The 54,070-nt window shown below is 72.1% G+C and carries 57 protein-coding genes, 1 other RNA gene and 1 pseudogene (2 of these 59 cut by a window edge); 31 read left to right on the top strand and 28 right to left on the bottom strand.

What is annotated here, in order from left to right:
* The 4 genes from ACIA8D_RS23145 to ACIA8D_RS23160 all read right to left on the bottom strand — a co-directional run.
* Positions 1–441, bottom strand: partial view of an MFS transporter gene (locus ACIA8D_RS23145; RefSeq protein ID WP_399234970.1) — the 5' end (the start) only. The gene continues 777 nt to the left of window position 1, outside the view; only the first 441 of its 1,218 coding nucleotides appear in the window; it begins with the start codon at positions 439–441; its stop codon lies off the left edge, out of view.
* Positions 442–612: 171 nt separating this feature from the next.
* Positions 613–1,629: an endonuclease/exonuclease/phosphatase family protein gene (locus ACIA8D_RS23150; RefSeq protein WP_399234973.1), complete on the bottom strand. Its 1,017-nt coding sequence runs from the start codon at positions 1,627–1,629 to the stop codon at positions 613–615.
* A 201-nt stretch (positions 1,630–1,830) separates the two neighbouring features.
* Positions 1,831–2,487, bottom strand: a complete 657-nt coding sequence (locus ACIA8D_RS23155) for a TetR/AcrR family transcriptional regulator (protein WP_399234975.1) — start codon at positions 2,485–2,487, stop codon at positions 1,831–1,833.
* A gap of 84 nt (positions 2,488–2,571) precedes the next feature.
* On the bottom strand, positions 2,572–4,188 hold the full coding sequence (locus ACIA8D_RS23160; RefSeq protein WP_399234977.1) for a DHA2 family efflux MFS transporter permease subunit: 1,617 nt from the start codon (positions 4,186–4,188) through the stop codon (positions 2,572–2,574).
* Positions 4,189–4,384: 196 nt separating this feature from the next.
* Here ACIA8D_RS23160 and panB point away from each other — a divergent pair, with 196 nt between their 5' ends.
* From panB to ACIA8D_RS23175, 3 genes are all read left to right on the top strand, one after another.
* Positions 4,385–5,290 carry a 3-methyl-2-oxobutanoate hydroxymethyltransferase gene (panB, locus tag ACIA8D_RS23165; RefSeq protein ID WP_399234979.1) on the top strand — a complete coding sequence of 302 codons (906 nt, stop codon included), beginning with the start codon at positions 4,385–4,387 and terminating at the stop codon, positions 5,288–5,290.
* Between the two features lie 338 nt (positions 5,291–5,628).
* Complete coding sequence (locus tag ACIA8D_RS23170; RefSeq protein WP_399234980.1) at positions 5,629–6,651, top strand: ATP-binding cassette domain-containing protein; 1,023 nt, start codon at positions 5,629–5,631, stop codon at positions 6,649–6,651.
* Entirely contained in the window at positions 6,648–7,535 is an 888-nt protein-coding gene (locus tag ACIA8D_RS23175; RefSeq protein WP_399234982.1) for an ABC transporter permease, read from the top strand. The genes ACIA8D_RS23170 and ACIA8D_RS23175 overlap by 4 nt, the downstream gene beginning before the upstream one ends.
* 58 nt (positions 7,536–7,593) lie before the next feature.
* On the opposite strand, the gene ACIA8D_RS23180 is transcribed toward ACIA8D_RS23175, so the two are convergent.
* Positions 7,594–10,965: an AfsR/SARP family transcriptional regulator gene (locus tag ACIA8D_RS23180; RefSeq protein WP_399234985.1), complete on the bottom strand. Its 3,372-nt coding sequence runs from the start codon at positions 10,963–10,965 to the stop codon at positions 7,594–7,596.
* Between the two features lie 4 nt (positions 10,966–10,969).
* Positions 10,970–11,356: a DUF6578 domain-containing protein gene (locus ACIA8D_RS23185; protein ID WP_399234986.1), complete on the bottom strand. Its 387-nt coding sequence runs from the start codon at positions 11,354–11,356 to the stop codon at positions 10,970–10,972.
* Positions 11,357–11,461: 105 nt separating this feature from the next.
* On the opposite strand from ACIA8D_RS23185, the gene ACIA8D_RS23190 reads away from it, so the two are divergent.
* Positions 11,462–12,262: a site-2 protease family protein gene (locus tag ACIA8D_RS23190; RefSeq protein WP_399235186.1), complete on the top strand. Its 801-nt coding sequence runs from the start codon at positions 11,462–11,464 to the stop codon at positions 12,260–12,262.
* Here the strand turns inward: ACIA8D_RS23190 and ACIA8D_RS23195 are convergent.
* Positions 12,252–12,458 (bottom strand): hypothetical protein, encoded by a 207-nt coding sequence (locus ACIA8D_RS23195; protein ID WP_399234987.1) that lies wholly within the window; start codon positions 12,456–12,458, stop codon positions 12,252–12,254. The two genes, ACIA8D_RS23190 and ACIA8D_RS23195, sit on opposite strands and share 11 nt — an antisense overlap.
* Before the next feature lie 90 nt (positions 12,459–12,548).
* Positions 12,549–13,262, bottom strand: coding sequence for an NADPH-dependent F420 reductase (npdG, locus tag ACIA8D_RS23200; protein ID WP_399234990.1), 714 nt, complete (start codon positions 13,260–13,262; stop codon positions 12,549–12,551).
* A 93-nt stretch (positions 13,263–13,355) separates the two neighbouring features.
* Between npdG and ACIA8D_RS23205 the strand changes: the two genes are divergently transcribed.
* Positions 13,356–13,967 (top strand): hypothetical protein, encoded by a 612-nt coding sequence (locus tag ACIA8D_RS23205; protein WP_399234991.1) that lies wholly within the window; start codon positions 13,356–13,358, stop codon positions 13,965–13,967.
* Positions 13,968–14,063: 96 nt separating this feature from the next.
* Here ACIA8D_RS23205 and ACIA8D_RS23210 read toward each other — a convergent pair whose 3' ends face one another.
* Positions 14,064–14,288 carry a hypothetical protein gene (locus ACIA8D_RS23210; protein WP_399234992.1) on the bottom strand — a complete coding sequence of 75 codons (225 nt, stop codon included), beginning with the start codon at positions 14,286–14,288 and terminating at the stop codon, positions 14,064–14,066.
* A 57-nt stretch (positions 14,289–14,345) separates the two neighbouring features.
* On the opposite strand from ACIA8D_RS23210, the gene map reads away from it, so the two are divergent.
* Complete coding sequence (gene map, locus ACIA8D_RS23215) at positions 14,346–15,218, top strand: type I methionyl aminopeptidase (RefSeq protein WP_399234994.1); 873 nt, start codon at positions 14,346–14,348, stop codon at positions 15,216–15,218.
* Positions 15,219–15,316: 98 nt separating this feature from the next.
* A complete protein-coding gene (locus ACIA8D_RS23220) occupies positions 15,317–15,976 on the top strand; it encodes a heme oxygenase (biliverdin-producing) (protein ID WP_399234996.1) in 660 nt (219 codons plus the stop codon).
* Between the two features lie 148 nt (positions 15,977–16,124).
* Here the strand turns inward: ACIA8D_RS23220 and ACIA8D_RS23225 are convergent, their stop codons facing one another.
* Entirely contained in the window at positions 16,125–16,775 is a 651-nt protein-coding gene (locus tag ACIA8D_RS23225; protein WP_399234998.1) for a PhzF family phenazine biosynthesis protein, read from the bottom strand.
* 163 nt (positions 16,776–16,938) lie between these two features.
* Between ACIA8D_RS23225 and efeO the strand changes: the two genes are divergently transcribed.
* Genes efeO through ACIA8D_RS23245 form a run of 4 tightly spaced genes read left to right on the top strand, consistent with a single transcriptional unit; the run spans position 16,939 to position 21,290 of the window.
* Entirely contained in the window at positions 16,939–18,084 is a 1,146-nt protein-coding gene (gene efeO / locus ACIA8D_RS23230; protein WP_399234999.1) for an iron uptake system protein EfeO, read from the top strand.
* A gap of 52 nt (positions 18,085–18,136) precedes the next feature.
* Complete coding sequence (efeB, locus tag ACIA8D_RS23235; protein ID WP_399235000.1) at positions 18,137–19,408, top strand: iron uptake transporter deferrochelatase/peroxidase subunit; 1,272 nt, start codon at positions 18,137–18,139, stop codon at positions 19,406–19,408.
* A gap of 6 nt (positions 19,409–19,414) precedes the next feature.
* A complete protein-coding gene (efeU, locus tag ACIA8D_RS23240; RefSeq protein WP_399235001.1) occupies positions 19,415–20,260 on the top strand; it encodes an iron uptake transporter permease EfeU in 846 nt (281 codons plus the stop codon).
* Between the two features lie 49 nt (positions 20,261–20,309).
* Positions 20,310–21,290 (top strand): hypothetical protein, encoded by a 981-nt coding sequence (locus ACIA8D_RS23245; RefSeq protein WP_399235004.1) that lies wholly within the window; start codon positions 20,310–20,312, stop codon positions 21,288–21,290.
* 69 nt (positions 21,291–21,359) lie between these two features.
* Here the strand turns inward: ACIA8D_RS23245 and ACIA8D_RS23250 are convergent, their stop codons facing one another.
* Complete coding sequence (locus ACIA8D_RS23250) at positions 21,360–22,109, bottom strand: bifunctional DNA primase/polymerase (protein ID WP_399235006.1); 750 nt, start codon at positions 22,107–22,109, stop codon at positions 21,360–21,362.
* A gap of 140 nt (positions 22,110–22,249) precedes the next feature.
* The gene (locus ACIA8D_RS23255; protein ID WP_399235008.1) at positions 22,250–22,912 is read right to left on the bottom strand and encodes a TetR/AcrR family transcriptional regulator; all 663 of its coding nucleotides are present in this window, start codon (positions 22,910–22,912) and stop codon (positions 22,250–22,252) included.
* 136 nt (positions 22,913–23,048) lie between these two features.
* On the opposite strand from ACIA8D_RS23255, the gene ACIA8D_RS23260 reads away from it, so the two are divergent.
* Both ACIA8D_RS23260 and ddaH read left to right on the top strand, forming a co-directional pair.
* Positions 23,049–23,234 carry a DUF6243 family protein gene (locus ACIA8D_RS23260; RefSeq protein WP_399235010.1) on the top strand — a complete coding sequence of 62 codons (186 nt, stop codon included), beginning with the start codon at positions 23,049–23,051 and terminating at the stop codon, positions 23,232–23,234.
* A 101-nt stretch (positions 23,235–23,335) separates the two neighbouring features.
* A complete protein-coding gene (gene ddaH, locus ACIA8D_RS23265) occupies positions 23,336–24,166 on the top strand; it encodes a dimethylargininase (protein ID WP_399235012.1) in 831 nt (276 codons plus the stop codon).
* A gap of 63 nt (positions 24,167–24,229) precedes the next feature.
* On the opposite strand, the gene ACIA8D_RS23270 is transcribed toward ddaH, so the two are convergent.
* From ACIA8D_RS23270 to ACIA8D_RS23280, 3 genes are read right to left on the bottom strand one after another with little or no spacing between them, the layout of a single operon-like run.
* Complete coding sequence (locus tag ACIA8D_RS23270) at positions 24,230–25,219, bottom strand: small ribosomal subunit Rsm22 family protein (RefSeq protein ID WP_399235014.1); 990 nt, start codon at positions 25,217–25,219, stop codon at positions 24,230–24,232.
* 32 nt (positions 25,220–25,251) lie between these two features.
* Entirely contained in the window at positions 25,252–26,376 is a 1,125-nt protein-coding gene (locus ACIA8D_RS23275; protein WP_399235188.1) for a serine hydrolase domain-containing protein, read from the bottom strand.
* Positions 26,373–27,695 (bottom strand): multidrug effflux MFS transporter, encoded by a 1,323-nt coding sequence (locus ACIA8D_RS23280; protein ID WP_399235015.1) that lies wholly within the window; start codon positions 27,693–27,695, stop codon positions 26,373–26,375. Before ACIA8D_RS23280 ends, ACIA8D_RS23275 begins: the two co-directional genes overlap by 4 nt.
* Positions 27,696–27,802: 107 nt before the next feature.
* On the opposite strand from ACIA8D_RS23280, the gene ACIA8D_RS23285 reads away from it, so the two are divergent.
* Entirely contained in the window at positions 27,803–28,822 is a 1,020-nt protein-coding gene (locus ACIA8D_RS23285) for a Gfo/Idh/MocA family protein (RefSeq protein ID WP_399235017.1), read from the top strand.
* Positions 28,823–28,856: 34 nt separating this feature from the next.
* Here the strand turns inward: ACIA8D_RS23285 and ACIA8D_RS23290 are convergent, their stop codons facing one another.
* Entirely contained in the window at positions 28,857–30,488 is a 1,632-nt protein-coding gene (locus ACIA8D_RS23290; RefSeq protein ID WP_399235019.1) for an alkaline phosphatase D family protein, read from the bottom strand.
* 109 nt (positions 30,489–30,597) lie between these two features.
* On the opposite strand from ACIA8D_RS23290, the gene ACIA8D_RS23295 reads away from it, so the two are divergent.
* The 3 genes from ACIA8D_RS23295 (at position 30,598) to ACIA8D_RS23305 (ending at position 32,412) form a co-directional block, all read left to right on the top strand.
* A complete protein-coding gene (locus ACIA8D_RS23295) occupies positions 30,598–31,368 on the top strand; it encodes an SDR family oxidoreductase (RefSeq protein ID WP_399235021.1) in 771 nt (256 codons plus the stop codon).
* 100 nt (positions 31,369–31,468) lie between these two features.
* The gene (locus tag ACIA8D_RS23300; RefSeq protein ID WP_399235023.1) at positions 31,469–32,032 is read left to right on the top strand and encodes a DoxX family protein; all 564 of its coding nucleotides are present in this window, start codon (positions 31,469–31,471) and stop codon (positions 32,030–32,032) included.
* Between the two features lie 11 nt (positions 32,033–32,043).
* Complete coding sequence (locus ACIA8D_RS23305; protein WP_399235024.1) at positions 32,044–32,412, top strand: MazG-like family protein; 369 nt, start codon at positions 32,044–32,046, stop codon at positions 32,410–32,412.
* A 39-nt stretch (positions 32,413–32,451) separates the two neighbouring features.
* Here the strand turns inward: ACIA8D_RS23305 and ACIA8D_RS23310 are convergent, their stop codons facing one another.
* The gene (locus tag ACIA8D_RS23310) at positions 32,452–32,781 is read right to left on the bottom strand and encodes an NUDIX domain-containing protein (protein WP_399235025.1); all 330 of its coding nucleotides are present in this window, start codon (positions 32,779–32,781) and stop codon (positions 32,452–32,454) included.
* A 48-nt stretch (positions 32,782–32,829) separates the two neighbouring features.
* On the opposite strand from ACIA8D_RS23310, the gene ACIA8D_RS23315 reads away from it, so the two are divergent.
* From ACIA8D_RS23315 to ACIA8D_RS23325, 3 genes are read left to right on the top strand one after another with little or no spacing between them, the layout of a single operon-like run.
* Complete coding sequence (locus ACIA8D_RS23315; protein ID WP_399235028.1) at positions 32,830–33,417, top strand: GrpB family protein; 588 nt, start codon at positions 32,830–32,832, stop codon at positions 33,415–33,417.
* 47 nt (positions 33,418–33,464) lie between these two features.
* The gene (locus ACIA8D_RS23320; protein ID WP_399235031.1) at positions 33,465–34,370 is read left to right on the top strand and encodes a glycosyltransferase family 2 protein; all 906 of its coding nucleotides are present in this window, start codon (positions 33,465–33,467) and stop codon (positions 34,368–34,370) included.
* Between the two features lie 44 nt (positions 34,371–34,414).
* Complete coding sequence (locus tag ACIA8D_RS23325) at positions 34,415–34,894, top strand: hypothetical protein (RefSeq protein WP_399235033.1); 480 nt, start codon at positions 34,415–34,417, stop codon at positions 34,892–34,894.
* A gap of 10 nt (positions 34,895–34,904) precedes the next feature.
* Here ACIA8D_RS23325 and ACIA8D_RS23330 read toward each other — a convergent pair whose 3' ends face one another.
* The gene (locus ACIA8D_RS23330) at positions 34,905–36,272 is read right to left on the bottom strand and encodes an MFS transporter (RefSeq protein ID WP_399235189.1); all 1,368 of its coding nucleotides are present in this window, start codon (positions 36,270–36,272) and stop codon (positions 34,905–34,907) included.
* A gap of 215 nt (positions 36,273–36,487) precedes the next feature.
* Here ACIA8D_RS23330 and ACIA8D_RS23335 point away from each other — a divergent pair, with 215 nt between their 5' ends.
* Complete coding sequence (locus tag ACIA8D_RS23335) at positions 36,488–37,240, top strand: hypothetical protein (protein WP_399235035.1); 753 nt, start codon at positions 36,488–36,490, stop codon at positions 37,238–37,240.
* A gap of 40 nt (positions 37,241–37,280) precedes the next feature.
* Here the strand turns inward: ACIA8D_RS23335 and rnpB are convergent.
* The 3 genes from rnpB to ACIA8D_RS23350 all read right to left on the bottom strand — a co-directional run bounded on the left by rnpB (position 37,281) and on the right by ACIA8D_RS23350 (position 38,714).
* An RNA gene (gene rnpB / locus ACIA8D_RS23340) (RNase P RNA component class A) lies at positions 37,281–37,681 on the bottom strand.
* A 45-nt stretch (positions 37,682–37,726) separates the two neighbouring features.
* Positions 37,727–38,281, bottom strand: coding sequence for a TetR/AcrR family transcriptional regulator (locus ACIA8D_RS23345; protein WP_399235038.1), 555 nt, complete (start codon positions 38,279–38,281; stop codon positions 37,727–37,729).
* Positions 38,274–38,714 (bottom strand): DUF4260 family protein, encoded by a 441-nt coding sequence (locus tag ACIA8D_RS23350; protein ID WP_399235039.1) that lies wholly within the window; start codon positions 38,712–38,714, stop codon positions 38,274–38,276. The genes ACIA8D_RS23345 and ACIA8D_RS23350 overlap by 8 nt, the downstream gene beginning before the upstream one ends.
* 167 nt (positions 38,715–38,881) lie before the next feature.
* Here ACIA8D_RS23350 and ACIA8D_RS23355 point away from each other — a divergent pair, with 167 nt between their 5' ends.
* Both ACIA8D_RS23355 and ACIA8D_RS23360 read left to right on the top strand, forming a co-directional pair.
* Positions 38,882–39,658: a MerR family transcriptional regulator gene (locus ACIA8D_RS23355; protein WP_399235041.1), complete on the top strand. Its 777-nt coding sequence runs from the start codon at positions 38,882–38,884 to the stop codon at positions 39,656–39,658.
* Complete coding sequence (locus ACIA8D_RS23360; RefSeq protein WP_399235043.1) at positions 39,655–40,491, top strand: hypothetical protein; 837 nt, start codon at positions 39,655–39,657, stop codon at positions 40,489–40,491. The genes ACIA8D_RS23355 and ACIA8D_RS23360 overlap by 4 nt, the downstream gene beginning before the upstream one ends.
* On the opposite strand, the gene ACIA8D_RS23365 is transcribed toward ACIA8D_RS23360, so the two are convergent.
* A complete protein-coding gene (locus ACIA8D_RS23365) occupies positions 40,478–41,923 on the bottom strand; it encodes an RNB domain-containing ribonuclease (protein WP_399235045.1) in 1,446 nt (481 codons plus the stop codon). The genes ACIA8D_RS23360 and ACIA8D_RS23365 overlap by 14 nt on opposite strands.
* A 92-nt stretch (positions 41,924–42,015) precedes the next feature.
* Here ACIA8D_RS23365 and yaaA point away from each other — a divergent pair, with 92 nt between their 5' ends.
* Positions 42,016–42,807: a peroxide stress protein YaaA gene (gene yaaA, locus ACIA8D_RS23370; RefSeq protein ID WP_399235048.1), complete on the top strand. Its 792-nt coding sequence runs from the start codon at positions 42,016–42,018 to the stop codon at positions 42,805–42,807.
* Between the two features lie 74 nt (positions 42,808–42,881).
* Positions 42,882–43,526 (top strand): bifunctional 4-hydroxy-2-oxoglutarate aldolase/2-dehydro-3-deoxy-phosphogluconate aldolase, encoded by a 645-nt coding sequence (gene eda, locus ACIA8D_RS23375; RefSeq protein ID WP_399235050.1) that lies wholly within the window; start codon positions 42,882–42,884, stop codon positions 43,524–43,526.
* Here the strand turns inward: eda and ACIA8D_RS23380 are convergent.
* From ACIA8D_RS23380 to ACIA8D_RS23390, 3 genes and pseudogenes are all read right to left on the bottom strand, one after another.
* Positions 43,527–44,165: pseudogene (locus tag ACIA8D_RS23380) on the bottom strand (histidine phosphatase family protein); the annotation flags it as partial.
* Positions 44,166–44,241: 76 nt separating this feature from the next.
* Positions 44,242–44,985: a zinc ribbon domain-containing protein gene (locus ACIA8D_RS23385; RefSeq protein WP_399235192.1), complete on the bottom strand. Its 744-nt coding sequence runs from the start codon at positions 44,983–44,985 to the stop codon at positions 44,242–44,244.
* Positions 44,982–45,842: a Nif3-like dinuclear metal center hexameric protein gene (locus tag ACIA8D_RS23390; RefSeq protein ID WP_399235051.1), complete on the bottom strand. Its 861-nt coding sequence runs from the start codon at positions 45,840–45,842 to the stop codon at positions 44,982–44,984. Before ACIA8D_RS23390 ends, ACIA8D_RS23385 begins: the two co-directional genes overlap by 4 nt.
* A gap of 201 nt (positions 45,843–46,043) precedes the next feature.
* On the opposite strand from ACIA8D_RS23390, the gene ACIA8D_RS23395 reads away from it, so the two are divergent.
* On the top strand, positions 46,044–47,204 hold the full coding sequence (locus tag ACIA8D_RS23395) for a hypothetical protein (protein ID WP_399235053.1): 1,161 nt from the start codon (positions 46,044–46,046) through the stop codon (positions 47,202–47,204).
* A 55-nt stretch (positions 47,205–47,259) separates the two neighbouring features.
* Positions 47,260–47,430 (top strand): hypothetical protein, encoded by a 171-nt coding sequence (locus ACIA8D_RS23400; protein WP_399235055.1) that lies wholly within the window; start codon positions 47,260–47,262, stop codon positions 47,428–47,430.
* Between the two features lie 85 nt (positions 47,431–47,515).
* On the opposite strand, the gene ACIA8D_RS23405 is transcribed toward ACIA8D_RS23400, so the two are convergent.
* The 3 genes from ACIA8D_RS23405 to ACIA8D_RS23415 all read right to left on the bottom strand — a co-directional run bounded on the left by ACIA8D_RS23405 (position 47,516) and on the right by ACIA8D_RS23415 (position 50,535).
* Positions 47,516–48,454 carry a 3-oxoacyl-ACP reductase gene (locus ACIA8D_RS23405; RefSeq protein ID WP_399235057.1) on the bottom strand — a complete coding sequence of 313 codons (939 nt, stop codon included), beginning with the start codon at positions 48,452–48,454 and terminating at the stop codon, positions 47,516–47,518.
* Positions 48,455–48,561: 107 nt separating this feature from the next.
* A complete protein-coding gene (locus ACIA8D_RS23410; RefSeq protein WP_399235059.1) occupies positions 48,562–49,638 on the bottom strand; it encodes a Zn-dependent alcohol dehydrogenase in 1,077 nt (358 codons plus the stop codon).
* A gap of 42 nt (positions 49,639–49,680) precedes the next feature.
* Positions 49,681–50,535 carry a MaoC/PaaZ C-terminal domain-containing protein gene (locus tag ACIA8D_RS23415; protein WP_399235061.1) on the bottom strand — a complete coding sequence of 285 codons (855 nt, stop codon included), beginning with the start codon at positions 50,533–50,535 and terminating at the stop codon, positions 49,681–49,683.
* Positions 50,536–50,797: 262 nt separating this feature from the next.
* On the opposite strand from ACIA8D_RS23415, the gene ACIA8D_RS23420 reads away from it, so the two are divergent.
* The 4 genes from ACIA8D_RS23420 to ACIA8D_RS23435 form a co-directional block, all read left to right on the top strand.
* Positions 50,798–51,733: an ATP-binding cassette domain-containing protein gene (locus ACIA8D_RS23420; RefSeq protein ID WP_399235064.1), complete on the top strand. Its 936-nt coding sequence runs from the start codon at positions 50,798–50,800 to the stop codon at positions 51,731–51,733.
* Entirely contained in the window at positions 51,733–52,449 is a 717-nt protein-coding gene (locus tag ACIA8D_RS23425; protein ID WP_399235066.1) for an ABC transporter permease, read from the top strand. The genes ACIA8D_RS23420 and ACIA8D_RS23425 overlap by 1 nt, the downstream gene beginning before the upstream one ends.
* A 17-nt stretch (positions 52,450–52,466) precedes the next feature.
* Complete coding sequence (locus ACIA8D_RS23430; protein WP_399235068.1) at positions 52,467–53,696, top strand: sensor histidine kinase; 1,230 nt, start codon at positions 52,467–52,469, stop codon at positions 53,694–53,696.
* A 110-nt stretch (positions 53,697–53,806) separates the two neighbouring features.
* Positions 53,807–54,070 carry the 5' portion of a response regulator transcription factor gene (locus tag ACIA8D_RS23435; protein WP_399235193.1) on the top strand. Its footprint extends 369 nt past the window's final position, so only the first 264 of its 633 coding nucleotides appear in the window; the start codon lies at positions 53,807–53,809; its stop codon lies beyond the right edge, outside the window.

Genomic DNA, 54,070 nt, shown 5'->3' on the forward strand with positions numbered 1-54,070 from the left:
CGCGGCGGGCACGCCGACGACGTTGGCGATGGTCAGGCCGAGGAACATGAGCGAGACCGAGCGGGCCTTGCGCTCCGGCGCGACGAGGGACGTCGCCACCACCGCGCCGACGCCGAAGAACGCTCCGTGCGGCAGCCCGCTGACGAAGCGGGCGAGCAGCAGCGAGTGGTAGTCGGGGGCCGCTGCCGACACCGCGTTGCCGACGACGAACAGCGCCATCAGGCCGATGAGCACCCGGCGCCGCGGGATCCGCGCGGTGACCGCGGCGAGCAGCGGCGCGCCGATGACCACCCCGAGCGCGTACGCGGAGACGAGGTGTCCGGCGTCCGGGATCGAGATGCCCAGGTCGTCGGCGACGTTGGGCAGCAGGCCCATGATGACGAACTCGGTCGTGCCGATGCCGAAGGCGCCCACGGCGAGCGCGAGCAGGGCGAGGGGCATGGAGGAACTTTCGGTTGCGACGGCGGGAGTGCGTGCGTGTGCGCGTACGCGCATGCGTGCGTACGCGAACGCGTAGATGTGGAGTACGTAAGTTTACGTACGGAACAAAGCCTCGCCCATCGGGTATTCCGTGAGGTTAAGCCGCCGTGACGAACGGTGGACCGCCGGCCGTCACAGGCCCACCCGCGCCGCGATCGGGAGGTGGTCGCTCCCGGTCCGCGGCAGCGTCCACGACGTGACCGGCTCCACGCCCTTGACCATGATCTGGTCGATGCGCGCCATCGGGAACGCGGCCGGCCAGCTGAACCCGAAGCCGCTGCCCGCCGCGCCCTGCGTGGAGCGCATCTGGGCGGTGACGCCGTTCAGGGCGCGGTCGTTCATGGTGCCGTTCAGGTCGCCGAGGAGGACGACCTTCTCGATCGGCTCGTCAGCGATCGCCTCGCCGAGCGCGTCCGCGCTCTCGTCGCGCTGGCTGGCGGTGAACCCGGAATTGAGCTTCACGCGCACCGACGGCAGGTGCGCGACGTACACCGCGACCTTGCCCTGCGGCGTCGCGACGGTGGCCCGCAGCGCCCGCTTCCAGCCCAGCTTGATGTCGACGGCCCTGGTGTCGGAGAGCGGGTACTTGCTCCACAGCCCGACCGTGCCCTGGACGGTGTGGTACGGGTAGCCGGCCGCCAGCGCCTCCCGGTACGTCGGCAGCGCCTGGGCCGTCACCTCCTCCAGGGCGACGACCTGCGCCCCGGACGCGGCGACGTCCTTCGCGGTGCCGGCCGGGTCGGCGTTCTCGGCGTTGACGTTGTGCGTGACGACGGTCAGATCGCCGCCGCTGCCGGTCTTGTCGGTGAGCAGCCCGCCGAAGAGGTTGAACCAGACGATCGCCGGGGCGAGCACCGCGACCACCGCGGTCGCCGACCTGCGTACGAGGCCGAGGACGAGCAGCACCGGGACGAAGACGCCCAGCCACGGCAGGAACGTCTCGGTCAGCGAGCCGAGGTTGCCGACGGTGTTGGGGATCTGCGCGTGCAGCAGCATGACCAGCGCCAGCAGGATCGCGAGCACCGCGAGCACGATGCCGCGCCGCCAGTAACCGCGGTCCAGCCGTCGACCGCCCTGACGTCCCGGCCGGGCTCCCGGTCCGGCGGTCCCGGTCCCGCTGCCGTCGCCACCCTTGTACGCCTGCGCCATGCCGTCGTCGCCTCAACTCTGCCGTGCCCGCTGCCCTCGCCCGAAACAGTAGGCGATGAGCAGCGGCTTTCCGTTCCTCTACGGTCTGGGGGACGTGTGCGGCGGCGCCCTGAGTTCCGCGGGACCGGCCCGCGGGGGACGCTGTGACGAAACCCGCACATCGGCGCCCCGACTTCGGCACCCGGCACGGGCAGCCGGCCGTCAGTGGCCCGCGCGCAACCCCGCGAGCACCGTATCGACGATCCGCTCGGCCAGGTCCTCCGCCAGGGGCGCGTCGGAGCGCATGACGGTGCGCAGCAGCATCGGCCCGGTGAACAGATCCGCGGCGAACTCGACGTCCGTCCCGGCCGGCAGCTCCCCGTCGTCGACCCCGCGCCGCACCACGTCGTGCGTCGCGCGCCGCCGGGGGTCCACGACGAGCTCCTGGTACGCGTCCCAGAGCCGCGGCAGCGTCTTCATCTGCGCGAGGACGTTGTGCAGCAGGGCGGAGGTGCGCATGCTGAGGCCGCGTCTGCGCATGTGCTCCAGGAGCCGGACGAGGTCGTCGCGCATCGAGGTGCCGGGCAGATCGGCGGGTCCTGGCTCCTCGATGGTGGCGACGACGTCGACGAAGAGGGCCTCCTTGCCGCTCCAGCGCCGGTAGATGGTGGCCTTGCCGACACCGGCGGTGCGGGCGATGCGCTCGATGGACAGCTCGGTGAGCGGCACGCCCTGTTCGAGGAGCTCGATGACGCCCTCGATGATCGCCTGCTCGACGGCCTCGCTGCGCGGACGGCCGCGCGCGGGGACGGACGGTGCGGGACGCCCGGGGGTCCTCCGCCGCGTGTGCCCCTCGGCCCGTTCCGTGCCCGCGTCCACCGCGCTCCGCCTTTCGCCGCGCCCCGGATGCCGCCGCTGTGGCGGCCCCTGGCGCATTCTCTCAACCCGCAGCTCAGTGCCGGGTCAGTGGCCCGCGCCGACCTTCTCCGGCTGCTCGCCGCTGTGCTCGCCCGGCGGGTCCTTGGGCTTGCGCGGCAGGAAGAGACCGGTGAGGACGGCGCTGAGCAGCGCGACCCCCGCACCGCACAGCGCGGTGATGTGCATGGCGTGCACGAAGGAGTCGTTGGCCGCACCGACCAGCGCCTCGCCGCGCGGCCCGAGCTTCTCGGCGACGCCGAGCGTGGCCTCGATGGATGCGCCCGCGGCGTCCCGGAGCCCGGCGGGCAGCGGCAGCAGCTGGTCCTCGATCCCGTTCTTGTACGCCGTGGCCAGTACCGAGCCCAGTACGGCGATCCCCAGCGCGCCGCCGACCTGGCGGAACGTATTGCTGAGCGCGGAGGCCGAGCCCGCCTTCTCGCGCGGCAGCGACTGCATGATGACGACGCTGGTCGGCGTCATGACGTGGGCCATGCCCGTACCCATGAAGAAGAAGACGATCTCCATGACCCACATCGGGCTGTCCTCGTCGAGCAGGGTGAACGCGGCGAGCATGGCCGCGAGCAGCACCAGGCCGCCGGTCGTGGTGACGCGGACGCCGAGCCGGTCGACGACGAGCCGGGCGCGCGGCGCGAAGATCAGCTGGGCGGCGGCCAGCGGCAGCAGGAACGCGCCGGTCTGCAATGGCGAGTAGCCGCGCACGCTCTGGATGTAGAAGGACGCGAAGAACGTGACGCCCATCATCGCGAAGAAGACGAGCGCGATGCCGGCCATGGCGGCCGAGAACACCTTGTTCTTGAAGTAGTTGATGTCGAACGACGGGTGGTCGCTGCGCTTCTCGTACAGCACGAAGGCGACCAGGACGGCGAGTCCCGCGGCGATGGTGGCCAGCACCTGGGCGCTGGTGAAGTCGCCCTCGTCGCCGCCCTTGATGATCCCGTAGACGAGCAGCACGAGTCCGACGATGGACAGCGCGACGCCGACGAGGTCGATGCGGCCGGGCCTGGGGTCCTTGGAGTCGGGGACGATCGCGAGCATCAGCACGATGGCGATGATCACGATGGGTACGTTGACGAGGAAGACGGACCCCCACCAGAAGTGGTCGAGGAGCAGTCCGCCGGTGATCGGCCCGATCGCGATGGCGAGCCCCACGCCGCCCGCCCAGATACCGATGGCCTTCGGCTGCTCGTCCCGCTCGAAGACGTTCATCAGGACGGCGAGCGTGGCCGGCATGACGAAGGCGGCGCCGAACCCCATCACCGCGCGGAACGCGATGAGTTGGACCGGTGTGCCGGACTCGGCGGCGAGGGCGGAGCCGATACCGAAGACGACGAGGCCGCCGATGAGGACCTTCTTGCGGCCGATGCGGTCGCCGAGCAGTCCGGCGGTGAAGAGCAGGCCCGCGAAGACGAGCGTGTACGCGTTGATGGCCCACTCGAGCTCGCTCTGCGAGGCGCCGATGCCGACGGGTTCGGGGGTCGAGATCGTCTTGATCGCGACGTTCAGGATCGAGTTGTCGAGGACGACGATCAGCAGGCTCAGCATGAGCACGCCGAGGATCACCCAGCGACGGCGGTGCACGGACTCGGGCACACGGGAACCCGGGGCGCCCGGGGAGTCCTCGGAGGCGGCAGGAGTGGTCATGGGAACGACCCTAGACCCATTTCGATACGGGACCGTCTCGTATTGAAAATCCCGAGGAAAGCCTTGCCGAGGCTTTACGTGGACGGGGTGCGGGATCGGAAGGGGGCCTGGCGCGGGAGCGGCACGCGGTGCCACCATGGAGGTGATCCGGGGACGCCGTCAGGGCGCCTCGAGACGACATGAAGGAGCCGTTGCGATGACGCAACCCACAGAGCTTTCGGCTGCCCAGAAGACATCGAACGACCAGAACGCCCAGAGCGACCAGAACGCCCAGAAGTCCACCGTGCTGTACGGGGGCAAGGGCTCGCGGCGGGTCTCGGTGCGGGACATCGGCCTCGCCAAGGAGCGAGGCGAGAAGTGGCCCATGCTCACCGCCTACGACGCCATGACGGCGTCGGTCTTCGACGAGGCCGGGATCCCCGTGATGCTGGTCGGCGACTCGGCGGGCAACTGCCACCTCGGGTACGACACGACGGTGCCGGTGACGGTGGACCAGATGGTCATGCTGTCCGCGGCCGTCGTACGCGGCACGTCCCGCGCGCTGATCGTCGGTGACCTGCCCTTCGGGTCCTACCAGGAGGGGCCGACGCAGGCGCTCCGCTCCGCGATGCGGCTGGTCAAGGAAGCGGGGGTGGGCGCCGTCAAGCTGGAGGGCGGCGAGCGCTCGCACGCCCAGATCAAGCTGCTCGTCGACGCCGGGATCCCGGTCATGGCGCACATCGGCCTGACCCCGCAGTCGGTCAACACGCAGGGCTACCGGGTGCAGGGGCGCGGCGAGGAGGCGGCGCAGCAGTTGCTGCGCGATGCCAAGGCGGTCCAGGACGCGGGCGCGTTCGCGGTCGTCCTGGAGCTGGTTCCGGCGGAGCTGGCGGCCGAGGTCACGCGGGTTCTGCACATCCCGACCGTCGGCATCGGCGCCGGGGCCGGTACGGATGCGCAGGTCCTGGTCTGGACGGATGCGCTCGGCCTGACCGGCGGGAAGATGCCGCGGTTCGTGAAGCAGTACGCGGATCTGCGGGGAGTGATGTCCGACGCGGCGAAGGCGTTTGCGGAGGACGTTGTCGGCGGAACGTTCCCTCAGGAGGAGCACTCCGTTCACTGAGCCAATCCCGGTACGACCGCGGCCCGTCGATCTTCCCCCGTCGGCGGGCCGCGCTGCGCTCCGCGGGTGGATCGGTGGGGCGGGGCGCGCCGCCCCTTCCGGTCGACCGTCCGTCGCCCTCGGGGCTCCGCCCCGGACCCCGCTGCGCAATCGCCGCAGGGGCTTGATTTGCTCACCCGCCGCTGGGGCTGAAGGTGCCGATGAGGTCGCCACCGCCTTGGGCAATCTGCCGCCTTGGGCGGCAGGGCGGGCAAGGCGGCGCCCGGTGCCGCACCCCGTCGGTGAGATGTCGGGTGGATGTCGGTGGGTTGTCGGTGGGGGCTGGCAGCTTGGTGGGCATGACGCGAATCGACAAGAACTCCGTGAGCGACCGGCCGGTCGCCGTATCCGTGAGGGGACTGGTCAAGCACTACGGCGAGACCAAGGCCCTGGACGGCGTGGACCTGGACGTGCACCAGGGCACCGTGATGGGCGTCCTCGGTCCGAACGGCGCCGGCAAGACCACCCTCGTCCGCTGCCTGTCCACCCTGATCACCCCCGACGCCGGCACGGCGATCGTGGCGGGCTACGACGCCGTCAACCAGCCCCGCCAGCTCCGCCGCGTGATCGGCCTCACCGGCCAGTACGCCTCGGTCGACGAGAAGATCTCCGGCCGCGAGAACCTGTACATGATCGGCCGCCTGCTCGACCTGTCCAGGAAGGACGCCAAGGCCCGTGCCGACGCGCTCCTGGAGCGGTTCTCGCTGACCGACGCCGCCGCCCGCCCCGCGAAGACGTACTCCGGCGGCATGCGCCGCCGGCTCGACCTCGCGGCGTCGATGATCGGCCGCCCGCACGTCCTGTACCTGGACGAGCCGACGACCGGCCTCGACCCCCGTACCCGTAACGAGGTGTGGGAGGAAGTGAAGAGCATGGTGCGCGACGGGGTCACCGTCCTGCTCACCACGCAGTACATGGAGGAGGCCGAGCAGCTGGCCTCCGAGCTCACCGTCGTCGACCACGGCAAGGTCATCGCGCGCGGCGGCATCGAGGAGCTGAAGGCGAAGGTCGGCGGCCGCACCCTGCGGATCCGCCCGACCGACTCGCTGGAGCTGCGCCCGCTGGCGCACGCGATAGACGACATGGGACTCACGGGCCTCGCCACCACCACCGTGGACACCGAGTCGGGCGCCGTCCTGGTCCCCGTGCTCAGCGACGAGCAGCTCACCGCCGTGGTCGGCGCGGTCACCGCGCGCGGCATCACGATCGCCTCCATCGGCTCCGAACTGCCGAGCCTGGACGAGGTGTTCCTGTCCATCACCGGCCACAAGGCTTCCGCACCCGAGGACGCCCGGCCCGAACTCGAGGAGGCCGCCGTATGAGTTCCCACCCGTCGCCCACCGCCACCCTCAACGAGCCGCTGCGCGGCGCCCCTGCTGATCCCCTTGCTCCCCCGGCGGCCGCCACGATCACCGTCGAGGCCGACCCCAAGATCGGCCTGCGCGGCCACCTGCGGCACACGGGCGCGCTCGTCCGCCGCAACCTGCTGTGGATCCGCAACGACCCGGAGTCGATGTTCGACGCGGTCCTCATGCCGATCGTCTTCACCCTGCTGTTCGTGTACGTCTTCGGCGGGTCCATCGGCGCCTCGATGGGCGGCGGGCAGGACGCGTACGTGCAGTACGTGATCCCCGGCATGATCGCGATGATGAGCATGAACATCGCGCAGGGCGTGGGCACCGGCTTCAACGAGGACTTCCACAAGGGCATCATGGACCGCTTCCGGACGCTGCCCATCGGGCGCGGATCGGTCCTCATGGCCAAGGTCTCCGTCGAACTGCTGAGGCTGCTCGTCGCCACCACGATCCTGATGATCGTCGCGCTGCTCGTCGGCTTCGACATCACCAACTGGGTCGGTCTGCTCGCCGCGTTCGGCCTGACCGCGCTGTTCGGATCGTCCATCATGTGGATCTTCCTGACGCTCGGCGTCACCATGAAGACCGCGCAGGCCGTGCAGGCCATGGGCTTCCTGGTGATGATGCCGCTGCAGTTCGGTTCGTCGATCTTCGCGCCGACCCAGTCGATGCCGGGCTGGCTCCAGTCCTTCACCGACTGGAACCCGATGTCGACCCTCGCGGACGCCTGCCGCGGCCTGATGGTCGGCGGCCCCGCCGCCCACGACGTGTGGGTGACGGTCGCCTGGTCGCTGCTGCTCACGGCCGTCATGGCGCCGATCGCGATCCGCAAGTTCACCAAGCAGAGCTGAGCCGGCGCGGTACGGGCCCGGGCGACACCCCCTGTCGATCCGCGTCAGTCGTCAGGCGTCAGTCGTCCAGCAGGGCGGTGGCCTCCTCCATGGAGAGGCCGCCGCCCTCGGCGTATGCCCGCTCGTACGTCGCGTCGTCGAGCGGCGCGCGGACCGCGGCCACGGCGTCCGCACGCCAACTCCGTTCGAGCACGGCCGGCTTGTGGCCTTCGGGGGTCGCCGCGTCGGCGGCGCCCATGACCCGTGCCGCGGCCACGGCGTCCCCGTCCCGGCCGCGCTGGGCGAGGGCCCGGGCCCCGGTGCACAGATGCAGCCCCGCCAGTTGCGGCATGACGAGCGCGGACAGCGGGTCCCGCGCGATGTCGAGAGAGGCCCGTACGTGCGCGAGCGCGTCCTCGGTGTGCCCGTCGACGACGTCGAGCATCGCCTCCATGCCGACGGTCATGCCGTGGAAGAACCCGATCTGCGCGACCCTGAACTCGCCGCGCAGCAGCTCCAGTTGCTCGCGGCCCTCGGCGGTGCGGCCGGTGAGGGCGAGGTGGGAGACGAGGAACATCCGGGCGGCGGGCCGCGATTCGTTGGTGTGCCGGCGCCCGTCCGCGAGGGAGTCCCACAGCAGTTGCTCGCCCTCCTCCGCGTCCCCCTGCGCGATCCGCGCCTGCCCGAGCCTGACCTGGAGGATCGCGGCCTGGGAGTGGGCGCCCATGCTGTGCGCGACCTCGCGGGCGCGCGTGTAGTCGGCGGCGGCGCCCTCGAAGTCGCCGAGCTTCTCGCGCGCCTCGCCGCGCGCGGACAGCGCCTCCGCGGTGCCCCACTCGTCGCCGAGCCGGCTGAACAGCTCCAGCGACTCGTCGGCGTACGCGAGCCCTTCCTCGGCCCAGTCGCTGCGGTTGGCGAACACGTTGGCCCGCATCTGGAGGACGAGCGCCAGCTCCCAGTCGTAGCCGAGTTCGCGGCAGGTCCGCGCGGACACCGCGGCGAGTTCCTGCAGCTGGTCCATGTCGCCGGTCATCAGTACGGCGAAGTACCAGATGTTGCCGGGCGGGCGGCAGGCCTGCGGGAGGTCGGCGCGGTAGGTCGCGATGACGGCGCGCAGCCGGGCCTGGCCCTCCTCCGTCTGCCAGTGGTCCATCTCCATGTCCATGTAGCCGAGCCGGCACAGGTGGACCTGGCGGCGGGCCTCTTCGAAGAGCTCGCCGGTCAGCGGGGGCGGGGTGTCGATACAGCGCTGGTGCAGCGGCGGGGCGGGGCGCACGGGCTCTGCGAACGGGTCGGGGCCGAGCGCCGCGGCCTCCCCCGTCCACGTACGGGCGTCGACGCGCAGGTCCCGCATCTGCCAGAACCAGGACAGGGACAGCACGAGGCAGAACGCCTCCTGCTCGTCGCCCGCCGCGACCGCGTGCCGCAGGGCCGTGCGCAGGTTCTCGTAGTCCCGCTCGATCCGGGCGATGGCTGCGCGCTGGCCGCTGCCGCGCAGCAACGGGTCGGTGGTGCGGGCGAGTTCGCGGTAGTACGTGAGGTGCGCGCGCTCGGCGGCGGGGCGCTCGCCGGACTCGGCGAGGCGGTCGCCCGCGTACTCGGAGACGGTTTCCAGGAGGCGGTAGCGCATGCCGCCGCCGTGCTCGTCGTCCTCCGGGGCTGCGACCACGAGCGACTTGTCGACGAGGGAGGCCAGGGTGTCGAGCGCGTCCGGCCCGCAGATCGCCTCGGCGGCGGGCAGGTCGCAGCCGCCGCTGACGACGGAGAGGCGGGCGAGGGTGGCGCGTTCGGGCTCGTCGAGCAGGTCCCACGACCAGTCGACGACCGCGCGGAGCGTCTGCTGGCGGGGCAGGGCGGTGCGGGCGCCTGAGGTCAGGAGGCGGAAGCGGTCGTCGAGGCGGTCGGCGATCTGGCGGGGCGTGAGCATGCGCAGCCGCGCCGCGGCGAGTTCGATGGCGAGCGGGAGGCCGTCGAGGCGGCGGCAGATCTCGCCGACCGCCTCCGAGGCCTCGTCCACCGTGAAGCCGGGGCGCACGGCGGCGCCGCGCTCGCCGAACAGGCGCAGCGCGTACGGCTCCGGGAGCGGTTCCACCGGGTGGAGCGACTCGCCCGGTACGCCGAGGGGTTCGCGGCTCGTGGCGAGGATCGTGACGCCGGGGCAGTGGGCGAGGAGGTCCTCGGCGAGGGCGGCGGCCGCGTCGATCACGTGCTCGCAGTTGTCGAGGATCAGCAGCAGCCGGCGGTCCTCGCAGTGCTCCACGATGCGCACGAGGGGGTCGTCGCCCTGCCGTTCGCCCGCGACGCGGAGTTCCTCGGCGCCGGCGCCGCGCAGCACCGTTTCCCGGGCACCGAGCGCGCTGACGACCGCCTCCGGCACGGCGGCGGGATCGCTGACCGGCGCGAGTTCGGCGAGCCACACCCCGTCCGGGGCGGTACCGAGCCCTTCGGCGGCCTCCTGACTGAGCCGCGTCTTCCCGGCGCCGCCGGGCCCGAGCAACGTCACCAGCCGCACGCGCCCCAGGTCGGCGCGGATGGCCTCAAGGTCCCCTTCCCGCCCGACGAAGGAGGTGAGCCGGGCCTTGAGGTTCCCCAGAGCGGGGGCCGTCGTATCGGCGCGCGGCACCGGGGGCCGCCTTGCCCACCCTGCCGCCCCAGGCGGCAGATTGCCCAAGGCTCGGTCGGCCTTGTCAAGCCCCTGCGGCGATTGCGCAGCGGGGTCCGGGGCGGAGCCCCGCGGCGTGAGCAACTCCTGGTGCAACGCGCGAAGTTCCGGACCGGGATCCACGCCGAGCGCATCCGCCAACTCCCGCCGCACCGCCTCGTACGCCGCCAACGCCTCCGCCGCCCGCCCCGCGGAGCGCAACGCCCGCAACCGCAACACCTGCAACCGCTCGTCCAACGGATGCGCGTCACACAGCGAGGTCAGCTCCGGCAGGACCTCGTCCGCACGGCCGAGGTCCAGACACGCGGCGAGGCGGACCCGCCGGGCGTCCAGGCCACGGGCCTCCCAGCGCGTGGCCTCGGCCGACCGGTCCGGAAGATCGGCGAGCACGGGCCCGCGCCACAGCCCGAGCGCGTCGTCGAGCAGGTCGACCGCCTTCGCCGGGTCACCGTCCGCGAGGGCCCGCACTCCGTCGGCGGTCAGCCGCTCGAAGCGGAACAGGTCGACGTCGTCCGCGGCGGCGGCGAGCCGGTATCCACCCTCGGACGAGGCGATCGCCCCGGCCCCCAGGGCCCTGCGCAGCCGCCCGACCAGCGCCTGCAACGCGGCCGGCGCATCCGCGGGCGGCTCCTCGCCCCACACCTCGTCGACCAGGAACGCAACGGGCACCGCGCGACCGGGCCGCAGCGCGAGCACCGTGAGCAGGGCGCGCAGCCGCGCCCCGCCGACCGGGACGGGCGTGCCGTCGTCGCGGAGTGCCTGGGTGGTGCCGAGGATTCGGTAGCGCACGGACCTATTCTCCCCGCCGCCCCGCGGGACCCGCGTCGGGCACCTCGAGGCCGACCAGGACGCCGTCGTCGCGGAGGGTGGGGTCGGTGCCGGTGAACCACTTGGGGCAGGTGTCGACGGGCCGCGTCCGCAGCGTCCCGGGGACCGCCACGTACGTGCGCGAGCCCGGCTCCGTCTCCCGACAGGCCCGGCTGACGATGTGCACGGACCGTACCCGCCCGCGCGTGACCGGCCAGCCGTCGCCGTGCGTCTCCACCCGGAACTCCCCGGGGTCCTCGGGGTCCTCGGCGTTCTGGGGCCGCAGCGGCCAGGCCACCTCGTCGCCCACCGAGAACGGCTTTCCGCAGCACTCCATCTGCCAGTCGTCGTACCAGACGTTCCACATCGTCATGCCCCTACCCTCTCCGGAACTCCCGCCGTACCGCGACACGTTTCCCGCATACAGCGAGTACGTTCGGTGAGCCAGCCGACCAGCCTGCACCGGGAGTTCCACCCCATGACCACCGCCACCGCACGCCGCGGCGACAACAGGATCAGTCCCGTCTTCCTCGGCATCGCCGCGATCACGGCGGTGGCCGGGTGGGCGGTGTGGACGGACTTCGCGTCCGCCCCGGGCTTCGCCGTGTTCCTGTTCGTGACGGGAGCCTGGGTCGTCTCGCTGTGTCTGCACGAGTACGCGCACGCGCGCACGGCCCTGCACAGTGGTGACCTCTCGGTCGGGGCAAAGGGATACCTGACGCTCAATCCCCTCGTTTATTCACACGCCCTACTCAGCATCGTGCTGCCGGTCATCTTCGTGATCATGGGCGGGATCGGCCTGCCCGGCGGCGCCGTCTTCATCGAGCGGGGGCGGATCCGGGGGCGCTGGCGGCACAGCCTGATCTCGGCGGCCGGGCCGCTGACGAACGTACTGTTCGCGATCGTGTGCACGGCGCCGTTCTGGCTGGACGCGCTGGACGGGGTGCCGGACACGTTCCGTTACGCGCTCGGGTTCCTCGCCCTGCTCCAGGTGACCGCGGCGATCCTGAACTTCCTGCCGGTTCCGGGCCTGGACGGGTACGGGGTGATCGAGCCCTGGCTGTCGCACAAGATCCGGCGGCAGGTGGAGCCCTTCGCGCCGTTCGGTCTGCTCGCCGTGTTCGCCGTGCTGTGGATCCCGGACATCAACCAGTGGTTCTTCGACGCGGTCGACTGGGTGCTGGGCGCGCTCGGCGTGCACGAGTGGGACACGTACTGGGGGCGGCAGTTCTACCAGTTCTGGAAGGGCACCCCGGAGATCCAGACGATCACGCAGTAGGCGCGGCGGACGCCTGCTGCTCGCGCTCCTGCTTCTCGGCCTTCGCCCTGCGCAGGTAGAACCACGACATGTTCGACGTGACACCCGCGATCAGCACCCACACGATCCCGAGGAAGCTGCCCTCGACGAAGGAGACCACGGCCGCCACGACGGCCAGGGCGCAGACGACCAGGGAGAACAGTGCGATGCGGGGCATGGGGGGCGGCTCCAGACGGCGGCGCGGCGGGTAGTACGCCGACCAGTGTCCCCCATGCCCCACCGGGGCCGGTACGCGGCTATACGTCCGTCATACGTCCGTGACGCGCAGCCCGGCGTGCGCCTTGTAGCGGCGGTTGACGGAGATGAGGTTGGCGACGAGCGATTCGACCTGGTGGGCGTTGCGCAGGCGGCCCGAGAAGATGCCGCGCATGCCCGGGACGCGCCCGGCGAGCGCCTGCACGATCTCCACGTCGGCGCGCTCCTCGCCGAGGACCATGACGTCGGTGTCGATCTCCTCGACCTCCGGGTCGGCGAGCAGGACGGCCGACAGGTGGTGGAAGGCCGCCGCGACCCGCGAGTCCGGGAGCAGCGCCGCGGCCTGTTCCGCCGCGCTCCCCTCCTCCGGCTTCAGGGCGTACGCGCCCTTCTTGTCGAAGCCGAGCGGGTTGACGCAGTCGACGACGAGCTTTCCGGCGAGGTCCTCGCGCAGGGCTTCGAGGGTGGCGCCGTGGCCGTCCCACGGCACGGCGACGATCACGATGTCGCTGCGGCGGGCGCACTCGGCGTTGTCGGCGCCCTCGATGCCGAGGCCGAGCTCGTCGGCGGCGGCCTTGGCGCGCTCTGCGGCGCGGGAGCCGAGGATCACCTTCTGCCCGGCACGGGCGAAGCGGTAGGCGAGGCCCTTGCCCTGCGGCCCGGTCCCGCCGAGGACTCCGACGACGAGTCCGGAGACGTCGGGCAGGTCCCAGGGATCCTTGGCCGGGGCCTTCTGGCCGCTCGGGCTGCTTTCGGTAGAGGTCATACCGCGACCCTACTCAAGGGTATGTGGCTCGTACGGGCGGACTTCCCCCGAACGCGGCGAACGGGCCCGTGACTTGAGGCACGATGCGGGCCCATGGACGCCGTACGAGTAGCACTGCTGCGCGAGGTACTCGCCGGGACCGAGTGGCCCTCCGCCACCCGACGCTTCGCCGGGGCGCTGCGCTCCTCGGTCGGCGCGCACGGCGGCGGGCTGCTTCTCGTGGGCTCCCCGACGTACGAGCCCTGGCATCTGGCGGCCCACCTGGTCGACGAGGCGGCCTGGTCCGGTACACCGGAGCTCGCCCCCACTCTCGTACGGCACGCGGCGCGCCCCGACGACCCCGCGCATCTGGCCGTCGGCCTCGGGCGGCTCGAGGCGGCGCGGCGCGGCGAGACGCTTCTGGTGGTCACGCCGAGCGAGCCGGGCGCTCCGCTGTTGGAGCGGGTGCGGGACGCGCGGCGCGCGGGGGCGACGATCCTGGCGCTCGACGCGGAGGCCTCCGGCGGGGGTGACCTGCATGCCATGGCGCATGACGGGCTGAGCGTGCCCAGCGACACGGATCTGGATCTGGACACGGTGCAGCATTTGGTGAGTGCGGCGGCCGGGGAGAACGCGGCGAGCGCTCCGCGGGGGCGGCGGGGGTTTCGGGATCGGCTGTCCCGGCTTGCCGATCACTTGACCGCGCCGCCGCCTGCTCGATGGTGAGGTGCCCGCCCACCCGCGCGGGGCTCTGCCCCGGACCCCGCGCCTCAATCGCCGGCGGGGCTTGAATTGCCCAACCGGCGGCGGGGCTCCAGAAGGTCACTGGTCCGGGGTCTCCGGCTTGTCGTGCCAGCGGGGGTCGGATTCCCACTCCAGGTTTCGTTCCCTCGCGGTGTCCATCGCGTGTTGCGCCTCCTCGCGGGAGGCGTAGGGGCCGAAACGGTCCTTGTTGGGGCACTCGGGCCCCTCCTCGACCTTCTTGTGCTCCAGGCAGTAGTACCACTCGCCCGGCTTTCCGACGGTTCGCTTCTTGAACAGCGCCACGGCGGCTCCTCTCGTCCCCGCCATGCTCCCCCACGCGCGCTCGTTACACTCGCTGGCATGTCTGGTCAGTCGGGGGCGTCGTCCGCCCTGCTCGTTCCGGGAGAGATCTCCCCCACCCGCTCCGTGCCCGGGAACATCCGGCGCCCCGAGTACGTCGGCAAGCCCGCGCCGACCCCGTACACGGGCCCCGAGGTGCAGACCGCCGAGACGATCGAGGCGATGCGGATCGCCGGACGGATCGCGGCGCGGGCCATGGCCGAGGCGGCGAAGGCGATCGCCCCGGGCGTCACCACGGACGAGTTGGACCGCATCGCGCACGAGTACATGTGCGACCACGGCGCCTACCCGTCCACGCTCGGCTACCGCGGCTTCCAGAAGTCGCTGTGCACGAGCGTCAACGAGGTCATCTGCCACGGCATCCCGGACTCGACCGTCCTCAAGGACGGCGACATCGTCAACCTCGACGTCACCGCGTACATCGGCGGCGTGCATGGCGACAACAACGCCACATACCTGGTGGGCGACGTCGACGAGGAGTCGCGGCTGCTCGTCGAGCGGACCCGGGAGTCCCTCAACCGCGCCATCAAGGCCGTCAAGCCGGGCCGCCAGATCAACATCATCGGCCGGGTCATCGAGTCGTACGCCAAGCGCTTCGGCTACGGAGTCGTGCGCGACTTCACGGGCCACGGCATCAACTCCTCCTTCCACAGCGGCCTGATCGTCCCGCACTACGACTCCCCGCAAGCGACGACCGAGATCAAGACCGGCATGACGTTCACGATCGAGCCGATGCTCACGCTCGGCACGTACGAGTACGACATGTGGGAGGACGGCTGGACCGTGGTCACGAAGGACCGCAAGCGGACCGCGCAGTTCGAGCACACCCTGGTGGTCACGGAGAGCGGCACGGAGATCCTCACGCTGCCGTAGCGATCCGGGGCCCGGCGGTTTTCTGCTTTTACGTTCCCTTGATCGCGTCGCTGGGTACGCTTTTACCGACAGCTTGTCGGAAACCCGGAGGCCGCCCGATGGACACCCCGTTCACCCCGTTCTCCACGTTGATCCGCACCGCCTCGCACGAGCAGCACACGGAGGCGGAGACGTCGACGTTCATGGGCGACCTGCTCGGCGGCCGGCTCGGCGTGGACGCGTACGCGCGGTACACGGAGCAGCTGTGGTTCGTGTACCGGGCGCTCGAGGACGGCGCCCGGCACCTGGCCGACGATCCGGTGGCCGGGCCCTTCATCCAGCCGGAGCTGCTGCGCGTACCCGAACTGGAGCGCGATCTCGCGCATCTGCGGGGCGCGGACTGGCGGGAGACGGTTTCGGCGTTGCCGCAGACGCGGGCGTACGCGGAGCGGGTCGCCGAGTGCGCGGCGTCCTGGCCGGGCGGGTATGTGGCGCACCACTACACGCGTTATCTGGGCGATCTCTCGGGTGGGCAGATCGTCCGGGACAAGGCGGAGAAGAAGTGGGGGTTCGCGCGCAAGGGGGACGGGGTGCGGTTCTACGTCTTCGAGGGTGTGGCCAATCCCGCGGCGTTCAAGCGGCGGTATCGGGAGCTGCTCGACGCGATTCCTGTGGACGAGTTGGAGAAGCAGCGGGTGGTGGCCGAGTGCAAGGCGGCGTTCGCCTTGAATACCGGGGTGTTTCGGGGGCTGGGCGAGGAGTTTCGGTCGGCCGCGTGATGGTTTGCGGGTGACGTGGTTGCGGCCTCGGGGCTCCGCCCCGGACCCCGCTGCTCAATCGCCGCAGGGGCTTGATTTGGTCGACCGCCTCAAGCCCCGCCGGCGATTGAGGCGCGGGGTCCGGGGCAGCGCCCCGTGCGGGTGGGCGTCAGAGGCGGACGCGGCCGCCCACCTCCACCAGGCCCCCCGGATGGGGAGCCGTCAGGATTTGGGAGCCGCGGCCCTGGCGGATGTTCAGGGACCGGTCGAGGCTCGCGGTCAGCGAGAGCGCGGCCGCCCCCGTCGCCTCGTCCTCCACGATGCCGTCGCCGCGACCGGGGAAGGCGCGGGCGCGGACCCGGCCCGCGGCCTCGTCCTCCCAGGCCCACGCGTAGATCCACTCGCCCTCCGGAGGCACCGGCAGCGCGTCCACCTCGGCGACGGAGCCGCACTGACGCAGCGTCCGCCCCGGCGCCCACTCCGCGCGCGCCTCGATCCAGGTGAACTCGCCGTCCTGGCGCACCCCGACGACCCCCGCGGGCACGACGAGTTCCGGCACATCGAGCAGCCAGGCCGTGCCGACGCAGGGGTGCCCGGCGAACGGCAGGCGCGCGGTCGGCGTGCAGATGTCGATGACGCCGCGCTCGGGGTCGTCGACGAACACGGTCTCGCTGAAGCCCAGTTTCGCGGCGAAGGCCTGGCGCTCGTCCTGGCCCGGCAGGTGCGAGCCCTCGCGGACGACGCCCAGCGCGTTGCCCTCCCGGCCGTCGGGGGCGCAGAAGACCCGCACCACCTCGTACTCGATGCCGTACTCGTTCATGGCGGCAGTCAACCACGCGACACCCCACGCTTGACCAGCACTTGACTCTTCCCTGGCTTGCCCATGGGTGGTACTGAGGTAAGCCTCATATAAGTTAGGTCGGCCTTAGTTGCCCCTGCCCCTGTGCACCCGGTGAACCACCGCTGTACGTCTTGGAGCCCGCATGCGAGCCGCCCGACTCACCGTTTCCACCGCCGTCGCCGCGGTGGCCGCCCTGACCGCCGTCACGGGCTGCACCCAGAAGAGCGACGCGAAGGGCGCCGGCTCCGGTGCGATCCAGGTGACCGCCGACGACGACAGCTGCAAGGTCTCCAAGAAGGAGTTCCCCGCGGGGCACGTGGAGTTGGCGGTCGAGAACAAGGGGTCCCGGGTCACCGAGGTCGAGATCCTCTTCCCGGACGACCGGATCGTCTCCGAGCGCGAGAACATCGGCCCCGGCACCAAGCACAGCCTCACCGCCGAAGTGAAGAGCGGCGACTACCGCATCGCCTGCATCCCCGGCATGAAGGGCAAGGGCCACCGCCAGGACGTCCAGGTGACCGGCGGCAAGTCCGCGGCGAAGCGGGACCCGAAGCTCGACGGCGCCGTCGCCGCCTACCGCCAGTACACCCAGACGCAGGCCGACGAGACGCTGCCGAAGGTGAAGACCTTCACCGACGCCGTCCGCGACGGGGACCTGGCGGCCGCCAAGAAGGCGTACGCCCCGTCCCGTATCGGCTGGGAGCGCACCGAGCCGGTCGCCGAGTCCTTCGGCGACATCGACCCCAAGGTCGACGTGCGGTTCGACGGTCTCGAAGAGGGCCAGAAGTGGACCGGCTGGCACCGCCTGGAGAAGGCGCTGTGGAAGGACAAGAAGATCGACGAGACCGAGAAGGGGCTCGCCGACCGGCTCGACAAGGACCTGAAGGACTGGCAGCAGCGCGTCGGCAAGGCGGAGATCACGCCCACCTCCATGGCCAACGGCGCCAAGGAACTGCTCGACGAGGTCGCCACCGGCAAGGTCACCGGCGAGGAGGAACGCTACTCGCACACCGACCTCGTCGACTTCAAGGCCAACGTCGAGGGCGCGGAGAAGGCGTACGAGCTGCTCAGGCCGGTCGCGTCGAAGAACGACGCCGCGCTGACCAAGGAACTGGACAAGCAGTTCGCCGCGCTGGACGAGCTGCTCGACAAGTACCGCGAGGGCGGGAAGGGCTACGAGTTCACCTCCTACGACAAGGTCGACAAGGCGGACCAGAAGGAGCTGTCCGACGCGGTGAACGCGCTGGCGGAGCCGCTGTCGAAGCTGGCCGCGGCCGTCGTCAAGTAGCACTCGCCGAGCAGCCGTACACGTGCACACGCACCACAAGGAGAGGGTCGCCATGGCGGACGACGAGACCTCCAACTCCCCTTCCCCGTCCCGGCGTTCACTGCTCGCCGTCGGCGGCGCCGGACTCGCGCTCGGTGCCGCGGCCGCGGGCGGCGCCGTCGCCCTGACCCGGTCCGACGACGGCTCCGACATGCAGCCCGCCGGTGACGCGGGCGGCTCGGTGGCGTTCCACGGCGCGCACCAGGCGGGCATCGCCACACCGGTCCAGGACCGGCTGCACTTCGCCGCGTTCGACGTGAAGACGGCCGACCGCGAGGAGTTCGTCCAGCTCCTGAAGGACTGGACGAAGGCCGCCGCGCGGATGACCGAGGGTCGCACCGTCGGCGAGGGCGCGTACGGCGGGCTCGTCGAGGCACCGCCGGACGACACGGGCGAGGCGCTGGGGCTCCAGCCGTCCCGGCTCACGCTGACGATCGGCTTCGGGCCATCCCTCTTCGAGAAGCACGGCAAGGCTCTCGGCATCGCCGACAGGCGCCCGGACGCGCTCGTCGACCTGCCGAGGTTCCCCGGCGAGAACCTGGAGAAGACCCGCAGCGGCGGCGATCTGTGCGTACAGGCCTGCGCCGACGACCCGCAGGTCGCCGTGCACGCCATCCGCAATCTCGCCCGCATCGGCATGGGCAAGGTCGCCATCCGCTGGTCGCAGCTCGGCTTCGGCAAGACCTCCTCGACGACGCCGGACGCGCAGACGCCCCGTAACCTGCTGGGCTTCAAGGACGGCACCCGCAACATCGCGGGCACCGAGAAGGACCGCCTCGCCAAACACGTGTGGGTGGACGCACCGGACGCCGACTGGATGAACGGCGGCTCGTATCTGGTCGCCCGCCGGATCCGGATGAACGTCGAGACCTGGGACCGTACGTCGCTGCAGGAGCAGGAGGACGTGTTCGGCCGGGACAAGGGCGAGGGCGCCCCGGTCGGCAAGGCGAAGGAGCGCGACGAGCCGTTCCTGAAGGCGATGAAGCCGGACGCGCACGTGCGGCTCGCGCACCCCGACTCCAATCACGGCGCGACGCTGCTGCGCCGCGGCTACTCGTTCACCGACGGCACGGACGGCCTCGGCCGGCTCGACGCGGGCCTGTTCTTCCTCGCGTACCAGAAGGACGTGCGCAAGGGGTTCATCCCGGTGCAGCGGAGCCTGGCGACCGACGCGCTCAACGAGTACATCCAGCACGTCGGTTCGGCGGTGTTCGCGGTGCCGCCCGGGGTGCGGGACGGCAGTGACTGGTGGGGCCGCGGCCTCTTCCAGCAGAAGGAAGGCTGAGCAGCGATGTTCGCGAACTACTTGATCGGACTGCGCGAGGGCCTGGAAGCCAGCCTCATCGTGTGCATCCTCGTCGCGTACCTGGTGAAGACGGAGCGCAAGGACGCCCTGAAGCCGGTGTGGGCGGGGATCGGCGTCGCCGTCCTCGTGTCTCTCGCGTTCGGCGCGGGCCTGGAGTTCGGCTCGCAGGAGCTGACGTTCCAGGCGCAGGAGGCGCTCGGCGGTTCGCTGTCGATCATCGCCGTGGGCCTGGTGACGTGGATGGTGTTCTGGATGCGGCGCACGGCCCGGCACCTGAAGTCGGAGCTGCACGACAAGCTGGACAGCGCCCTGCAAATGGGCACGGTCGCCCTGGTCGTGACGGCGTTCCTCGCGGTGGGCCGCGAGGGCCTAGAGACGTCCCTGTTCGTGTGGACGGCGGTGCACGCCACCAGCAACGGCACGACGGACCCGGTGATCGGCGCGCTGCTCGGCATCGCCACGGCCGTCGTCCTCGGCTGGCTGTTCTACCGGGGTGCGCTGCGCATCAACCTCGGGAAGTTCTTCACGTGGACCGGCGGCATGCTGGTCGTCGTCGCGGCGGGGGTCCTCGCGTACGGCTTCCACGACCTCCAGGAGGCCGACTTCATCGGCGGCCTCAACAACCTGGCCTTCGACATCAGTTCCACGATCTCCCCGGACGGCTGGCTCGGCACGCTCCTCAAGGGCGTCTTCAACTTCCAGCCCGACCCGACGGTCCTCCAGGTCACCGTCTGGTTCGTCTACCTTGTCCCCACCCTCGCCCTGTTCTTCGCGCCTCCCGGGCTGTTTTCCCGCAGGGTCGCGGCAGTGCGGGCCTCCTCTTCCCGGTAGGGTTCGGGCCCGTGGCAGGGGCCGGGGAGCGGAAGGTGAATCGAACGTCATGAGCGAGGCCAGGAACAGGATCGGCCGACCGGTCGCAGCGGCGGCCGCCGCGGTCGTGCTGTCCCTCACCGCGAGCGGCTGCGTGACCGTGCACGGCGAGCTGGAGATCGTCCCGACGACCACCAAGGGGCAGGCGGCGCGCGCCGTCGACACCTTCGTGGACGCGTACAACGAGGCGGACCGGACGTACGACGCGGACGCCGACGCCAAGCACGTCACCGGCGCGCTCGGCGCGATCGACGCGGCGAAGCTGAAGGCGGGCCGCGCGCTCAACCCGAACGGCAACCCGAAGCACTCGCCGCTGAAGCTCACCGACACGCAGATCACCGTGCCGAAGAAGGCGGGCTGGCCGCGCTGGTTCGTGACGAACTCGGACAACAACCGGGTCAACGGCTACCGCTGGGTGATGGTCTTCACCCGCAACGCCCAGAACGCGCCGTGGGCGGTCTCGTACCTCTCCCTGTTCCGGGACGGCACGGTCCCCAAGTTCAAGACGGACAAGGCCGGTTGGGCCGAGTCCGTGGACCCGGACGCGTCGGGTCTCGCGCAGCGTCCGAAGGACATGGGCGAGAAGTACATCCAGTACCTCAAGAAGGGCGGGGACGGTTACGCGCCGGGCCCGCACACCACACGCTGGCGCCAGACCCGCGAGCGGATCGACTCGCGCCCCGGCCTCACCACGCAGTTCATCGACGAGTCCCTCACCTCGGGCTCCTTCGCGCCCGTGGCTCTGCGCACCGCGAACGGCGGCGCCCTCGTCTTCTTCACGACCCGCCGCTACGAGAAGCTGACCGCGTTCCCCGGCAGCAATCTGCCCGCGATCGGGGCGGACGTGAAGGCGCTGATGAAGGGCGAGCCGAAGGAGTCGGCGATGTACGGCTACGTCTCGGGCCAGGCAGCGATCGACCCTCCGGGCTCCTCGGGCAAGGTGAACGTGGTCTCCCGGGTGGAGGGCATCACGACGGCCGAAGGGAACTGACGGACACCCGTCGTTGCGGTCCCGGGGCTCTGCCCCGGACCCCGCGCCTCAATCGCCGGCGGGGCTTGATCATGGCCACGCGGACGTGAAGTCCGGCTCCGCCCCCACGTACCGCGCACACGCATCCGTCAGCGTCTCCAGCAAGGTGAGCGGATCGGGAAGCGGATGCTCCGGCCCCCGCACCCAGAACACGGAGCGCTCAGCGGGCAACCGCGCCGGCGGCACCAGCACGTACGACCCGCGGCAGTGCCACCGGAGCCCGGGATGCTCGTCCATGGTCTCGGGGTGGCAGTCCAGCTCGCACGGCCACCACTCGTCCTCCTCGTCCGGCGTGCCGCGCGTCGCCGTGAAGAAGAGCACGCGGTCGCCGCCGGACTCGGCGACGGGGCCGACCTCGATCCCCGCGGCGAGGAGCCGCTCCAGCGCCTCGTACCCCGCCTCCAGCGGTACGTCGAGGACGTCGTGGACCATGCCGGTCGCGGTGATGAAGTTGGCCTGCGGCTGATGTCTCGCCCAGCGCTCGATCTGCGCGCGGTCCGTCGTGGACTGGGTCTGCCAGGCGAAGGAGACGGGGTGCCTGCCGGGGGTCGGACAGCCGACGCGGTTGCACGAGCACCGGTAGTCGGAGGGATACGCGGCCGGGGCCAGCGGCAGTCCGGCGGCGGCAGCGGCGAGCAGCAGGTCCTCACGGTCCGCGTCGGCGGCCGCGGTGTCCTTCGGGCCGCGCGCGGCCCGCAGCCACCGTGAGATCAGGCCGCCCGTCGTACGCCCCGCCGTGTCGCCGCGTCCGCCGAATCGGCGGCCCTGCTCCGCGCCCATCAATCCCCTCACCATCGCCGTCGAGCCACTGCCCTCGTGCCGAGTCCGGATGAACCTTGGACCAAAAGTGTCCCACCATCCTGCGCCTCGGGTGGCCACAGTCCACATCCGGGGTGCGCAAGGGCGCGCGGGGCCGGATTTCAGGGGCGGCAGGCGCCGATTCCGTAGAGGGCGTACTCGACGATCGCGTCCGCGTACGCGTGGTCGAGCGGGCCGGTGTTCTGCAGCCAGCGCTGGGCGAGCGGCCCGGAGAACAGGTCGCGGGCGACGAGCGGGTCGACGCCGGCGCGGATCTGCCCGGCGTCCTGCGCGGCGCGCAACCGGGCCGCGTACAGGTCGAGCCCGGGCATGAGGAGCTTGGCGACGAAGTCCTCGGCGAACTCCCGGTTGGCGAGCCCCTCGGCGGCGAGCGCGCGGGCCGGCGCCTCGAAGCGGGGGTCCTTCAGCTCGTCGACGGTGGCGCGCAGCACCAGCTTGAGATCGGCCTCGATGTCGCCGGTGTCGGGCAGGGAGTCGTAGTCGAGCGGGTAGTCGGGGTGGTTCGCGGCGGCGGCCTCCTGGTTGCGCTCGCCGAGGTCGATGAAGGCCTCCATCAGGACCTCGGCCTTCGAGCCCCACCATCGGTAGATGGTCTGCTTGCCGACACCGGCGCGGGCGGCGATGCCCTCGATGGTGGTGCGCGGGTAGCCGATCTCCCCCACGAGGCCGAGGGCGGCGTCGTAGATCGCGCGGCGGGAGCGTTCGCTGCGGCGGGTGGCGTCGGGGACGGCCTTCTTCGCCGACTGGCTCTTCGTGGCTGACATGCTTCGAATGTAGCAGCGCGCGAGCCGAGACGGTCCGTCTCGAAACCTCTTGACAAGACGCGGCGTCTCGCCGACAGTGGAGCACGTCAACGAAACGAGACGATACGTATCGTCGCGAGCTTGGAGGAGTACACCCATGACCCGAGGTGGAGCAGGCGGCATGCTGGGCGTCGGTGGCGCCCGCAGCAACATGTCCCGCAAGGCGATGCGCGGCGGCGGCCGCGGCGGACGCGTCGGTGGCGGGGGCGCCGACCCCGTGGCGCAGAAGCGTGAGCTGCTGCGCAAACTGCAGGAGAGGCGCGGCACGCACGACGCGTCGTGATCAGGATCAGGCGTGAACCACCCGTTCGGTTCACAGCCCCGAGGGCTCCTCCGACCGCACCATGGGCTTCCACCCAGCCCTGCGGTCGTGAGGAGCCCTCATTGCGTAATCCGCGCCTTGTCGAACGTCGCGCCACACCCCGGCGCTATCTCATGTGCCCACCGGCGCACTTCAAGGTCACGTACTCGATCAATCCGTGGATGGACCCGACGAAACCCGTCGACGTCCCGCTCGCGGTCGCCCAGTGGGAGGACCTGGTCGGCCGCTACCGCGCGCTCGGCCACACGGTCGAGGTGCTCGACCCGCGCCCCGGCCTCCCGGACATGGTGTTCGCGGCGAACGGCGCGACCGTGGTGGACGGGCGGGTGCTCGGCGCCCGGTTCGCGCACCCGGAGCGGGAGGCCGAGGCCGCGGCGCACCTGGAGTGGTTCCGGGCGCACGGCTACGCCGAGGTCCACGAGCCCGTCCACGTCAACGAGGGCGAGGGCGACTTCGCCGTCACCGCCTCCTATGTGCTCGCGGGGCGGGGCTTCCGGGCCTCGCCGCTGTCGCACGGGGAGGCGCAGGAACGCTTCGGCCGGCCGGTGATCGGCCTCGACCTGGTCGATCCGCGCTTCTACCACCTGGACACGGCGCTGGCGGTGCTGGACGACGCGGAGGACTCCGTCATGTACTACCCGGCGGCGTTCTCGCCGGGGAGCCGGGCGGTGCTGCGGCGGATGTTCCCCGACGCGCTGATCGCCTCCGAGGCGGACGCGGTGGCCTTCGGCCTCAACGCGGTGTCGGACGGCCGGAACGTGGTGCTGCCGCAGGGGGCCGTGGGGTTGTTCGGGCCGCTGCGGGAGCGGGGGTTCGTGCCGGTGGGGATGGATCTGGGCGAGTTGTTGAAGGGGGGTGGGTCGGTGAAGTGCTGCACGCTTGAGCTCCGCTGACCGGGAGCTTCGTTGGCCCGCACCGTGGTTGAGGTCGCGGGGCTCTGCCCCGGGCCCCGCTCCTCAATCGCCGGAGGGGCTTGATTGCCCCCACTCGGCTTTCCTGGCCCACTTGTACGCCTCACCGTGCTTCTTGGTCACCGTCCTGCGCACCAGGCCGCCCTCCGCCACGCACAGGTCGAGCAGCACCTGGCCCTTGCGGATCTGGGGCTTGCGGACGATCCGCGCGGGGGCCGCGGCAACGGGGAGGCGGGTCGCGGCGACGTAGGAGAACTTCTCGTCCTCGTAGGCCAGGGAGCCACCCTTGACCCGGCGGTGCAGTGAGGAGCGGGCGACTCGGGCCGAGAAGTGGCACCAGTCCGTGCCGGGCACGATGGGGCAGGCGGCGCTGTGCGGGCAGGGCGCGGCGACGTGGAACCCGGCGGCGATCAGCCGGTCGCGGGCCTCGATGACGCGGGCGTAGCCGTCCGGGGTGCCGGGTTCGATGATCACGACGGCGCCGGTGGCGGCCGCCGCGGCGGCGTCGACGACCGAGGTGCGGTCGGCCTCGGTCAGTTCCTTGAGTACGTACGAGACGGTGACCAGGTCGGCCTCCGGTGCGTCGTGCGTGCCGATCCGCCCCCGGTCCCAGCGCACGGAGTCCGCCAACCCGCCCTCGGCTGCGGCCAGTTCGCGGCCGAGGTCGAGCGCGGGCTGCGACCAGTCGACGACCGTCGTGGCCCGCTCCCTGGGCCACACGTCCCGCGCCGCCCACACGGCCGCGCCCGTGCCGCCGCCGATGTCGAGGTGGCTCGCGGGAGCCCAGCCGGACGCGGCGTCCAGCGCGTCGAGCGCGGAGCGCACCGCCTCGAACGTCGCGGGCATCCGGTACGCCGCGTACGCCGCGACGTCCGCCCGGTCGCGCAGGATCGGGGCGTCGGTCGGGGTGGTGCCCCGGTAGTTCGCGATGAGCCGCTCGACGGCCTTCGTCGCCTGCGTGGGCGGAAGACCGTCGAGAAGCCCGGCAAGGGCCGTGCGGAGCGTGTCGGCGGGCGACTGGAGGGGGACATTCACCCCTTGATTCTACGAACCGCCGGCGGGCCGGTTCAGACCACCGCCCGCGCCACCCGGTTCCCCGCCGCCACCCGCGGGCCGTTCGCCGGGCCGCGGCGGCGGGGGTGGACCGTGTTGGCGAGGAGGATGAGGGAGGTGTCGGTCGCCGGGTCGATGACCAGGGACGTGCCCGTGAAGCCGGTGTGGCCCGCCGCGCCGCGGCCCGCCAGTTCGCCCATGAACCACGACTGGTCGAGCCGGAAGCCGAGGCCCGGCGGGGTCAGCATCAGGTCGACGAAGTCGGGGCCGAGGATGCGGGCCGTGCCGTAGGAGCCGCCGGTCAGGAGGGTGCGGCAGAGGACCGCCAGGTCGTACGCCGTGGAGAAGAGGCCCGCGTGGCCGGCCACGCCGCCGAGCGCCCAGGCGTTCTCGTCGTGCACCTCGCCGCGCAGCATGCCCCGGTCCGCCTTGGCCCAGGGGCGGCGCTGGTCCTCGGTGGCGGCGGCGTCGGGGCACGGACCGTACCCGGTGGCGGTCATGCCGAGGGGGCGGGTGATGCCCTCGCGGATCAGGACGTCGAGGGGGCGGTCCGTGATGCGCTCCAGGACCTGCTGGAGCAGCAGCATGTTCAGGTCGGAGTAGAGGTAGTCGCCCTGCGGGGAGGACGGTTCCTCCGTGCGCAGGAGGGCCAGGCGCGCAGCTGTGTCCGGGGCGTCGTACAGCGGGAGTTCGGGGCGCAGGCCCGAGGTGTGGGTGAGCAGGTCGCGGACCGTGATGCCGTGCCGGGCGGCGGCCGTGAGCTCGGGGACGTACGCGCCGACCTTCGCGTCGATGCCGAGCCTGCCCCGCTCGATCTGCTGCACGGCGGCGATCGAGGTGAAGAGCTTGGTGAGGGAGGCCAGGTCGAAGGGGGTGTGCACGGACATCGGGGTGCGGGCCGCGAGGGGTAGTTCCACCGCCGTGTCCGTCGTCTCGTCGTACCTCGCGTAGCGCGTCGCCCAGCCGTACGCCGCCTCCGCCGCGATCACCGGGCCGCGGCCCGCGAGCACGACGGTCCCGGCGCACCAGGGCCGCCGCCCCTCGGGCAGCGCGCGCACATCGGAGAGGAGCCCGGCGAGCTGCTCGGCGTCGAGCCCGGCCCGCTCGGGGGTGCCGTGGCGCAGTCTCGGCGCGTTCAGCGCTGCTCACCCGCCGCGCGCCGCTGCCAGGGGCGGCACAGGGTCACGAAGGCGAGCGCCGCGACCAGTGCGCTGACGAGCTGGACGAGCGCCATCGGGACCGCCGTGTGCTCGCCCGCGATGCCGACGAGCGGGGAGGCGATGGCGCCGATCAGGAACGAGGCCGTGCCGAGCAGCGCCGACGCGGAGCCCGCGGCGTGCGGGGTGCGCATGAGGGCGAGGGCGTTGGTGTTGGGCGTGGTCAGGGCCATGCAGGACATGAGGACGAAGAGGCCCGCCGCGATGGGCGCGAGGCCGAGTTCCTCGGGCGTTCCGAAGACTCCGCCCGCGGCCAGGAGGAGGAAGGCGGCGGCGAGGACGACCAGGGTGAGGCCGATGCCGAGCACCTTGTCGAGGTCGACCCGGCCGACGAGCACCTTGCCGTTGAGCTGGCCGACGGCGATCAGGCCGATCGAGTTGAGCCCGAAGAGGAGGCTGAAGGTCTGCGGGGACGCCCCGTAGATCTCCTGGATGACGAACGGGGAGGCCGACACGTACGCGAAGAGTGCCGCGAACGCGAAGCCGCCGACGAGCGTGTAGCCGAGGAAGACCCGGTCGGCGAGCAGCCCGCGCATCGTGCGCAGCGCCTCCAGGGTGCCGCCGCCGTGCCGCCGCTCGGGCGCGAGGGTCTCCGGCAGGAACTTCCACACGACGGCGGTGAGCGCGATGCCGATGCCGGTGAGCACGACGAAGACGCCGCGCCAGTCGGTGAACCGCAGCACCTGGCCGCCGATCAGCGGCGCGACGATCGGGGCGATGCCGGAGATCAGCATCAGGGACGAGAAGAACCGCGCCATCGCGACGCCGTCGTAGAGGTCGCGGACGACGGCGCGGGCGATCACGATGCCGGCCGAGCCCGCGAGCCCCTGCATCAGGCGGAAGGCGATGAGGAGGCTCGCGTTCGGCGCGAAGGCGCAGATCGCGGTGGCCACGATGTAGATCAGCAGGCTGACGATCAGCGGGCTGCGCCGGCCCCACTTGTCGCTCATCGGGCCGACGACGAGCTGTCCGAGCGCCATGCCGGTCAGGCACGCGGTGAGGGTGAGCTGGGCGGTGGCGGCCGAGGTGTGCAGGACGTCCGTGACCTCCGGCAGGGCCGGGAGGTACATGTCCATGGACAGCGGCGGTACGGCGGTGAGCCCGCCGAGGATGAAGGTGAGGAGGAGTCCGGCGCCGGCTCCGGCGACCGCCTTGGGAATGGGCGTCGGGGTGGCGCCGCGGACCTCACCGGTCGCGTCCTCCCCCGTGGTGCTCCCGGTGGAACATCCGCTGTCCTTCATCCCGTTGCCCCTCGTTTCCCTTCGTCTCTCCCGGCCACCTGTGCGATTCCCTATGCTCTCAGCTCGGCGGTGCGGTCGAGACCAATATCTGGAGCGGGTGGGGCGCGATGGCTGAGCGGGTGCGTTGGGGAATTCTCGCGACGGGCGGGATCGCCGCGTCGTTCACGGCTGATCTGCTGGATCTGCCGGACGCCGAGGTGGTGGCCGTGGCCTCGCGCAAGGAGACCTCGGCGAAGGCGTTCGCGGAGCGCTTCGGGATCGAGCGGGCGTACGGCGACTGGGCCTCGCTCGCGGCGGACGAGGACGTCGACGTCGTGTACGTGGCGACGCCGCACGCCGCGCACCGGGAGGCCGCAGGGCTCTGCCTGGAGGCGGGGCGGGCCGTGCTGTGCGAGAAGGCGTTCACGCTGAACGCGCGGGAGGCGGCGGAGCTGGTGACGCTCGCGCGCTCGCGGGGCGTGTTCCTGATGGAGGCCATGTGGATGTACTGCCATCCGCTGGTGCGGCGGCTGAAGGCGCTCGTCGACGACGGGGCGATCGGCGAAGTCCGCACCGTGCAGGCCGACTTCGGGCTCGCCGGGCACCTCTTGCCGGAGGCGAGGCAAGGACAGCTGCCGCCCGCGCACCGGCTGCGCGATCCGGCGCAGGGCGGCGGCGCGCTCCTGGACCTCGGGGTGTATCCGGTGTCGTTCGCGCAGTTGCTGCTCGGGGAGCCGTCCGGTGTGCAGGCGTCCGCGCAGCTCTCCGACGAGGGCGTCGACCTCCAGACCGGGATGCTGCTCTCGTGGGACGGCGGGGCGCGGGCGCTGCTGCACTGCGCGATCAACGCCGGCACGGGCGTGACCGCCTCGGTGACCGGCTCCGCCGGGCGGATCGACGTACCGGACGGCTTCTTCCACCCGGAACGGTTCGTGCTGCACCGGGACGGTCTGGACCCCGAGGAGTTCGTGGCGGCCCCCGAGGACGGGCCGCGCGATTCGATGCGGCACGAGGCGGTCGAGGTGACGCGGCGGATCCGGGCGGGCGACACGGAGTCGCCGCTCGTGCCGCTGGACGGCTCCCTCGCCGTGATGCGGACGCTCGACACCGTCAGGGAACGGGTCGGCGTCCGCTATCCCGGCGAGTGACGGCCGGGGCAGGGCCTGTCGTTTGGATCAGGCCCTACGCGGGCTTGAGGCCCGGCTCCCCCGCGGCCGTCACGAACGAGGCGGCCGTGGTGAGGGCGGCCCCGGGCGTGGTCACGGCGGGCACCGTCTTGAAGTCGGCGCGCGCCGCCTCCTGGCCCAACTCCACGGTCACGTAGCCGCGGTGTCCGTTGTAGTGCTTCATGTGCGGGTTGCGGGCGAGGTAGCCGGCCCAGTTGGACGGCTTGGCGGAGCCGTCCTTGCCGCTGGTGATCGAGGTCGTGACGATCTCGGTGCCGACGGTGCGCGAGTCCTGGTCGGCGGCATCCCGCTTGATGTCCATGGCGTACGAGACGTGGACGTCGCCGGTGAGGACCATCAGGTTCTCGACGCGGGCCGCCTCCGCGCCCTTGAGGATCCGCTCGCGGGAGGCCGGGTAGCCGTCCCAGGAGTCCATGGAGAACGTGGTGTTGCCCGCGGTCGCGTTGTTCCTGCGCGAGAACGTGACCTGCTGCGGGACGACGTTCCACAGCGCCCGCGAGTCGCGCCAGCCGCCGGTCAGCCAGCGCTCCTGCGTGAAGCCGGGCAGCGTCTGCGAGGCGGCCTCGGACTCGGGCGTCGGGGTCTTCCAACCGTCGCCGTTGGCCTGGTCGGTGCGGTACTGGCGGGTGTCGAGGATGTCGAACTGGGCGAGCCTGCCCCAGTGCAGCCGCCGGTAGAGCCGCATGTCGGGCCCGCTGGGGACCTGCGGGCGGCGCAGCGGCTGGTTCTCCCAGTACGCGCGGTACGCGGAGGCGCGGCGCAGCAGGAACTCCTCGGGAGGGTTGCCGTTCTCGTCGGTGTCGCCCGCGTAGTTGTTCTCGGTCTCGTGGTCGTCCCAGGTGACGACGAAGGGGTGCGCGGCGTGCGCGGCGCGCAGGTCCTCGTCGGACTTGTAGAGGGCGTACCGCAGCCGGTAGTCCGCCAGCGTCATGGTCTCCCGGTTGAAGACGCCGGGCAGCACGCGGTCGGTGTAGTTGCGGGCGCCGCCGACGGAGGTGACGGCGTACTCGTAGAGGTAGTCGCCGAGGTGGAAGACGACGTCGACGTCGTCCTGCGCCAGGTGCTTGTACGCGGTGAAGTACCCGTCGTGGTACGCCTGGCAGGACACGGCGGCGAGGGTGAGCGCGGAGGTCTTCGCGCCGGTGGCGGGCGCGGTCCGGGTGCGGCCGGTCGCACTGACCCAACTCCCGGCGCGGAAGCGGTAGTAGTACACCCGCCCGGGCGCCAGCTTGTCGACCTCGACGTGCACGGAGTGGTTGTACTCGGGGTGGGCGGGGGCGGTGCCGCGCCGCACCACGCGCCGGAACCTCTCGTCGCTCGCCAGCTCCCAGTCCACGTCGACGCGGGCGGCGGGCAGTCCGCCGCCGGTCTCGTACGGGGACGGGGCGAGCCGCGTCCACAGCAGCACGGAGTCGCGCAGCGGGTCGCCGGAGGCGACGCCGAGCGTGAAGGGGTCGCTCTTGATCTTCTTGGCGTCGAGCTCGGCGGCGGCCGCGGTGCCTGCGGTCGGCAGATTGGTCGCGAAGGCGAGCGCGGCGGCGGCACCGGTGACGGTGAGGAATCTTCTGCGGCCCAAGTGCTGGGCGGCGACGCGGAGTTCTGCTGCGTGCTGCGGTATCTGAGGCATGAAGCGTTATTGCAGTGGCCGGGGACGACGGCCGACTGTCACGTACACAACAGCCACATGGCGGATCGATGATCTCCGCGTGGCCGCGCGACCCGTACGCTGCGGCCTCATGAACGCTTCGCAAACGGACACCGCTCTGCGCGCCGCCGTCGTCACCGGCGCGGGCTCCGGCATCGGCCGGGCCGTCGCCCTCGAACTGCTGCGGGCGGGCTGGCGCGTGGCCCTCGCGGGCCGCCGCTCCGAGACCCTGGAGGCGACCGCGGCACTCGCGCCCGACGCCGACTCGCTCGTGGTCCGCGCGGACGTGTCGCGCCCCGAGGACGTCACGGCGCTCTTCGCCACGGTCCGCGACCGCTTCGGCCGTCTCGACCTGCTCTTCAACAACGCGGGCACGTTCGGGCCCGGCGGCGTGGGCATCGAGGACCTGGACTACGACGCGTGGCGGCAGGTCGTCGACGTGAACCTCAACGGGGCGTTCCTGTGCGCGCAGGCGGCGTTCCGGCAGATGAAGGAGCAGGACCCGCAGGGCGGTCGGATCATCAACAACGGCTCCATCTCGGCGCACGCGCCGCGCCCGCGCTCGATCGCGTACACGACGACGAAGCACGCCCTGACCGGCCTGACGAAGTCGCTCTCGCTCGACGGCCGCCCCTACCGGATCGCCTGCGGCCAGATCGACATCGGCAACGCGGCGACGGACATGACCGAGGTCATGCAGCGCGGCATCCCGCAGGCGAACGGGGAGCTGGCGGCGGAGCCGGTGATGGACGTCGCGGACGTGGGCCGCACGGTGCGGCACATGGCCGAGCTGCCCCTGGAGGCCAACGTCCAGTTCGCGACGGTCCTGGCGACGAACATGCCGTACATCGGCCGGGGCTGACCTCCCGCGATCAGGTGTGCGGCTTGATCCACTGAACTAGGGTCACTCGAACGGGCCTGCGCACCGCGTGCGGGCCGGACGAGTGCCGGACGGTGAAGTCATGACCTGCTCACGTTTTCGTACGTCTCGTAAGCCCTGCTCCGGGCGGCTCGATCTCGGGCTGCTCGCGCTGCGTGTCGGCACCGGCGGGGTGCTCGCCGTGCACGGGGCGCAGAAGCTCCTCGGCTGGTTCGGCGGCGGCGGGGTGTCCGGCACGGCCGCCGGCATGGAGGCCATGGGGTACCACCCGCCGAAGGCCAGCGCCATCGCCGCCGGGCTCGGGGAGGCGGGCGGCGGGGCGCTGCTCGCGCTCGGGCTCGCGACGCCGGTGGGCGGGGCGGCCGCCGCCGGGACCATGGCGGGCGCGGCCGCGGTGCACGCGCCCAACGGGTTCTTCGCGCAGGGCGGCGGATACGAGTACCCGGCGTTCCTCGGCTTCGTCGCGGCGGGCCTCGCGGTGACCGGCGCGGGCCGCTACTCCCTCGACCACGCTCTCGGCCACGCGCTCGACCGGCACTGGATGGTGCCCGCCGCGCTCGTCGGGGCCGGCGCGGCGGCGGTGGCCGTGGTGGCGTCCCGCAACAAGCAGGTGGCCGCGCGCCAGGACGAGAAGGAAGAGGAATAGCCTCGTCGTCCGTGACGACGAACGACGACGCCAACGACGACGCCATCGACGACGAGCTGTGGGCGACGGTCGACCGGCTGCGCGCCTGGCTCGACGCCCACAACGCCCGCCCGCCCCAAGAGGCGCTCCTCCTGCGGATGCTGAAGCTCTCCGAGGAGGTCGGCGAGGTCTCCCAGGCGGTGATCGGCGCGGTCGGCCAGAACCCGCGCAAGGGCGTGAGCCACTCCTGGACCGACGTCGAGTCGGAACTGTGCGACGTGGTGGTGACGGCGCTGGTCGCCCTCGGGGCGCTGACCCCGAGCCCGCGGGACGCGCTGCGCGCGCATGTGGCGAAGGTCGCGGACCGGTCCCTACCTCCTTCAAGCCCCTGCGGCGATTGAGCAGCGGGGTCCGTGGCGTCGGCCCGTGATGCCGGCTGCTCAATCGCCGCGGAGGGCTTGATCCGGCTGGAGCCACCCCCGCTCGCGCAGCAGCGGCACCACCTGCCCGCCGACCGCCGGGGCGAGCCGCACGCCGTCGCGGCCATCGGTCCACCGCAGCGCGGCCAGCTCGGCGGCGACGGCCGGGGCACCGGACAACGTGGCGGCGAACACCACCATCCGCATCGGCACGCCCTCCAGCGCCGCCACGTCCTCCACCACGGCGAGCCGCTCGACGGCGTCCGGCGCGGCCTCCTTGCTGACGACGAGCAGCCGCCCGTCCCGCACGACGGCCGCGGCGACCACGTTCATGACTGTGTCCTGGTGCATGCGAGGTTTCTCTCCCGATCTTCTCTCCACCCCGCGAATGAGCCCGAGATGCCCGAGCACGAGAAGCCCGTCGTCGTTCCGCACGACCCCGAATGGGACGCCGGTGGGCGGGAGTTGTGCGGGCTGCTGCGGGAGCGTCTCGGGCCGTCCGCGCTGCACGTCGACCACATCGGGTCCACCTCCGTGCCGGGCATGGCCGCCAAGGACATCTACGACGTGCAGGTGAGCGTCGCCGACCTGGACGGGGCCGCGGCCGTCTTCGAGGCGCCGCTGGTCGCGCTCGGTTTCGTACGGGCGCCGTATCTGCGCGATCACGTTCCGGCCGGGCGCGAGGCCGCCGAGGACCCGGCCGACTGGGCCAAGCGGTACTGGTCGCAGCGGGGCGAGGGCGCCCCGGACGTCAACCTCCATGTCCGCAGGGCGGGTTCGCCGAACGAGCGGCTCGCGCTGCTGTTCAGGGACTGGCTACGGGCGACCCCGGAGGCGATTCCGGCGTACGCGCGCTTCAAGTGCGTACTCGCAGGGGCCGTCCCCGACACCGGCACGTACGCCGACGTGAAGGACCCCGTCGTCGACCTGGTCGCGGTCGTCGCGGAGCAGTGGGCGGCGACCACCGGCTGGTCTCCGCACCCGTGAACCCCGCGAGGGTCGGACGGACAAGGTGAACGGCTACCATCGCCGCCATGACTGACAGGCACCGCAGCACCGAACTCCCGCGCCTGGGTGTGGCCATCGTCACCATGGGCAACCGGCCCAAGGACGTCGACGCCCTCCTGGAATCGGTGGCCAAGCAGGATGCGGTGCCCACCCGCGTCGTCATGATCGGCAACGGTACGGCGCTGCCCGCCTACCCCGGCCACCCGTTCGAGGTCCCGACGGTCGAGCTGGACGACAACCTCGGCTGCCCGGGCGGCCGCAACGTCGCCCTCGCCCGGCTGCGCGAGTTCGGCGACGTGGACGTGGCCGTGGAGCTGGACGACGACGGGCTGCTCGTCGACGCCGACGTGTTCTCCACCATCCGGCGCCTGTTCGCCGAGGACCCGCGGCTCGGCATCGTCGGCTTCCGCATCGCGGACGAGCTCGGCGAGACGCAACGCCGCCACGTGCCGCGGCTGCGCGCCAAGGACCCGATGAAGCGCGGCCTCGTCACCGCGTTCCTCGGTGGTGCCCACGGCTTCTCGATGAAGATGCTCGACGAGACCGGCGACTGGCCCGCCGACTTCTTCTTCACCCACGAGGAGACCGACCTGGCGTGGCGGGCGCTGGACGCGGACTGGAAGGTCCTCTACGAGCCGTCGCTGCTGCTCCAGCACCCGAAGACGTCCCCGGCCCGGCACGCCGTCTACCACCGGATGACCGCCCGGAACCGGGTGTGGCTGGCCCGCCGCCGCCTCCCCCTCCCGCTGATCCCGCTGTACCTGGCGGTGTGGACGGGCATCACGGTGCTGCGCACGCGGTCGCTGGGCGGCCTGCGCGCCTGGGCGGGCGGCTTCGCGGAGGGCCTGCGCGCCTCGGCCGGCGAGCGGCGCCCGATGCGCTGGCGGACGGTGTGGCGGATGACGCGGCTCGGCCGCCCGCCACTGATCTGACCGTACGGGGGTCGGCGCCCGCCCACAGGTGCTTCGCTGGCCCCATGATTGTCGTCGCCACCAGTGTCATCGCGGTCCTCGGCACCCTGCTGGGCGCGGGCCTGAGCCACGTACTGCAGGGTCGCACCGCCGCCCGCGGCCAGGACTTCGCGCGCGCCGAGCGGCTGCGCCAGGAACGCATCGACGCCTACTGCGCGTTCGGCGGCGCGCTCGCCAACTACCGCAGGGGGCAGCTGGACCGCTGGTTCCCCGAGCACGTCGACCGGCCCGGCGAGACGGCCGACGTCCACGAACTGCGCCGCGAGGCCCAGCGGTTGCGGACGGCGGCCATGGAGGCGATGTTCCGTGTGGAGCTGCTCACCGAGACCCCGGCCCTGACCGCCCTCGCCCGCGAGGCGATGGCCTCCGTCGACCGCGTTCCCACGGCCGACGACCGGGAGGAGCTCCGCGTCGTACGGGACGAGTCGCGCGGCCTGATCCACCAGTTCATCGCGGCGTCCCGCCCCCACGTGCTCCCCCGGTGACCGGGACCGGTCAGATCGACTCCAGGCTCCGCCCCGTCGTGCGCGGCCCCAGGAGCCGTACGTTCAGGCACAGGATCAGCATCAGCACGCCCGACCCGATGAACACCGCGTCCGCGCCCAGGTCCTCCAGCACGTCGATCGCGACGAACGGCAGCACGACCGAGGTGAGCCGGGACAGCGAGTACGCGATACCGATGGCGCTGGAGCGCATGCCCGTGGGGAAGATCTCCGTCTGGTAGACGTGGAAGGCGTTCGAGAAGACGTTGCTGCTGACGGTGAGCAGGAAGCCCGCGCCGACGATCAGCCAGGACGCCTCCGCGAACCCGAAGACCAGGCCGAACGCGGCGATTCCCAGCGCCGACAGGATGATCAGCGTGCGCCGCTCGATCCGGTCGATCAGCGGCACGGAGAGCGCCGAGCCCACCGGGTAGCCGAGGTAGCTGAGGGCCGCGTACGAGAGGGACTCGGTGACGGTGTGGCCCTTGGCCTGGAGCACGACGGGGGCGAGGGAGCCGAAGCCGTAGTAGCCGACGGTCTGGAGGATCTGGAAGATCCACCACATCACCGTGCGGCGGGCGTACGGGGGCTTGAACATGTCGCTCAGCGGCACCTTTTGGGGCGGCCCCGCCGGGGTTGACGTCTCGGGGCTCTGCCCCGGAGCCCGCGCCTCAATCGCCGGCGGGACTTGAGACGACTGGGCAGCGATGGCCCGTACCACCTCGTCCGCCTCCGCCGTTCGTCCCCGTGCCGCCAGCCAGCGCGGGGACTCCGGCAGGCGGGTCCGCAGGATTTGGATGAACGCGGCGCCGAGTGCGCCCGCGACCAGGAGCCAGCGCCAGCCGTCGACGCCGAACAGTTCGTGCTTGGCGACGAGGCGCGCGCCGAGCAGCGCCGCGACGGGTACGCCGACGAAGCCGAGGGTGTAGGCCCAGGCGATGTAGCGGCCGCGCACCTTGCGCGGCAGGAATTCCGCCAAGTACGTGTCGACAAGCACCAGTTCGGCACCGAGGCCGAGCCCCGCGAGGAAGCGCAGCACGGACAGCTGGGTCGCGTCCTGGGCGAAGGCGCAGGCCAGCGAGAACAGCGAGTAGAGCCCCAGGTTGACCAGGAACATCTTGCGCCGCCCGAACCGGTCGGCGAGCACGGACAGCACGTTCGCGCCGACGAACATGCCCAGGAACCCGGAGGCGATCAGCCACGACTTCTCGGTGCCCGACAGCTGCCAGGACTCCGCGAGCGCGGCGGCGAGCACGCCGCCGAGGAACACCTCGTAGAGGTCGAAGAAGGCTCCTACTCCGACGATCGCGGTCAGCCGACGGTGCCACGGTCCGACGGGCAGGCGGTCGAGCCGGTCGACCGGGTCCGTCGTGTCGTTCATGTCCGGGGTGGCGGCAGCCCCCGTGACGCCCTGCTCACTCATGGACACAGACGCTAGCTGTAAGTGGCACGTAAATGAAGAGGTGACTTCCCGCCTCCACACCTCCCCCACCTGCACATACGCCCCCAAGGCGACCGCCGAAGGGACCGGTGCACACTTATATCGCCATTACTCGCATACTGGACATAATCCTTCTCCTCTCGAAAGACGGGTCCATGTCCTCGAACGACCACGACACCACCGGCACGGCCCTGGACGTCGGCGAGTGGGCCGCATTCGACAGCGGCCTCGAAGCGACGATCGACGACCTCGAGGCCTTCGCGCCCACGTATCTGGACCAGGGCCACGAGGAGGGCGACACCTACGTCCGCTTCACGGTCCGCGTGAAGAACATGGCGCCAGGCGTCCGCCGGGCCATGCGCGCACACCACGCCGCGCATCCGCGCCGCGCGCCGCGCAGGGGGTACTCCAGCGAGGCCGCGCACACGCGGGCCGTCGACCAGCACACCAAGGAGCACACCGACGCGCTGCGCCACGCGAAGGCGGCGGTACGGATGCGCCTCACCGCGCGCGTCCAGGTGTGGGCGGGCGGAGCCAGGGCCGTCCGCTCGTACGACGCCAACCAGGACATCCTCGCGGGCCTGCACAGCGAGGTGCGTCGTCGTCGCACCCGCACAGCGACCTACGCCTTCCGCGTCCCGGCGGGCGGCCTTGACGACCTCCACATACGGCTGAGCCCCGCGGTGAACGGCACGACCCGCGAGTCCGCGGACTGGGCGACGTCCCTCCCGGAGCCGCCCGAGGACCTCCTCGACGACTCCCTCGTACGGGAACCCGAGGAGCACACGACCGCCGAAGCCGCAGACGACGACACGGAGCACGCCCCCAAGAAGCGCAAGCAGCGCCGTCAGGAGAAGCGGGAGCACCGCCGCCAGCAGATCCGCTCGACGCACGGCGCGGCGCTCTGACACCGCGCCGGGCGGGCGGGGAGGGGGGAAAGAGAAGCGGCAGACGAGTCGGGCTGTACGCCGGGTTCTGTCGCCCGAGGTCCTCGCGGCCCTCGGGGAGACGGCCATCCATCTAGGACCGGCGTTGCCACCGGCCTCCTGCGGTCTACCCGCGAACATCGGGCGGGCAGCCCTCGATCGTCCGCGCAGGACCGTCTCCGAAGAGGCGGCCCCTCTTGACCTTGCTCCAGGTGGGGTTTACCTAGCCGCCTGAGTCGCCTCAAGCGCTGGTGGTCTCTTACACCACCGTTTCACCCTTACCCAGCAAGCTGGGCGGTCTGTTTTCTGTGGCACTGTCCCGCGGGTCACCCCGGGTGGCTGTTAGCCACCACCTTGCCCTGTGGAGCCCGGACGTTCCTCGGGAGGTTCCGGAGAACCCCACGCGGCCGCCCGCCCGGCTCGTCTGCCGTCCGGCCATCCTACCCGGCCGGGATCACCGCGAGGCCCTCAGCTCCGCAGCGCCGTCGCCCCCGCCCGCCACGCCTTCGTCAGGTCGGCGCCGTCCGGAAACCTGCCGTGGATCTCCAGGATCACCATGCCGTGCGCGAAGGCCCAGGCGGCGCGGGCCAGGTCCGCGTCGCCCCCGCAGGCCCGCATCAAGGGGGCGGCCGCGCGGTTCTCCAGGCCCTCGGGCAACGCGTGCCGGGGCAGCGGGCGTTCGGTGGCGAGGCGGTAGAGGTGGGGGTGGGCGAGGGCGTAGGCGCGGTAGGCCTCGGTGAGGGCGGGCAGGGAGCCGGGAGCCCGGCGCTCCGCCTCCTCGCAGGCTTCGGCGGACTCGGTCAGCATCTGCGCGACGAGTTCCGCCTCGACGGCCTGCTTGTCGGGGAAGTGCTTGTAGAGGGACGGGGCCTTGATGCCGAGTCGGTCGGCCAGGGCCCGCATCGTCAGGGCGTCGGGCCCCGACTCCTCCAGGACGGCGCGGGCCTCGGCCGCGATCTCGGTGGCGCGGGGCGTGAGCCGCGGCTCCTCTTTCAGGTCAGGCACGTCTTTCAGGTCAGGCACGCTGGAAGCCCTCCTTGGTCCGCAGCCCGTAGCCGAAGGCGCGATCGTACGAGATGTGGGCGAGCCAGCCGCACAGGCCCGCGAAGAGCGGCGCCCACTGGATGATGGGCAGCACCGTGTACGCCGCGACGAGGGCGAGCGGGACCAGTGCGCGGTGGGCCGCGTTGTAGAACGGCACGGCGCGGGGCGGGAGTTGCCCCGGCGCCATCCTCCGGGTCTCGCCGATGCCGGCCAGGAACGTGAAGTCGGGGGCGAGGAAGAGGACGACGGCGAACAGGACCACGAGCCAGCCGTGGTTGACGCCCTCCACGACCGCGAAGGCCGACCAGAAGAGCGCGTTCACGAGCCACGCGGTGCGCCGGACGACCGCGAACGTCCTGGTGACGGTGGAGGGGGCGGTGGCGGTCGTCGTGGTCGGTGCTGACGTGCTCATCGGGGCCTCCCGGAGAGTCGGTGGCGTCGGCGACGCCGCGGCTAACACCGTTAGCCGAACCATGGGGAGACCGTACGGCTAACAGCGTTAGCCGTCAAGCCCAGCACCCCGCTCCCCCGGCGCGGTTGCCTTGACCTTGCCGCAGCGTCAACGTTTCTACTGAGGTCATGCGGATCGGAGAGCTCGCCGGCCTCGTCGGTGTCACCACGCGTGCCATCCGGCACTACCACCACCTCGGCCTCCTGGCGGAGCCCGAGCGGCTCGGCAACGGGTATCGCGAGTACGGGCTGCGGCACGCGGTGGAGCTGGCCCGGATCCGGCGCCTGACCGAGCTGGGGCTCGGCCTCGCCGAGGTGCGGGACGTGCTGGCCGACGACGCCGGACGCGACCTCGCCGAAGTTCTCGGCGAACTCGACGCGGACCTGGCCAGGCAGGAGGCGGCGATCCATGACCGCCGGGCCCGGCTGCGGACGCTCCTGGCGGAGGCCGAGCGGGGGCGACTGCCGGCGGAGGGCCCGCTGTCGCCCGAACTCGCCGCCTTCTTCAGCGGGTTGGGAGACGTCGACACCGCCTCGCCGATGGCCGTCAAGGACCGCGAGGTGCTCGCGCTCATCGACACGACCGCCCCGCCCGAGGCCCGCGAACAGCTGATGGCGGCGCTGCTGCCCGCCTTCTCCGCGCCGGGCGCCGTGGCCGCGGCCCACGACGTCTACGCCCGGCTCGACGCCCTCGCCGACGCCGACCCCGACGACCCGCGGGTCACGGAGGCGGCGCACGCCCTGCTCGCCTGCATGCCGGAGGACCTGCCCATGGACGGCCACACGGACACGCACCCGCTCCTCGACACCTTCCTGGCCGAGTTCTCCCCGGCGCAGGCCGCGGCGGTGCGCCTCGCGATGCGGATCGCGACGGGGACCTCGACGGACGGGGGTGACGGGCGATGACCGGGCCGCCGGGCACGGGCCGCGACCGCCGCCCCGGCCGCCGGGTCCGCGGCGCGCTGCGCTGGACGGCCTACGGCATGCTCGCGGCCGAACTGGCCGTCACCGGCTGCGTGTTGACGGGAGTCCGGCCGCCGCCGTTCGTCGAGGCGCTGATCCTCACCGTGTTCCTCGTCGAGGCGGCGGCGCTGCTCGTGCTGTACCGGCGCGGCGGGGCCCGGGCCATGCGGGACGTCGTGCCCGCGAAGGCCTGGCGGCTCGTCGGGCACGAGCTGCGGGTGCTCGGCAGCTACGGGCTGTGGGTGACGCGGCGCCGCAACGGCGTCCCCGCCGGGGCGAGCGCCTTCGCCTACGCGCGCGGGCAGGCCGTGATGATGTACGCGCTGACGTTCACGTGCGCCGTCGAGACCTTCGCGATGTGGGCGCTGCTGCACAACTGGCCGCTGCTGCACCGCGTCGTGCTCGTCCTCGACGTCTACACGCTGGTGTGGATCCTCGGCCTGCAGGCGGCGGCCGTGACCCGCCCGCACGTGGTGTCGGACGACACCGTACGGGTGCGCCGCGGCGCCCTCGTGGACCTCCGGATACCGCTGGAGCGGATCGCCGCCGTGCGCCGCGAGAACCGCTACTCGCACGAGGCCAAGGACGGCGAGCTGAACCTGGACATCGGCGCCCAGACCAGCATCACCCTCGAACTGGCCGCCCCCGTACGGCACTTCACGTTCCTCGGCCGCCCGCAGGAGATCCACCTCGTGCGGCTGCACGCGGAGGAGCCCGACCTGCTCGCCCGCACCCTGCGGGAGCGGATCGCGGGCCGGCCGCTCACGCCGGCGTGAACAGCACCTTCGCCGAGCCCGGGTCCGCCTGTGTGAGCCGGACCCGCAGCCGCTCCCCCAGCGGCAGCGCGGCCGGGCCGCCCGCCACCCGGGCGACGACGGCGGGCTCGGTCAACTGGACGGTCCCTGCGGCCGGTTCGCGATCCTTCACGTCCACCACCACCGCGTCGAAGACGTCACCGACCCGGTGCGCCAGGAGCGCCGCCTCGACGATGTCGACGCACTCGCGCTCCACGGTGCTGGCCCGCCGGGTGCCCTCGGCCATCTCCTTCGGTAGGTCTTCCAGGGCCGTCAACACCCATTCGGGAACGCCCCGGTCGGCGCACGCGGCCAGGCACAGCTCGGAGGCGTAGCGGTCGACGAGGCGGCGCAGCGGGGCCGTGCAGTGCGTGTAGGGCGCGGCGACGGCGGCGTGCGTGGCGAGGGCCGGGGGCTCGCCCCCGCTGAAGGCCGTGTAGCCGGCGCCGCGCAGCAGCGTGGTGCACTCCTGGAGGAACGCGGCGTGGTGCGGGATCCGCGGGTCGAGGGAGCGGACCAGGTCGGAGTACGGGACGTGGTGGGGCCACCCGATGCGCAGGGCCTTCGCGGTGCGGCGCAGCCGGCCGACCGCGCCGTCGGGGGCGGTCGGCAGGGTGCGCAGGATGCCGGTGCCGGCGGCGAGCATCAGATCGGCGGCCGCCATCCCGGTCAGCAGCGAGATCTGGGCGTTCCAGGAGTCGGCGGGCAGCGGGGCCCGGTAGGCGAGTTCATAGGCGGTGTCGCTCGCGACGATCTCCTGCTCGGGCACGTCGAGCGAGATGCCGCCGCGCTCGACCTCCAGCTGTTCGCGCAGCGTCCCGATGTCCTTGAGCAGGGCGAGCGGCTCCTCGGCGGTCCCGTCGTCGATGGCCCGCTGCACGCCCGCGTAGTCGAGCTTGGCGCGGCTGCGCACGAGGGCGCGGACGACGTCGGTGGACTCGGCGCGCCCGTCGGCGTCCAGGTCGATCGTCCACAGGACGGCCGGGCAGGTCTGGTCGGGCAGCAGGCTCGCGGCGCCCTCGCTGAGCACGGTGGGGTGCAGCGGGACCTTCTCGTCGGGGAAGTAGAGCGTGGTGACGCGGCGGTGCGCCTCGGCGTCGAGGGCGCCGCCCGGTGCGACGTACGCGGCGACGTCGGCGATCGCGTACCGCACGCGGTAGCCGCCGCCGGGGCGCCGCGACAGGTGCATGGCCTGGTCGAGATCGGTGGACGTGGGCGGGTCGATCGTGAAGAAGGGGATCGCCGTCTCGTCGCGGTCGGGCAGCCACGGCGGATCTGCGGCTACGTGGTCCGCTTCCGCGAGCGCCGCGGCCGGGAACTCCCCGGGCACGTCCAGCTTCGTCCGCAGTTCGCGCAGCACGGCACCGAGCGGCTCCCGCGCCGCGCCGGTCACTCGAAGGTGGCGACGGGGCATGGGTCGAGCCTAGGACCGGGCGGCGGGGTCGGCACGCCGTACGCTGGTGCGTCGATCGCCTTCTGTTCCCGTACGTGCTTGAGGAGTGCCCCGTGCTTGTGCTGTTGCCGCCGTCGGAGGGTAAGGCCGCTTCCGGACGCGGGGCGCCGCTGAAGCCGGAGGGGCTCGCCCTGCCGGGGCTCGCCGAGGCGCGGGCGGCCGTCCTGGACGAGCTGGTGGAGCTGTGCCAGGCCGACGAGGAGAAGGCGCGCGAGGTGCTCGGCCTGAGCGAGGGGCTGCGCGGCGAGATCGCCAAGAACGCGGAGCTGCGCACGGCGGGCGCCCGCCCGGCCGGCGAGATCTACACGGGCGTCCTGTACGACGCCCTGGACCTGGCCTCCCTCGACGCGGCCGCCAAGAAGCGGGCGGCGAAGTCGCTGCTCGTGTTCTCCGGGCTGTGGGGCGCGGTCGGCGTCACCGACCGGATCCCCTCCTACCGCTGCTCGATGGGCGTGAAGCTGCCGGGACTCGGGGCGCTCGGCGCGTACTGGCGAAAGCCGATGGCCGAGGTGATGCCGCAGGCGGCGGGCGACGGGCTCGTCCTGGACCTGCGCTCGTCGGCGTACGCGAGCGCGTGGAAGCCCAAGCCCTCGGACGGCACGGTCGCGGAGCGGACGGCGACGGTGCGCGTGCTGCACGCGCCGACCCGCAAGGTCGTCTCCCACTTCAACAAGGCGACCAAGGGGCGGATCGTCCGGTCGCTGCTGATGGCGGGCTCCGCGCCCGCCGGCCCCGCCGAGCTGGTCGATGTCCTGCGGGACCTCGGGTACGTCGTGGAGGTCGAGGAGCCGGCGAAGGCCGGCCGGCCGTGGAGCCTGGACGTCCTGGTGGACGAGATCCACTGACACACGGAGCCAGTCGGTTGCAGCATGCGCAACGCCCTTTGCGCATGCTGCGCCGGGCGGGGCAGGATGGGGCCATGACCTCGACTGCCGCCGCCTCTGCCGGCTCCGCCTCCGTGCTGGATCTCGCCCCCGTCGTCCCCGTCGTCGTGGTGGAGGACGTCGCCGACGCGGTGCCGCTCGCGCGGGCGCTCGTCGCGGGCGGCCTCCCCGCGATCGAGGTGACCCTGCGCACGCCCGCCGCGCTCGACGCGATCCGGGCGATCGCCGCCGAGGTGCCGGACGCCGTCGTCGGCGCGGGCACCGTGATCTCGCCCGCGAACGTCGCCGACTCGGTGGCCGCCGGCGCCCGCTTCCTGGTCAGCCCCGGCTGGACGGACACGCTGCTCGACGCGATGAAGGGCTCTGGCGTGCCGTTCCTGCCCGGCGTCTCCACGACGTCGGAGGTCGTGGCGCTGCTGGAGCGCGGCGTGCACGAGATGAAGTTCTTCCCGGCGGAGGCCGCGGGCGGCACCGCGTACCTGAAGTCCCTTGCGGGCCCCCTGCCGCAGGCCCGGTTCTGCCCCACGGGCGGCGTATCGCCGGCCAACGCGCCCGGCTATCTCGCGCTGAAGAACGTCGGCTGCGTGGGCGGCAGCTGGATGCTCCCGGCCGACGCGGTCGCGGCGAAGGACTGGGACCGGGTGGAGGCCCTGGCCCGCGAGGCGAGCGGCCTCCGCTAGTCAGCTCAGGTGCGCTGTCTCATTGAGGCAGCGCACGCTCGCGTTCCCGTCCGCGTAGTAGGCGATGGTGGACAGGGACGCCGCGGCGAGCTCCATCCGGAACATCGCCTCGGCCGGCGCCCCGAGCGCGAGCCGCACCAGTGTCTTGATCGGCGTGACGTGGCTGACCAGCAGGGCGGTGCGCCCCCGGTACGCGGCGGTCAGCCGGTCCCGCGCCTGCGCGACCCGCTCGGCGACCTCGGCGAAACTCTCGCCTCCGCCGGTGGGCGCGGCGTCGGACGAGGCGAGCCAGGCGTTCAGGTCGTCCGGGTAGCGGGCGCCCGCCTCCTTGAAGGTGAGCCCTTCCCAGGCCCCGAAGTGCGTCTCGCGCAGCCCGTCGTCGACCTGCACGCCGAGGCCGAGCCGGGAGGCGACGACCTCGGCGGTCTCGCGGCAGCGGGCGAGCGGCGAGGAGACGATCACCTCGACGTCCCCCCGCGCGTGCAGAGTCGCGCCGGCCTGCTCGGCCTGCCGCCGCCCGACGTCCGAGAGCTCCGGATCCCCGCCCCCACTCCCGGAGAACCTCTTCTCGGGAGTAAGCGCGGTTTCCCCGTGCCGGAGCAGATGGAGGATGGCGGGCGGGCTCAGGTCCGGCTTCATTTCAAGCCACTGCGGCGCTTGAGCAGCGGGGACCGGGGCAGCGCCCCACGACCGCAACACCGTGGGACCGCAACGCTTACAGCCCCGACTCGGACGTCCGCACCAGAATCCGCCGACAGTTCTCACACCGCACGACGGAGTCGGCCGCGGCCGCACGAACCTCGTTCAGCTCCGTGATGTTCAGCTCCAGGCGGCAGCCCTCGCAACGCCGCTGGAAGAGCTTGGCCGCACCGACCCCGCCCTCCTTCTCGCGGAGCTTGTCGTACAGCTTCAGCAGATCCGCGGGGATCGACCCGGCGACGACCTCGCGCTCCTTGGCGGCGGCGGAGATGTCGGAGTCGATGGCGGCAGCCGCCTCGTCGCGCCGCGAGGTCGCGTCGTCGGCCTTCGCCTGCACGGAGGCGAGCCGCTCGGCCAGCTCGCCCGCGCGCTCCTGCGCGGACTCACGGCGCTCCATGACCTCGAGGACGACGTCCTCCAGGTCACCCTGGCGCTTGGCGAGCGAGGCGATCTCGCGCTGCAGGTTCTCCAGGTCCTTGGGGGACGTGACCGCGCCGGAGTCGAGACGCTTCTGGTCGCGGGCGGCACGCTGGCGGACCTGGTCGACGTCCTGCTCGGCCTTGGTCTGCTCGCGGGCGCAGTCGCTCTCCTCGGTCGTCGAGGCGACGTGCAGGTCGCGCAGCTGCGTGAGGTCCTTGGTGAGCGTCTCGATCTCGGCGTGCTCGGGCAGCGACTTCTTCTTGTGCGCGAGCTGCTGGAGGCGGGTGTCCAGGTCCTGGAGGTCCAGGAGACGGATCTGGTCGGCGGGCGCGGCGTTCAGTTGGGGGCTCCAAAAGTAGAAACAGGCTGAGGGTTGGACGCCGCGTGGGCGGTCCAGGGATCGGTGACCGTCTTCGAGACGTGGACCCGCAGGTCCCATCCCGCACGGTCGGAGATCTCGTCGAGCTGAGCTGCGGCCAGCTCGCACCAGGGCCACTCGGTGGCCCAGTGCGCCGCGTCGAGCAGCGCCAGAGGCGTGGTCTCGCGGGCCTCGCTCACCGGGTGGTGGCGCAGGTCCGCGGTGAGGAAGGCGTCGACACCGGCCGCACGCACCTCGTCGAAGAGGCTGTCGCCGGAGCCACCGCTCACGGCGATCGTACGCACCGTCGCGTCGAGGTCCCCCGCGACGCGGATGCCCTGCGCGGTGGCCGGCAACCGGTCGGCGGCGCGGCCCGCGAGCTCGCGCAGCGTCAGCGGGTGCTCAAGCTCGCAGACCCGGCCGAGGCCGCGGCGGCCCGCGGGGTCGGTGGGGTCCGGGACCAGCGGGCGTACGACGCGGACGTCGAGGGCGCCCGCGAGCGCGTCGGAGACGCCGGGGTCGGCCTTGTCGGCGTTGGTGTGCGCGACGTGCAGCGCGATGTCGTTCTTGATCAGTGTGTGGACGGCGCGGCCCTTGAAGGTCGAGGCCGCCACCGTCGTCGTACCGCGCAGGTAGAGCGGGTGGTGGGTGACCAGCAGGTCCGCACCGAGCTCGACCGCCTCGTCGACGATCTCCTGGACGGGGTCGACGGCGAAGAGCACCCGGCCGACCTCGGCTTCCGGGTCGCCCGCGACCGTGCCGACCGCGTCCCATCCCTCGGCGAGGGCCGGGGGCCAGAGGGCTTCGAGGGCGGCGGTTACTTCAGACAGACGGGGCACGCAGACAGGTTACCTGCGCGGCCCGCCCCATCCCCAAGCCCGGCCCGTACCGGCGGAAGGGAGCAGGAGAGCACACGGGACTCACGGCGCACAGCCAATTCGGGGCATGGCCCACCTTTCGTGTGAAACGGCGGGCGCGAGGTGCCACGGAGGTTCGTGCGAAAACTAGCGTCGGCCCGGACAAGCGGAGGTGACTGATCCATGACGGCCCTGGCCACCGAACCCACGCCGGATACGCCGGAAATGCCGCCACGACCGCCGCACACCGGATGTGTGCTCACGATGGACGCGTCGTACGCGGCGCGGCTCGCGCGGCACGGCGCGGGTGAGGACTCCTGGTTCCCGGAGCGCTGGACCCTGGACGGACCCGAGCCGTACGCGGTGCCGCTGCCGGGACCCCAGCCCGAGGAGCCCGGCACCGCCGTGCTGCCCCTGACCGACGGCCGGGTGCTGATCCAGCGCGCGGCGGCGGGGCGCCAGATGTTCTCGCTGCTGTACCCGACGGGCCCCGGCACGGGCGAGGTGCCGCTCGGGGCCGTGGAGTGCAAGGAGCTCACGCTGCTGCCGCCCGCGCCCGACGGGCAGTGCGCCTATGCGCTGGCGGTCGGCGAGGAGTCGACCGCGGTCTGGCAGGTGTCGGGCGCGGGACTCGGTCCCGAGTTGCTCGCCGAGGTGCCGGGGCGCTGCTCGGGCGGGGTCTGGCTGTCCCGCGAGGCCCGGCTGCTCGCGCTCGACCGGGCCCTGCCGGAGTCGGCGGGCGGCGGCCCGGTGAAGACGGTGGTGGTGGACCTGGACCGGGGCGGCGAGGTCTCCCCGCTGCTCCAGGTCGCGGAGGACAGCGAGGACCGGCTGCTCATGGCCGACCTCGACAGCGGACTGATCCTGCTCCGCTCGGACGCTCCGACGCCGGGTGAACTCCGGCTCGGCTGGGGCGTGTTGGGCAGTACGCTGCCGATCCGCTTCCCGGATTCGCTGCGGCTCGCCGACTGCGAGCTGACGCCGTTCGCCATCCAGCCCGGCCAGTCGCTGATGCCGGAGGGCTGCGCGGTGGCGCTGCACGTCGAGAGCACGGAGGGCGGCGCGCCGTGGCTCGGTCTGTGGCGGCCTTCGGAGGGCCGGATGCACCAGGTCGCGGCGCCCGGCGGCTGGCTTCCGGGCAGCGGCTTCTTCTCGCGCGAGGGGGTGCTCTCCCTTCCCTACGTGACCGAGGACCAGCCGTGCGGCCTGGCGAGGCTCACGACACCCGAATCCGGCCCGGAACAGCGGGAGCCGAAGGAGGAATCCGCGCCGCCGGAGCCCGCCGCGGCGCGCCCCGTCCCACTGGCGCAGGCACCCCTCGGTGGCCGTGGGGCGGACCGTTAGACTCGCCCGGCTGCAACTGAAGGATCTTGTAAGTGTTTACGGGGTGAATGTTCCGATGGCGGAAGGCAACGGCACGGATGTCGAGGTCGACACGGAGGCGGCGCGCCTGGCGCGGGCCGGTTCGGGTCGTCACCGCGGCGAGGTGTCCTCGCCGCCCACTGCGGGCGGCGACCAGGAGTCGAGGCCGCGCGGGCGGCATCGTGGGGCGCGCGCGGACGAGGCGTAACGCTCGACACTCGATGTGAGGAAACGTATCTCTGAGGGGCCCGGCACGAGCCGGGCCCCTCAGTCGTCTTCCTCGGCCCGGCCCGTCAGCCGTGCTTGAGGCCGAGCACCTCCGCCGCCGCGAACGTCTCGTTCGGGGGGCGGTCCTTGTAGTGCGGGGTGAGCAGCGCGTCGAGTTCGTCGTACGTGAACGCGTCCTTGGCGGTGTCGAACTTCGCCTGCACCCTGGGACGGTCGACGACGGCCACCATGCCGCCGTGCACCACGAGCAGCTGGCCGTTGACGTTTCCGGCGGCCGGGGCGGCGAGGTAGCCGACGAGCGGGGCGACGTGTTCGGGCGCGAGCGGGTCGAGCCCGTCCTCCGGCTCGGCGAACCCGGCGAAGACGTCCTCCGTCATACGGGTGCGGGCCCTGGGGCAGATCACATTGGCGGTGACGCCGTACTTGGCCAGGGCGAGCGCCGTCGAGGTGGTGAGTCCGACGATGCCGCCCTTCGCGGCCGCGTAGTTGGGCTGCCCGGCCGAGCCCGCGAGGAAGGCCTCGGACGAGGTGTTGATGATGCGCCCGTACACGGGGCCGCCGGCCGCCTTCGATGCCTCGCGCCAGTGGCGGGCCGCGAAGTGGCTGGTGTTGTAGTGGCCCTTGAGGTGGACGTGGATGACCGAGTCCCACTCCTGCTCGGTCATCGAGAAGATCATGCGGTCGCGGAGGATGCCGGCGTTGTTGACGAGGATGTCGAGGCGGCCGTACGTGTCGATCGCCAACTGGACGAGTTCTTCCGCCTGTTGGTGGTCTGCGACGTCGCCCGTGTGCGGGGTGGCGGTGCCGCCCGCTTCGCGGATCTCCTTGGCCACCTGTTCGGCGGGGCCGGCGGTGGCCTCGCCCGAGCCGTCCCGGCCGGGCCGGCCGAAGTCGTTGACGACGACGTTGGCGCCGAGACGGGCGAGTTCGAGGGCCTCGGCGCGGCCGAGGCCACGGCCGGCCCCGGTGACGATGGCCGTGCGGCCGGTGAGCGGCGTTGACATACGGTTCCGCTTCCTCTCGGTGTGTTTGCGCCGCGACGGCGTTGCGGACTCGGGGCTCCGCCCCGGACCCCGCGCCTCAATCGCCGGCGGGGCTTGAAATGCCCGGCCTACAGCTCGATGCAGGTCCGCAGTGCGACGCCCGTGCGCATCTGGTCGAGCGCCTCGTTGATCTCCGCCAGGGGCACCCGGTGCGTGATCAGGGACTCCAGGTCGATGCGGCCCGCCCGCCACAGGGCGATCGCCCGCTCGTAGGACTGGAGGACGTCGCCGCCGCCGTACATCGACGGCAGGATCTTCTTCTCGTCGAAGAACAGCTCGAACATATTGAGCTGGAGGAAGTCGTCCATGGCGCCCGCCCCGACGACACAGAGCGTGCCGCCGCGCCGCGTCGTCTCGTACGCGGTGCGGGCCGTGGCGGACTTGCCGACGACCTCGAAGACGTAGTCGAAGCCCTCGCCGGCGGTGATGTTCTGCTTGGCGTCGGCCAGCTCGTCCGGCGAGATCGCCTTCGTCGCACCGAACTTGAGGGCGGACTCACGGCGTGACGCGACCGGGTCCACGGCGACGATCTCCGCCGCGCCCTTGAGCCGCGCGCCCTGGATGGCGGAGATGCCGACGCCGCCGCAACCGATCACGGCGACCGACGAACCCGCCGCCACGTCCGCCGTGTTGATCGCGGCGCCGAGCCCGGTGGTGACGCCGCAGCCGATCAGCGCGGCGATGTCGAAGGGCACGTCGTCGGGGATCGGCACGGCGCAGGCCGCGTTGACGACGACCTCCTCGGTGAACGTACCGGTCCCGGCGAAGCCGAAGACGTCGCCGCCGGGGCGCTTGAAGTTCGGGGTGCCCGCGTTCATGAATCCGGCGAGACACAGCTCGGTCTGGCCGCGCTTGCAGGCGGGGCAGGTGCCGCAGGCGGGCAGCCAGCACATCAGGACCCGCTGACCCGGCGTCAGGTTCGTGACGCCGTCGCCGACCTCGACGACCTCGCCCGCGCCCTCGTGTCCGGGGATGAAGGGGGCCGGCTGCGGCAGCACCCCGTTCATCGCGGAGACGTCGGAGTGGCACAGGCCGGTGGCGCGCAGCCGGACCCGCACCTTGCCCGGGCCGAAGCCGACCGCCTCGACGTCGTCCAGTACCTCGAGTTTGTCCTGGCCTATCTCGTGCAGTACGGCTGCTCGCATGGCGTGCGGCTCCTTCGTGCGTCGGTGTCCCTTTACCGGTGGTCAGTTGTGTTCAACGAGCGTGTCCGCGAGCACCGGGTCGTCCTCCCGCTCCACCGCCGTGACCGTGACCTGCACCCGGCCCGGCTGCCTCCACATGCGGATGCGCAGCGTCTCGCCGGGGAACACGATCCCGGCGAAGCGGGTGCTGTAGCGGGTGATGCGGGAGACGTCGCCGCCGAGTGCCGTGTCCGCGACCGCCTTGAGCGTCATGCCGTAGCTGCACAGCCCGTGCAGGATCGGCTTGTCGAAGCCGGCCAGCTTGGCGAACTCCGGGTCGGCGTGCAGCGGGTTCCAGTCGCCGGAGAGGCGGTAGAGGAGGGCCTGGTCCTCGCGGATGGCCCGCTCGACGGTGCGGTCGGGCTCGCGGGACGGGATCTCCAGGCGCTCGGAGGGCCCTCGGTCGCCGCCGAATCCGCCCTCGCCCCGTACGAAGATCTGGGAGTCGCTGGTCCACAAGGGGCCGTCCGCGTCGGCTGCTTCGCTGCGCAGCACGAGCACGGCCGCCTTCGTCTTGTCGTAGACGGCGGCTACGCGCGAGGTGGTCGTGGCCTTGCCCCTGACCGGGATCGGGCGGTGCAGCTCGATGGTCTGGCCGCCGTGCAGGACATGCGCGAGGTTCACCTCGATGCCGGGTGCGGACAGGCCGCCGACGACGCCCATGCCGGCGCCCGCGACGGTCGCGAAGCTCGGCAGGACGTGCAGCTTCGACTCGAGCGTGTAGCGCAGCTCGTCGGGGTCGGTGGCGGGGACGCCCGCGCCGAGGCCCAGGTGGTAGAGCTGGATGTCCTTGTGGTCCCAGGTGATCTCGGCGGACCTGGGCTCTGCGGCTACGGCCTTCGCGGCGTCGATGGGCATAGAGGCAAACGCTCCCTAAGGCTGGTCGAAGACCTCGGTGCGACCGTCCGCACCGTCGGCCGCACCGAGGTCGTCACGGGCCGGGTAGAACCTGTTCCATTTCCCCCGGCGCCCCATGTATAGCCAAGAGCGCATGGCTTGGGAAGGGCCTCGGCGCACCTTTCTGACGGCACGTCAGAAAGTCCGCTGTGACATTTGTACCGGCGAGGTGCGGACAACCGCATCTGCCGCCGCCCGGGCCCGGATCCGTAGCGTCATCGACATGAAGACGACGAAGGCAGCGGCCGTCTCGTTCACGGGGGCCGCCAAGACGTTCGGTTCGGTACGGGCCGTGGCCGGCCTCGACCTGGAGATCGCGGCGGGCGAGACGGTGGCGCTGCTCGGCCGCAACGGCGCGGGCAAGTCGACCGCCATCGCCCTGCTCCTCGGCCTGGACGAGCCCGACGAGGGGCACGTCGAGCTGTTCGGCGCGGCGCCGCAGGACGCGGTGCGGGCCGGGCGGGTCGGCGCGATGCTCCAGGAGGGGCGGGCGGTACCCCGGGTCACGGTCGCCGAGCTGGTCTCGTTCGTGGCCGGTCGGTACCCGGATCCCATGGACGTACGGGAGGCGCTGCGGCTCGCCGGGATCGAGGAGCTGGCCGGGCGCCGGGTCGACAAGCTGTCGGGCGGGCAGACGCAGCGGGTGCGGTTCGCCGTGGCGCTCGCGGGCAACCCGGCGCTGCTGGTGCTCGACGAGCCGACGGCCGCGCTCGACGTCGAGGCGCGGCACGCGTTCTGGGCGTCGATGCGGGGGTACGCGCGGCGCGGTCACACGGTGCTGTTCTCCACGCACTACCTGGAGGAGGCCGATGCCAACGCCGACCGGATCGTGGTGATCGACCACGGCCGGGTCGTCGCAGACGGCAGCGGCGACGAGCTGCGCAGGGCGGGCGGCGGCAGCCTCGTCTCCTTCGACCTGGCGGGGCGCGGCACGGACGGGCTCGAACTGCTGCCGGGAGTGACGGCGGTGGAGGTGCGCGGGGACCGCGCCCGACTGCGCACCGAGGACTCCGACGGGACGGTGCTCGCGCTGGCCGCCCAGGACCTCGTACGGAACCTGGAGGTCAGGACGGCCTCCCTCGACGACGCGTTCATGGCGCTGACGGCGGCTCCCGAAGACAGCACCAATGGCATCGACGACCACCTGGAGCGTGTGTGATGTGGGACTACCTGCGGCTCGAAGTGCGGCGCACGCTGCGCGACGGACGGTTCGTGCTCGGCGCGGTCGCGATGCCGGTCCTGATGTATCTGCTGTTCACCAACATCGGCTACACGGACGAGAGTTGGCGCACGGCGTCGATGGTCGGAATGGCCGCGTACGGAGCGCTCGGCGCGGCCCTGAACACGGCGGGCGGGGTCGCGGAGGACCGGGCGATCGGCTGGCTGCGGCAGCTTCGGATCACGCCGATGACGCCGCGCCAGGGCGTGCTCGGCCGGGCGCTGACCGGGGCCGTCACGGTGCTGCCCGCGGTCCTCGCGGTGATGCTGGCGGGCGCGCTGGTCAACGGTGTGCGGATGGACGCCTGGAAGTGGCCGGCGATCGCGGTGCTGCTGTGGCTCGGCTCGCTGCCCTTCACGATGCTCGGCCTCGGCAACGGCTACCGGCTGACCTCGCAGGCCCTGGGCGGCGTCAACATGCTCTGCTACCTGGGGCTCGCGGTGCTCGGCGGCCTGTGGTTCCCGGTGGCGCTCTTCCCGCACTGGCTCCAGCAGATCTCGTCCTTCACGCCCACCAACCGCTTCGCGCAGCTCGGCACGGCCGTCGCGGACGGTCGCGCACCTTCCGTCGCGGCGCTCGCCGTGCTCATCGGCTGGCTGCTGGCCTTCGGTTCGTACGCTGTGGTCTCGTACCGCAGGTCCGCGCGCACCATCTGAGCCACGGGGGTAGGGACATGGCGCCGGGAAACAGGATCGGCAGCGGGATCCGCGCATGGCGGGACGCGCGGACCGAGTGGAAGGCCGACTACGCGCGGGTGAAGGCGGACCGCCGCGAACACGGCCGACCGGCCGAGGAGTTGGGCCCGCCGCCCACCGGATTCGCACTGCTGCCGTGGCTGCTGATGGGCCTGGGCGCCGCATCGAACCTCGTCCAGGGCAAGACCCCGCACCCGTGGGTCGGCGGCGTCGGCCTGTTCGTCTTCAACTCCCTGTATGTGTACGTGGTGTTCAGGGCGTTCCACAAGGAGACGCGGCAGGCGACGTCGACGCGGGCCGCGGTCGGCGTGATGGCGCTGCTCACGTGCGGGCTCGCCGGGGCGTACGGGGGCAGCTGGCTGGCGCTCTTCCCGCTGCTCGGGCTCGCGGTCGGGGCGGTGGCGCGGGGGCGGCACCTGGGGCGGATCGGCCTCGGCCTGACCCTGCTCGCGGCCCTCGTGTCCGGGCTGCGCGAAGGCTGGGACGCGGTGAGCGTCGCGTACGGCACGTTCCTGTCCACGATGGTGACGGCGGCGATCCTGTCGCTGTCCGAGACGGTACGTGAACTGCGCGACGCCCGGGAGGAGTTGGCGCGGCAGGCCGTGGAGCAGGAGCGGCTCCGTTTCTCCCGCGACCTGCACGATCTGCTCGGCCACACGCTGTCGGTGATCGTGGTGAAGTCGGAGGCGGCGCGCCGGCTCGCGCCGCGCAGTCTGGACGCGGCCCTTGAGCAGGTCACCGACATCGAAGCGGTCGGCAGACAGGCGCTCACCGAGATCCGGGAGGCGGTGACCGGCTACCGCGAGGGCAGCCTCGCCACGGAGCTGGACCGGGCCCGCTCGGCGCTCGCGGCGGCGTCCATCGCACCCGTCGTGCGCCAGTCGGGGCCGCCGCTGTCGGCGCGGACGGAGGCGCTGCTGGGGTGGGTGGTCCGGGAGGCGGTGACGAACGCGATCCGGCACAGCGGGGCGTCGAACTGCACGATCACCGTGGAGGGCACGGCGGACCGGGTCCGGCTCCGGGTGAGCGACGACGGGGTGGGGGCCTCCGGGGACGCCGGGCGCGGTGGCGGCACCGGGCTCAAGGGGCTCACGGAGCGGCTCTCGGCGGCGGGTGGGGTGCTGCGGTCGGGGGAGGCCGCGCGTGGCGGGTTCGAGGTCCGCGTGGAACTCCCCACGAATTCCGAGGAGCCGACGGCGGTCATGTGAAGCCCCTTCCTCGGACGAGAGGCCCCGGGGTCCGGGGCCGAGCCGCGAGGTCGCAACACCGGTGGGCGGGATTCCGGGCCGGGAGACCGTAATCTCTCAGCGTGACCGAGATGCCGCAGGACCACCGTCCGGCCAAATGCATCCGCGTGCTGCTCGCGGAGGACCAGGGCATGATGCGGGGCGCGCTCGCGCTGCTGCTCGGGCTCGAGTCCGATCTGGAGGTCGTCGCCCAGGTCGCCCGGGGCGACGCCATCGTCGACATGGCCCTCGAACAGCGGCCCGACGTCGCCCTCCTCGACATCGAGCTCCCTGGCCTCAGCGGGCTCGACGCCGCGGCCGAGCTGCGCGAGCAGGTGCCGGACTGCCGGGTCCTG

The sequence above is a fragment of the Streptomyces sp. NPDC051684 genome, from assembly GCF_044453445.1.
Lineage (GTDB): Bacteria > Actinomycetota > Actinomycetes > Streptomycetales > Streptomycetaceae > Streptomyces.

Bases quoted from the DNA above. Each gene is read 5' to 3' on its own strand.
- ACIA8D_RS23150 (WP_399234973.1), bottom strand. From the start codon at position 1,629: ATGGCGCAGGCGTACAAGGGTGGCGACGGCAGCGGGACCGGGACCGCC.
- ACIA8D_RS23160 (WP_399234977.1), bottom strand. From the start codon at position 4,188: ATGACCACTCCTGCCGCCTCCGAGGACTCCCCGGGCGCCCCGGGTTCC.
- panB (WP_399234979.1), top strand. From the start codon at position 4,385: ATGACGCAACCCACAGAGCTTTCGGCTGCCCAGAAGACATCGAACGAC.
- ACIA8D_RS23170 (WP_399234980.1), top strand. From the start codon at position 5,629: ATGACGCGAATCGACAAGAACTCCGTGAGCGACCGGCCGGTCGCCGTA.
- ACIA8D_RS23175 (WP_399234982.1), top strand. From the start codon at position 6,648: ATGAGTTCCCACCCGTCGCCCACCGCCACCCTCAACGAGCCGCTGCGC.
- ACIA8D_RS23185 (WP_399234986.1), bottom strand. From the start codon at position 11,356: ATGACGATGTGGAACGTCTGGTACGACGACTGGCAGATGGAGTGCTGC.
- ACIA8D_RS23190 (WP_399235186.1), top strand. From the start codon at position 11,462: ATGACCACCGCCACCGCACGCCGCGGCGACAACAGGATCAGTCCCGTC.
- ACIA8D_RS23195 (WP_399234987.1), bottom strand. From the start codon at position 12,458: ATGCCCCGCATCGCACTGTTCTCCCTGGTCGTCTGCGCCCTGGCCGTC.
- npdG (WP_399234990.1), bottom strand. From the start codon at position 13,262: ATGACCTCTACCGAAAGCAGCCCGAGCGGCCAGAAGGCCCCGGCCAAG.
- ACIA8D_RS23205 (WP_399234991.1), top strand. From the start codon at position 13,356: ATGGACGCCGTACGAGTAGCACTGCTGCGCGAGGTACTCGCCGGGACC.
- map (WP_399234994.1), top strand. From the start codon at position 14,346: ATGTCTGGTCAGTCGGGGGCGTCGTCCGCCCTGCTCGTTCCGGGAGAG.
- ACIA8D_RS23220 (WP_399234996.1), top strand. From the start codon at position 15,317: ATGGACACCCCGTTCACCCCGTTCTCCACGTTGATCCGCACCGCCTCG.
- ACIA8D_RS23225 (WP_399234998.1), bottom strand. From the start codon at position 16,775: ATGAACGAGTACGGCATCGAGTACGAGGTGGTGCGGGTCTTCTGCGCC.
- efeO (WP_399234999.1), top strand. From the start codon at position 16,939: ATGCGAGCCGCCCGACTCACCGTTTCCACCGCCGTCGCCGCGGTGGCC.
- efeB (WP_399235000.1), top strand. From the start codon at position 18,137: ATGGCGGACGACGAGACCTCCAACTCCCCTTCCCCGTCCCGGCGTTCA.
- efeU (WP_399235001.1), top strand. From the start codon at position 19,415: ATGTTCGCGAACTACTTGATCGGACTGCGCGAGGGCCTGGAAGCCAGC.
- ACIA8D_RS23245 (WP_399235004.1), top strand. From the start codon at position 20,310: ATGAGCGAGGCCAGGAACAGGATCGGCCGACCGGTCGCAGCGGCGGCC.
- ACIA8D_RS23250 (WP_399235006.1), bottom strand. From the start codon at position 22,109: ATGGGCGCGGAGCAGGGCCGCCGATTCGGCGGACGCGGCGACACGGCG.
- ACIA8D_RS23255 (WP_399235008.1), bottom strand. From the start codon at position 22,912: ATGTCAGCCACGAAGAGCCAGTCGGCGAAGAAGGCCGTCCCCGACGCC.
- ACIA8D_RS23260 (WP_399235010.1), top strand. From the start codon at position 23,049: ATGACCCGAGGTGGAGCAGGCGGCATGCTGGGCGTCGGTGGCGCCCGC.
- ACIA8D_RS23280 (WP_399235015.1), bottom strand. From the start codon at position 27,695: ATGAAGGACAGCGGATGTTCCACCGGGAGCACCACGGGGGAGGACGCG.
- ACIA8D_RS23285 (WP_399235017.1), top strand. From the start codon at position 27,803: ATGGCTGAGCGGGTGCGTTGGGGAATTCTCGCGACGGGCGGGATCGCC.
- ACIA8D_RS23290 (WP_399235019.1), bottom strand. From the start codon at position 30,488: ATGCCTCAGATACCGCAGCACGCAGCAGAACTCCGCGTCGCCGCCCAG.
- ACIA8D_RS23295 (WP_399235021.1), top strand. From the start codon at position 30,598: ATGAACGCTTCGCAAACGGACACCGCTCTGCGCGCCGCCGTCGTCACC.
- ACIA8D_RS23300 (WP_399235023.1), top strand. From the start codon at position 31,469: ATGACCTGCTCACGTTTTCGTACGTCTCGTAAGCCCTGCTCCGGGCGG.
- ACIA8D_RS23310 (WP_399235025.1), bottom strand. From the start codon at position 32,781: ATGCACCAGGACACAGTCATGAACGTGGTCGCCGCGGCCGTCGTGCGG.
- ACIA8D_RS23315 (WP_399235028.1), top strand. From the start codon at position 32,830: ATGCCCGAGCACGAGAAGCCCGTCGTCGTTCCGCACGACCCCGAATGG.
- ACIA8D_RS23320 (WP_399235031.1), top strand. From the start codon at position 33,465: ATGACTGACAGGCACCGCAGCACCGAACTCCCGCGCCTGGGTGTGGCC.
- ACIA8D_RS23325 (WP_399235033.1), top strand. From the start codon at position 34,415: ATGATTGTCGTCGCCACCAGTGTCATCGCGGTCCTCGGCACCCTGCTG.
- ACIA8D_RS23330 (WP_399235189.1), bottom strand. From the start codon at position 36,272: ATGAACGACACGACGGACCCGGTCGACCGGCTCGACCGCCTGCCCGTC.
- ACIA8D_RS23335 (WP_399235035.1), top strand. From the start codon at position 36,488: ATGTCCTCGAACGACCACGACACCACCGGCACGGCCCTGGACGTCGGC.
- ACIA8D_RS23350 (WP_399235039.1), bottom strand. From the start codon at position 38,714: ATGAGCACGTCAGCACCGACCACGACGACCGCCACCGCCCCCTCCACC.
- ACIA8D_RS23355 (WP_399235041.1), top strand. From the start codon at position 38,882: ATGCGGATCGGAGAGCTCGCCGGCCTCGTCGGTGTCACCACGCGTGCC.
- ACIA8D_RS23360 (WP_399235043.1), top strand. From the start codon at position 39,655: ATGACCGGGCCGCCGGGCACGGGCCGCGACCGCCGCCCCGGCCGCCGG.
- ACIA8D_RS23365 (WP_399235045.1), bottom strand. From the start codon at position 41,923: ATGCCCCGTCGCCACCTTCGAGTGACCGGCGCGGCGCGGGAGCCGCTC.
- eda (WP_399235050.1), top strand. From the start codon at position 42,882: ATGACCTCGACTGCCGCCGCCTCTGCCGGCTCCGCCTCCGTGCTGGAT.
- ACIA8D_RS23395 (WP_399235053.1), top strand. From the start codon at position 46,044: ATGACGGCCCTGGCCACCGAACCCACGCCGGATACGCCGGAAATGCCG.
- ACIA8D_RS23400 (WP_399235055.1), top strand. From the start codon at position 47,260: ATGGCGGAAGGCAACGGCACGGATGTCGAGGTCGACACGGAGGCGGCG.
- ACIA8D_RS23405 (WP_399235057.1), bottom strand. From the start codon at position 48,454: ATGTCAACGCCGCTCACCGGCCGCACGGCCATCGTCACCGGGGCCGGC.
- ACIA8D_RS23410 (WP_399235059.1), bottom strand. From the start codon at position 49,638: ATGCGAGCAGCCGTACTGCACGAGATAGGCCAGGACAAACTCGAGGTA.
- ACIA8D_RS23415 (WP_399235061.1), bottom strand. From the start codon at position 50,535: ATGCCCATCGACGCCGCGAAGGCCGTAGCCGCAGAGCCCAGGTCCGCC.
- ACIA8D_RS23420 (WP_399235064.1), top strand. From the start codon at position 50,798: ATGAAGACGACGAAGGCAGCGGCCGTCTCGTTCACGGGGGCCGCCAAG.
- ACIA8D_RS23425 (WP_399235066.1), top strand. From the start codon at position 51,733: ATGTGGGACTACCTGCGGCTCGAAGTGCGGCGCACGCTGCGCGACGGA.
- ACIA8D_RS23430 (WP_399235068.1), top strand. From the start codon at position 52,467: ATGGCGCCGGGAAACAGGATCGGCAGCGGGATCCGCGCATGGCGGGAC.